The organism is uncultured Pseudomonas sp. (assembly GCF_913777995.1).
Lineage (GTDB): Bacteria > Pseudomonadota > Gammaproteobacteria > Pseudomonadales > Pseudomonadaceae > Aquipseudomonas.
Genome location: NZ_CAJYVE010000008.1, coordinates 1 through 55255, shown reverse-complemented (window position 1 = coordinate 55255; position 55255 = coordinate 1). Strand labels below are relative to the sequence as shown.

Here is a 55255-nt window from a genome sequence, read left to right as displayed (position 1 = left end):
CTGTTCGCTGCTCTCTACTGACGCCAGTGGGAGCTTGCGAAGCCCTCGCCTATCCGACCCAGCTGTACAGCGGTGCATCCGCGCCGCTTTGCACCTTCACACTGGCGTTGTGACGCAAGCGCACCAGCAGGCGCTTGGCGGCGGATTCACTGCCGGTCAGATCTTCCAGGCGCCCGGCCAGCTCCGGGCCGCTGAGCTGCCCGGCCTCGCGCAGCAGTTCGCAGGCCGCCTGCCAGAGCCGGTCATCCTGGTTCGCCGGCCGAGCGGCGGTAGGTGCGGCGGGCCTGGCCGGAGCCTCGACGGGCGATGCTTTGCCCAACAGCCCAGCCAGGCTGGCCCAATCACTTTCATCCAGTTCGATGTTCAGGTCCACCGGCCACTGGCCGATGCTTCCGCGAATCCGCATAGTCTGTTTCCCCAACGATCAGGCCGCCATGCTCCCACAGCCGTCCTGCCCTGCCCACCCACCACAAGCCGGGCGCAGCAGCGAAGTCGACGCGAAGGAAAAAAACCGGCATCATTCAGCGCGCCCGTTATAAGATTACATTACATTTTGTAACCCTCTCCCTGGAGCCTCACCCATGCGCCGCCTGTTGCTCGCCCTGCCCTTCGCCCTGCTGCCTCTGGCCGCCCCTCAGGCCTTCGCTGCCGCCGAACATGACCACGATCACGAGCATGAAAGCCTGGGCGCCCACGAACACGGCGTCGGCCGCCTCAACGCCGTGCTGGAAGGCAAGACCCTGGAGCTGGAATTCGACAGCCCTGCCATGAACATCGTCGGCTTCGAACATGCCCCTGGCAGCGACGACGACAAGGCCAAGCTGGCCAAGGCCCGCGAGCTGCTGCTCAAGCCCAATGCGCTGTTCAGCATCTCTGAAGCGGCGCAATGCTCGGCGCGCTCGGTGAAACTGGAAAGCCCGCTGTTCGGCGACAAGGACGACGACGATCACGATGAAGATGAACACGCCAAGCCCGACGAGCATCATCACGAGCACAGCGAGATCCACGCCAAATACATCTTCACTTGCGATGCACCGGCGATTCTGAAGAAACTCGACCTCAGCCAGGTGTTCAAGACCTTCCCGGACACCAAGAAGCTGCAGGTCCAGCTGATCTCCCCCGGCGGGCAGTCGGGTGCCGAGGTGATCGCCGCCAACCCCAGCGTCAAGTTCTGACCCCTGGTGCCACAGCGACCGGGCCTGCCCGGTCGTTTCGTTTTCCCCATCGAGAGTCAGGGCATGAGCCAGGCACTTATCGAACTGACGGACCTGGGTTTCAACTGGCCCGGCCACCCGTTGTTGCTGGACATTCCGGCCTTCCGCCTGGAAGCCGGTGAAACCCTGTTCCTGAAAGGCCCGAGCGGCAGCGGCAAGACCACCCTGCTCGGCCTGCTGGGCGGCGTGCAGTTGCCGGTGCGGGGCAGCATCCGCCTGCTGGGCGAGGAGCTGAACCGGCTCTCGGCCGGCGCCCGTGATCGCTTCCGGGTCGACCACACCGGTTACATCTTCCAGCAGTTCAACCTGCTGCCGTTTCTTTCCGTGCGTGAAAACGTCGAACTGCCCTGTCACTTCTCCCGGCTGCGCGCCGACCGCGCCTGCCAGCGGCATGGTTCGGTGGCTGAGGCCGCGGTTGCCCTGCTCGCTCATCTCGGTTTGAAAGACACCACGCTCCTGGATCGCCGCGCCGATGCCCTGTCCATCGGCCAGCAACAACGCGTGGCCGCCGCACGAGCGCTGATCGGCCAGCCCGAGCTGGTGATCGCCGACGAACCGACCTCGGCCCTGGATGCCGACGCCCGTGAGGCGTTCCTGCAGTTGCTGTTCGCCGAATGCCGCGAGGCCGGCTCCAGCCTGCTGTTCGTCAGCCATGACCAGAGCCTGGCCGCCTTGTTCGATCGCAACCTGTCACTGGCCGAGCTCAATCGCGCCGCCGTCGCCGTGGAGATTTGAGATGTATCTGCTTCGCCTGGCCATGGCCAGCCTGGCCAACCGCCGCTTCACCGCGTTCCTTACGGCGTTCGCCATTGCCCTGTCGGTCTGCCTGCTGTTGGCCGTGGAACGCGTACGCACTGAGGCGCGGACCAGCTTCGCCAGTACCGTGAGCGGCACCGACCTGATCGTCGGCGCCCGCTCCGGCTCGATCAATCTGCTGTTGTACTCGGTGTTTCGCATCGGCAATGCGACCAATAACATCCGCTGGGACAGCTTTGAACACTTCGCCAACCACCCGCAGGTGAAATGGGCGATTCCGATTTCCCTGGGTGACTCGCACCGCGGCTACCGGGTGATGGGCACCAGCGAGGCGTACTTCGAGCATTACCGCTACGGTCGCCAGCAAGCCCTGGAGCTGGCCCAGGGGCGGCCATTCCAGAGTGACCCGTTCGAGGTGGTGCTCGGCGCCGAGGTGGCCGAGGCACTGCACTACAAGCTGGGCGACAAACTGGTGCTGGCCCATGGCGTAGCGACCATCAGCCTGGTCAAGCATGACGATAAACCGTTCACCGTGGTCGGCATCCTGAAGCGCACCGGCACGCCGGTGGACCGCACCCTGCACATCAGCCTGGGTGGCATGGAGGCGATCCACATCGATTGGCACAACGGTGCGCCGGCCCGTGGCAACGAGCGCATCTCTGCCGACCAGGCGCGCAACATGGACCTCACGCCCAAGGCCATCACCGCCTTCCTGCTCGGGCTCAACAGCAAGATCTCGACCTTCAGCCTGCAACGCGAAATCAACGAATTCCGTGGCGAACCCCTGCTCGCCATCCTGCCCGGCGTAGCCCTGCAGGAGTTGTGGAGCCTGATGGGCACGGCAGAGAAAGCGCTGTTCGTGATCTCGCTGTTCGTGGTGCTCACCGGGCTGATCGGCATGCTCACCGCGATCCTCACCAGCCTCAACGAGCGGCGCCGGGAAATGGCCATTCTGCGTTCGGTGGGCGCTCGCCCTTGGCACATCGCCAGCCTGCTGATTCTCGAAGCCTTCGCCTTGGCCCTGGCTGGCGCGGTGGCCGGGCTGGCGCTGTTGTACCTGGGTATCGCTGTGGCGCAGGGCTACGTGCAGTCGGAATACGGCCTGTACCTGCCGTTGGCCTGGCCCAGTGAATATGAATGGACACTGCTCGCTGGCATTTTGGGTGCGGCGCTGTTGATGGGCGTGGTGCCCGCCTGGCGCGCCTACCGCCAATCCCTGGCCGACGGCCTGTCGATCCGCCTATGAGGACCTCTATTGTGCGACGCCTGCTGCTTGCCCTGCTGCTTTGCGCCCCGCTCGCCGGTTGGGCGGCCGACCCTCAGGTGCTGACCTGGGAAGAGCTGATTCCACCGGACGCGCCCCCGGTGAAGCCGGTAACCCAGCCGCTCCACGACCTGTCGAAGATGGGCGATGCCCTGGCCATGGAAGCGGCCCCAGCGGCCCATCAACTGGCGCCGGACGCGCCGGTGGTCAAGGCGCTGGATGGCAAGCAGGTGCGCTTGCCGGGCTATATCGTGCCGCTGGAGGTCAGCGAGGAAGGACGGGTCACCGAGTTTCTGCTGGTGCCCTATTTCGGCGCCTGCATCCATGTGCCGCCGCCGCCGGCCAACCAGATCGTACATGTCACCAGCGAGCTGGGCGTGAAGGTCGACGAGCTGTACCAGCCCTACTGGATCGAAGGACCGATGCAGGCCAAGCACAGCAGCAGCGAGCTGGCCGAGGCGGGTTACCAGATGGAAGCCGACAAGATATATGTCTACGAGTTGTCCGATTCCTGAGCGTTTCGGACCTGAGGCGCCACTCATCGACCTTTCATTGAGCTGAGTCAAGGCCGCGGCGCAGACGCCCTCCTACCATGGCTCCAGACCTTTTTAACCGCTCTGGAGCTTCCATGAACAAGTCCCTGCTGTGCGCCTCGGTGTGCGCACTCGCCCTTGCCGCCCCGCTCGCCGCCCAGGCCCACCAGCCCGGCGATTTCATCGTGCGTGCCGGTGTAGCCCACGTCGACCCGCATGAAGACAGCGGTGAACTGCGCCTGGACGGTACCAAGGTTTCCGGCACCAAGGCCTCGGTGGACGGCGAAAACCAGCTGGGCCTGACCTTCGCCTACATGCTCAACGAGCACGTCGGCATCGAGCTGCTGGCCGCCACGCCGTTCAGCCACACCGTTTCGGTCCATGGTCTGGGCCCGGGCCTGGACGGCAAGCTGGCCGACATCAAACAACTGCCGCCAACCCTGTCGCTGCAGTACTACCCGATGGCCGCGTCCTCGGCCTTCCAGCCGTACGTTGGCGTGGGCCTGAACTACACCAAGTTCTTCGACACCGATCTGACCGGCAACCGCAAGGACCAGGGCTTCAGCAACCTCAAACTGAAGGATTCCGTAGGCCTGGCCGGGCAGATCGGCATGGACTACCAACTGACCGAGCACTTCCTGCTCAACGCCGCCGTGTGGTACGTGGACATCGACACCAAGGCCAGCGTCGACGGCCCTTCGGCGCTGAGCGTCGGCAAGACTAAAGTGGATGTGGACATCGACCCGTGGGTCTACATGGTGGGTGTGGGCTACAAGTTCTAAGCGCCTGACCAGGGCCGGGAAAAACCTCGCGGGGCGCATTGGCCCCGCGAGGTTTTTTCATTCAGGCGACTCTATGCGGTACAGTTTCGGTCATGATTTCGATAGCGAAGCGGTCATCCTCCAGCCAGGCGATACTTAGCCGCTCATCGCACTGCGTGCCGTCGGGCAAGAGCAGGAACCAGGATTTCTTCAGGTAGGCCTCGGCTGACAGAGGCGCATCACCATTGGCCCGTTTAAGCAATATCGCCAATGCTACGGGGATAAACCCCAACGGGTACATGCCCGTGAACAGCACGAGCCCGATGCCCAGACACGCCAGCACGATAGCGGCGACGTGCGAAAACTGTACTTGAGAATCCCGCTCCTCCAGATACCCCGCGTAATGCAGGGCAAAACCCGTGGCTTCGTATTCGCCATTCTCTGCTGTCAGTTGAAGCTGTTTCACCCTGGTACCCGCTCCTTCATCCGTGATGATTGGTCTGGAAAAGAGGCGAGAATATTCTCCAGGGCCGCGTCTGACTCAAGAACGCAAAGGGCCACTTCTGCAGAAACAGAAAAAACCCACAGCGCAGAAGCGGTACGCCTACAGCAGCGATGGCGATGGATGATTGGAGGGGGTGAAAGCAGGGAAGCCAGCCCCGCGCAAGCCACGGGGCCGACAGCGGCTCAGCGGCCGAGCAGGCGAGCCAGACCGTCGATCAGCGGGGTGGGCTGTTGCAGGCTGAAACGCTCGCGCAAGCGCTGGTTGTTGGCCCGCGAATGGCGGATGTCACCCGCACGCGCGGCCTGGTAGCTCACCATCGGCAGGCTGCCGACCACCTCCTTGAAAGCGCCGAGCAACTGGTTCAACGACGTGGTGGCATTCAAGCCGATGTTGATCGCGCCGGGCTCGACCACAGGCTGCTCAAGCGCCTGCACCAATACACCGACCAGATCACCGACATAGAAGAAATCGCGGGTCTGCTCACCGTCGCCGAATACTGTGATCGGCAGGCCCTTGACCGCGCGCTCGGCGAAGATGCTGATCACCCCGGAATAGGGCGAGGACGGGTCCTGGCGTGGGCCGAATATATTGAAGAAACGGAACACCACCGGTTCCAGCCCATGCTGGCGACGATAGAAGTCCAGGTAGTGCTCGCTGGCCAGCTTGTCGGCCGCATAAGGGGTCAGGGGCGCCTTGGGCGTGTCTTCGCCAATGGCCTCGCCTTCACCATTGTTGCCGTACACCGCCGCGCTGGAGGCGAACAGCACCCGCTGGATGCCGGCGGCGCGCATGGCCTCGCAGACATTCAGGGTGCCGATGAAGTTGCTCTGGTGAGTGCTCACCGGGTCGTCCACCGAGGCCTGCACCGAGGCCACCGCCGCGAGGTGCACCACCGCCTGGCAACCTTGCACGGCACGCGCTACTAGGGCGGCATCGGCCACATTGCCTTCGATCAACTCGACACGCGCATCGTCCAGCGGCAGGTTGCTGCGTTTGCCGGTGGACAGGTCGTCGAGCACCCTCACGCTGCGCCCGTTGGCGAGCAATGCGTCGACCAGGTGCGAACCGATGAAACCGGCGCCGCCAGTGATGAGGACGGGGGCATCAGACATGTCGATAGTACCGGTCGAGCAGGATGGGCAGACCGGCGCGCCAGGCGCGGGGCTTGATCCCGAAGGTGTGAAGGATTTTCTTGCAGGCCAGCACCGCATGCTGCGGCTCTTCTGCGGCATCCGGGCGGGCGGCATGCGCCTGCGGCGTGGGCGCCTCGATGGCCAGCGGGTGCAGCAGCCGCGCCTCGGTGAGGATGGCCTGGCCGAGCGCCACCGGGGTGGTCGCCTCATGGCCCGCGTAGTGATAGGTGCCCCACAGCGGCGCTTCGCAGTCCAGCTGCTTGAGCACCGACAGCAGCACCCGCGCCGCGTCGTCAACCGGTGTCGGGTTGCCACGCCGATCATCGGCCAGCAACAGCGGCTCGGGTTGTTCGGCACGGCTCAGGAAACGCCCGAGCACACCGTCGCGGCTGTCGTCGAGCAACCAGCCGAAGCGCACCAGCACATGTTGCGGGCAGGCGGCCCGCACGCTCTGCTCGATGCGCCACAGCGCCTGGCCGCGAATACCGAGCGGTAGCGGATCGTCCTTCTCGCTGTAGGCGGTGGCCCGCGAGCCATCGAAGACCCGGTAGCTGGAAGGCTGCAAGAGGATGATGTTGTGGTGCTGGCAGAGTTCGGCCAAGCGCTCCACCGAGCGCTCTTGCGTCGCCAGGCGCGATTCGCTCACGGACTCGGCCTGGAACCAGTCGTAGTAGTAGGCCAGGTTGATCAGGGCATCGGGACGGGTGTCGTCGAGCAGTTGCGTGAGGCTGGCTGCGTCCCAGCCATCTTGCGGCGGACGCGGTGCGAGGAACGCGATGTCTTCCTCGGCACCCAGACGTATCAGCGCCTGCCCGAGGGCATTCCCGCCGCCCAACAGCATAAGGCGCATTCGCATAGAGTCAGCAGGCTCGGTATCGGATTGATCAGGTCATCAGGTTTGAAAACGCCTGCAAACATATCACGTTGACCGGCCAGGCCCAACACCCGCCCCGGCGCGTCACGCCGCACCGGAGCCCGGCGCTGGCGCTGGCGGCCCCTCGGCCTCGGCGGCCTGGCTGCGATGCGCGGCGCCTGGGTTCATCACCACTTGTGGATAAGTCTGCGCGAAATGCACCTTGGGGTGCTGGTCGACAAGCTTCTTGAGGCGCTCGTTGAAGGCTCGCCCGACGCTGTACTGGCCACCCGACGAAGTCCGGAACTGCGCGGTCAGCACCACACCGTTGAGGTCCATACGGTCGACGCCGAACACCTCCAGCGGCCCTTGCAGGTTGTTCTTGAGCAGGATGTCCTCGGTGATCGACTGGCCGGTCTCGCGGATCAGCGCCAGCGCCTCGTCGATGTCGGTGTCGTAGGTGAACTGCACCGAGAAGAACGCGTAGGCGAACTGCCGCGACTGGTTGGTCACGGCCTTGATCTGGCCGAACGGCACCGAGTGCACGAAGCCCTTGCCGTCGCGCAGGCGTACGGTACGGATCGTCAGGCTTTCCACGGTGCCGGAATGGCCGGTGCTGAGCACCACCCAGTCGCCGATGGAAAAGGTGTCTTCGATGATGATGAACAGCCCGGTGATGACGTCCTGGACCAGCTGCTGCGAACCGAAACCGATGGCCAGGCCCACCACACCGGCACCGGCCAGCAGTGGTGCGACGTTGATGCCCAGGTTGGCCATGGTGGTAATGGCGCAGATCACCACCAGGATGATTTTGATCGCATTGCGCAACAGCGGCAGGATGGTCTTGACCCGGGTGCTGGGCTGGCGACCGTGGCGCTGGTTGACCGGTGGCTTGAGCGCCTCTTGGATGGCGGTGTCGAGCACCACCCAGAGCAGCCAGGTCACCAGGAAGATCAGGCCGATGCCGCTCAACGAATCGCTGATCGCCCGCCCCAGGGTATTGCGCTGGGCGAACTCGAACAGCGAAAAGCCCCAGATGCGCCCCAGCACTTCGATGAAGGTCACCGCCAGGGCAATGCGCAGGCAGGCATACACCAGGCTGATCAGACGCGCCTTGTAGGCGTGTCCACTGCGCGCCACCTGATCGCTGGGGCGCTTGAACAGATGCTGGAACACGGTGCTGATGAAGACCGTGGCAATCAGCAGCAAGGTGGTGAACAGCGCGCAGCGCAGCGTCTGCTGGCTGTCTTCGCCAGCACCGATGAGGTTTACCGCCGAAACCAGGATCATCAGCAGGATCGGCAGATTCCACAGGTTGGAGAAGATCTTCAGCGACTGCTGCAACGCCGGCTGGCGGGTACGACTGCTCAAGGCGCGGTTACGAATCAGGTGTGCGACCGGCCGGCGCATGCGGATCACCAGCACGCAGAACACCGCCGAAGCGACCAGGCCAGTGAATACGGCGATGCTGGTGGTGACGTTGCTGCCGATCTGCCGGGCGATCTGCGGGCTGGTCAGTGCATCGCTCAGCGCCGCCAGGAAGCCGATGACGAACAACGGCCGTGGGCAATAGCGACGCAGGATGCGCACCGCGGTCCGCTTATGCCCGGCATTGAACATGACAATGACGCACAGCAGCACCGAGGTGGAAAAGATGCCACTGCTGGTGGCGTAGGCAAAGCACAGCGCCAGCGCCCGACCGAGGGAGCTGGGCACGAACTGGCTGATGTACACCGTCAGCGGCAGGCAGATCAGCGCCGGCAGGGTGAACGGCAGCAGGTACTTGAGCAACCCCCGGGTGCGCTCCCAGCTGCGCATGAACGAACGCCGGTTCACCCGCCGCGCCACGAAGCTGCCGGCCCCGCACAGCAGCGCGAAGGTGCCGATCCACACCACCGAGAGCAGCAGGAAATCACCGGTCATCTGCCAGGCAGTGCGCGGCGAGGGCTTGTTGACCAGACGGTCGATCTCGCTGGCCGCACGGTCGGCCCGTACGCGCCAGGTGTCGAGCAGGTCAGCATTGAGGTTCAGTGCTCGCTGAACATCATCGATGCTACCGCTCAGCGCGCCCAGCAGGCCGCCTTCGACGAGGATTTCCGGTGCAGCGCCCTGCTCATCCGCCGGCTTGTCGGCCTCGGGCGGCGGATCCTTCTTGTCAGCCTCGGTGGCCGGCTTCTTATCCACAGGGCCGGGAGCGGCCTTGTCATCGGGCTTGGCGTCGGCCTTGTCGGCCGCCGCGCCCATCGGCAGCGCGGGCACTTCCGCCGCCTGCAATGACAGGTTGCCGGCAAACGCCAGCACCACCAGCAAGACCAGGTTTCTCAGCTGACACACCACGCCGCGCGCTCCTCCACCGGTGTCCTAAGGGATCATCGTTCACCAGAAACTGATCCCCCCAGGGCGCGCAAGTTCGCCAGGATAGGCAAGAAATCGCTTGCCTCTTTACCTGTCCATGGGAATAACTCGGTGCACTCGGGCTGTGCCGACGAAAGTTCAGGCTACCGAGCTGGCGCGGTCGGCCTTGCAGTACCAGTGCTCGAAGGCGGCCAGGGTCATGGGCATGCCCAGGTAGAAACCCTGCGCTTCGGAACAGCCCCAGGTCTTGACCTGTTCGAGCAGCTCGGCGGTTTCGATACCCTCGGCGGTCACCCGATAGCCCAGCCGGGTGGCCAGCGAAACCAGTGATTGCACCAGCAGGCGGTCACGAGCGGTCACGGCCGACTTCTGCACCAGTGAACGGTCCAGCTTGACCACCGACGCCGGAATGCGGCTCAGGTAGGCCCAGTTGCTGTAGCCGGTGCCGAAATCATCGATGGCGATGTCGATACCGGCCTGACGCGCCCGCTGCAGTTGCTGCTGAACCACTTCCAGGCGCTCGATCAACACGCTTTCGGTGAACTCCAGTTGCAGGCGCGAGGGATGGATATCCAGGCGCTGCAGTTCCTCCAGCAGGCTGTCCATGAACAGCGAGCTTTCCAGGTCGCGGGCGGTGACATTCATGCTGATGCTGAAGTCCATGCCACGGGTGTGCGCCAGAATGCGCAGCGCTTCATGCATGACCCAGGCGCTGATCTCGGTGATCAGCGCAGTCTTTTCCGCCAGAGGAATGAATTCCGCCGGGGAAATATCGCCCAACACCGGATGCTTCCAGCGCAGCAGGGCCTCGGCCGAACGACAGCAGCCGGAGTCCAGGTCGATGCGCGGTTGCAGATGCAGGCTGAGCTGATCTGCACTTTGCAGCGCCTGCACCAGTGCGGTGAGCAGAATGAACGCACGACGCTGCGCTGCATCCACATCAGGCTGATACCAGGCACAGCGCCCCGGCTCATGGCGAGCCGCCTCGGCGGCGCCGATCGCACGGCGCAACCACTCCAGATCACGGCCATCGCCTTCGAGCCGCGAGATTTCCAGAATGCCGATGCCGGGGTCCAGGGGCACAGGAATCTGATGACAGTAAATCGGGCGCTGCAGCGCCTCGACCATCCGTGCGCTCAGGCGTGGGACATCCTGCCCTTCAGGCAGAATCACGCTAAAACGCGTGGGGCTGATCTTGTACAGCTGCAGGTCGCAACCCAGCTGCTCAGTGACACGTTGCTTGACCTCCAGCACCAGGTCCTGGGCGAAGTTGTAGCCCAGGGCCGTGACCACGTCGTTGAGCGCCGAGGCCTGCATGATGTCCAGGGCCAGGAGCGTGAAGCGCTCGCCGCGGGCCAGGCGCTCCAGCACGTCGCATTCCAGCCTGAAGCGGTTCAACAATCCGGTGGGATGATCGAAGAAATTGCGCTGGCGAATGCCGACAAGAATCTTCATCACCATCTCGGCGAATCCGGTGAGCATGCTCCGCTCGGCCTCGGACATCGGCGGACGGGGCACGGTATCGATCACACACAGGCTGCCGATCGCAATGCCGTTTTCCGTCAGCAAGGGCGCACCGCAGTAGTAACGGATACCCGGCGCCCCCGTGACCAGCGGGTTGTCGAAAAACCGCGGGTCCAGCAGCGCATCCGGCACTTCCAGGGGCTTGGGCTGGTGGATGGCATGCGCACAGAACGACACGTCGCGGGATGTGGAGTGCGCATCCAGCCCGGTCTTGGCCATGAACCACTGCTGATGCTCACTGACAATCGACACCAGGCAGATAGGCACCGCGAAATGATTGCCCGCCAGGGCCACCAGTGCCTGCAACTCTTCCGGTTCGTCCAGGTGCTCGACGCACAGCTCGAAGACCTTGGCTTGGCGTTCCCGCTCATTGTCGGGCAAGGGTGCGATTTGCATGTCAGTACGCCCTTCAAGAGAACCTGGTTAAGGATGAGACACTCGCCGCCTCATATAAATGCCCTATTGCCATCATCAATATTTTCAATGAAGCATGACGGCCACAAGCCTGCCAGGCGTTCTCGGCAAGGGAAGGCGTCACGACGTTGAACGCGGCGCCAGAGCGGCTGGAGCGCAACAGGAAGCGGCGAGCAAATCTAGCAATAGGCCATCATCCAGACCGGCGGCCCGCTCAAAACGTTCCCCGTATCGCTCCACTTTTTTTCCAAAAGCCGGGACATGGACGCATGACTGCTCTTCTACAAGAAAAATGCATGCAAAAATTTAGCGCGCCCAAGGAACGATATTAAAGCGACATCATCGAAGTCGGATCCCATATACCCCCTCCCACGTCGGCCAAGGAGCCTCCCATGCAGTTTCGAGAAATGAAAATCGGCGCCCGGGCCGCCCTCATGTTCACCATGCTGGGTCTGCTGGTCATCGCCCTCGGCCTGATTGCCCTCTACGAAACGCGCCGGATGGACAACGCCACCGCCGAAATCCGCAACATGTGGATGCCGTCGGTGGTCAACCTCAGCGATGTCGGCAGCAATATTGGTCGCGCCAGGGCTCTGACCATGCGCAGCCTGCTCGAAGACGAGCCCTCCCAGCGCCGGGCCACACTGGCCAAGGTCGACGAGATCAGCCGGCAGATAGAAGCAGGCCTGGGCGATTATGAAAGCACCGTTTACGACGCCACCGACAGGCGGCTGTATACCGAACTGCTGAACGCCAAGGCCCGCTACCTGGAACAGCAGGGCAAGATTCGTGACCTGGTGCTGGCGGGTCAGCTGGAACAGGCCCGCCAGCAGGTCAATGGCCCGCTGGGTGAAATCACCGACGCACTCAGCAAAGCGCTCAACGCCCTGATCCGCTTCAACTCCGACGGCGCCGACAACGCCTCGCAGCTCAGCACCGATCTGTCCCATGAAGCCGTCTGGGTCATTGCCTTGAGCCTGACGATCATCGTGCTGGCGCTGATCGTCATCGCCACCCTGCTGACCCGCAGCATCGTGGTGCCGCTGGCCGAAGCCGTGGCCGTCGCCGAGCGGGTCGCTACCGGCGACCTGACCCGCGAGGTGCAGGTCAAGGGCCGTGACGAGCCGGCCCTGCTGCTCACCGCGCTACGCCATATGCAAGAGAATCTGCGCCAGACGCTGCGCCAGATCGCCGCCTCCTCCGATCAACTGGCCTCGGCTTCCGAAGAACTGCACAGCGTGACCGAAGACACCAGTCGAGGCCTGCATCAGCAGAACGCCGAGATTGACCAGGCCGCCACGGCGGTGAACCAGATGACCGCTGCCGTGGAAGAAGTCGCCAGCAATGCGGTCAGCACCGCCGAAGCCTCCAAGGGCGCCGACCAGACCACCCGCAGCGGCCGGGATCAGGTCGATGAAGCGCTGATGTCCATCCGCCTGCTGGTGCAGGACGTGAGCGGCACCGCGCAGGAAATCGAGCAACTGGCCAGCAGCGCCAACGAAATCAGCCGGGTGCTCGACGTGATCGGTACCGTGGCGGGGCAGACCAACCTGCTGGCCCTTAACGCAGCCATCGAAGCCGCGCGTGCCGGTGAAGCCGGGCGCGGCTTCGCCGTGGTCGCCGACGAAGTACGGGCCCTGGCCCATCGGACTCAGGAGTCCACCGAGGAAATCGAGCAGATGATCGGCTCGATCCAGACCGGCACCGGACGCGCCGTGGAAGCCATGCAGACCAGCCAGAACCGTGCGGGCACCACCCTGGACGTAGCGCAAGCCGCCGGCGAGGCGCTGCAACTGATCGCCGAAGCCATCGCCTCGATCAACCAGCGCAACCTGGTGATCGCCAGCGCCTCCGAAGAACAGGCGCAGGTTGCCCGCGAGGTGGACCGCAACCTGATGAACATCCGCGACCTGGCCATGCAGACCTCGGCAGGCGCCAACCAGACCAGCGCCTCGGCCCAGGAGCTGTCGCGCCTGGCCGTGGAACTCAACGCGATGGTGGCCAAGTTCCGACTCTGACCGGCCCTGTTGCCTAAGAAAAAGCCCCGCCGGCGTTGGCCGTGCGGGGCTTTTTCATGCATCCCCGAATGGGGATGGCAACCGCCTGTAAGAGCCGCCTCAGTCGAGAAGCACTGCCCGACCTAAGCCGTTCCCAAGATGTATGCTTAGGGATTATCTGAAGAAGCCGTGCAAATTTGGCAAAATGCCTGACTTCCACCGCTGAGCCGCCTGATGAAGCAGATGGCCTTCGCCCGATGCCTACTTCAGAGATTCCCTAACTCATCCCCCCTTCTTAATAACGTCTTCAGCCATTCCGATAACGGTTTTTATCCGCTTCAGCGTTTACAAAATCTGATGAATCTACAGCAAACAGCACATCATTGCCTGTCGCCGTTCGAAACAACCCCAACGGATGCAAAGATTATTTTTTCAAAAAATCAACTAAAAAAATTAACCTTAGTAACAAATGCCCACAAAGCCAAAGCCACCACCAAACTCACAACTCTAACAATATAATAGAGCTTTCCTAATGGACGCTTTTCAACTTCACACCTATTTGTGTGTGCATCCATCCAAAGCGCTGCTGAAGAAAGCACTGTCAATATAAACGCGATCAACATCAACCTCCCGCAGTTTCTTAGACATCAAGATGAATACATGCTTCTTCTAACGCCGCGCAATTTGACGCGTGCAAGCCGTCATATCAAAGCTATCGGAATGTGCTCACGCTACCACACATTCAGAGGCCGCTTGTAGTCATTGGCCACCTCCTACCAGTGTCGTTTCAGTGCAATCGGTTGCCCGGTTTGGAAACACCTGCTGGGCGGAAATCACATCGAATTTTCAAGTTGGAACAGTCGGCCATAAAACGCGTCTCGAGCGGCGGATCGGACAGCCCTGAGCGACGGTTGCGTTGCAAGGCGCTCCGAGGATATTGTGGTATGAAGGTGCACCTTAATGCACGGTGTAGAAAAGGAGCTATCGCCCTAATAAAGGCTGGCTTTGGCACGAGAGGTCACTACACCGATACACACCTTGAGCCGGGAATGTCCAATAAGGGTTCAAGGCTTTCTCCTGAACCGCAGCGGGGGCCAATACTTTAGTGACCTGACCGCGTTCACGAAGCACGTGCCGAGTAGTAAAGAGGCATACCTGAACCATCGAACAGCACCACAAATCGCTCGCCGTCAGCAGGTACAAGTCTGCGCATCGATACGTCCATGACGCCTCCACAATTTATTTTTTTACATTGTGTGCACCAAAGTAAAATCTAGAGGCGTTTTTTTTACATACCCAAAACGAAGAAAACCCCGCAAGTGCGGGGCTCTCCAAGAAAAGTTTCACCGTTTTCGCTAAGGTGCTCTCTAGAACGGAATATCGTCGTCGAAGCTGTCGAAGTCAGCGGCTGGCTGTGGAGCCTGCTGTGGTGCCGGGCGCGATTCGCGCTGTGGCTGCTGGCCATAGGACTGCTGTTGCGGGGCGGGTGCCGGGCGCGACTGCTGTGGGCGTGGCGCGGACTGGGCATAGTTGCCGCCGCCCTGGTTGTCGCCCTGCTGCGGACGGCCGCCGAGCAGCTGCATGGTGCCTTGCATGTCGACGATGATCTCGGTGGTGTAGCGCTTGATACCGTCCTTTTCCCATTCGCGGGTCTGCAGCTTGCCTTCGATATACACCTGCGAACCCTTGCGCAGGTATTCGCCGGCGATTTCCGCGACCTTGCCGAACAGCGAGACACGGTGCCATTCGGTGCGCTCGACACGCTGGCCGCTCTGCTTGTCGGTCCACTGTTCGCTGGTGGCCAGACTCAGGTTGGTCACGGCGTTGCCGTTAGGCAGGTAACGGACTTCGGGATCCTGGCCGCATGTACCGACCAATATGACTTTGTTAACCCCACGGGCCATAACGTTCTCCTAGGCTTCGCACGTTTGGTTGGCTGGATGATTGACCAGCCTTTCGAGCGACGCGCGATCCAATAGTTTTGTATCGAGTTTGATATAGATGGCTGCCTCCTCGGCAACCACCACAGCGTCCGTCACGCCTGGTACGGACATCAGGCGTTGAGCCAGCCCTGCTTCGCGTTGCGCCTCGGGCGACAGCGGCATGCGCAGGCTGGTCACGTAGGGCGGTTCGCGCATGGTTACCGCGAAGACCAGCCAGAGGGCCGCCATCATGGCACCGCCCAGGAATACCAGGTCCAGGCCTCCGTGCTGGAACAGCCAACCGCCCAATATGCCGCCGGTGGCCGAGCCCAGGAACTGGCTGGTGGAGTAAACCCCCATAGCCGTGCCCTTGCCGCCTGCCGGCGAAACCTTGCTGATCAGCGACGGCAACGACGCCTCCAGCAGGTTGAACGCGGTGAAGAATACCACGGTGCCGGTCACCAGGGCCCGCAGCGTGTCGCCGAATGCCCAGAAGAATATTTCAGAGAGCATCAGCACGGTAACAGCGCCTGTCAGGACGCGCTTCATGCGTCGTTTCTTCTCGCCGTAGATGATGAACGGCACCATGGCGAAGAAGGAAATCAGCAGCGCGGTGAGGTACACCCACCAGTGTTGCTCCTTGGGCAGCCCGGCCTTGTCTACCAGCGCCAGCGGCAAGGCCACGAAGCTGGACATGAGCATGGCATGCAGCACGAAGATACCCAGGTCCAGGCGCAGCAGATCGGGGTTGCGCAGAATCGAGCCCAGGGCGGCCTTGTCGACACCCGACTCGCGGTGCATCAAGGGTCCAGCGGCCTTGGGCACGATGAAGGCGACGATCAGGATGCCCAGCAGGGCCATGATGCCGGTCGCCAGAAACAGCCCGGAGAGACCGAAGGCACTGGTCAGTACCGGGCCGATGACCATGGCGATGGCGAAGGACAGGCCGATGGTCATGCCGATCATGGCCATGGCCTTGGTACGGTGCTGCTCGCGGGTGAGGTCGGACAGCAACGCCATGACCGCTGCGGAAATGGCCCCGGCGCCCTGCAGAACCCGACCAACGATGACGCCCTCGATGGAGTGCGCCCCCGCCGCCACCACACTGCCCACGGCAAATATCAGCAAGCCGAGGTAGATCACCGGGCGTCGGCCTATGCGGTCGGAAATGAAGCCTAATGGAATCTGCAGGATCGCCTGGGTCAGGCCGTAGGCACCGATGGCCAGGCCGATCAGCGCTGGCGTGGCACCGGCGAGGTCCATGCCGTAGGTGGACAACACCGGCAGGACCATGAACATGCCAAGCATGCGGAAGGCGAACACCAGCGCCAGGCCTCCCGCCGCGCGGGTCTCGACACCACTCATGCGTTCGCTATGGGGATCGTGCATGGAAAAACCTCGTATGAACCGGCGGCGATTCTACCAGTCCCAACGAGGTACGGCACATACGCGGCGCTTTGCCGCGTAATGGCGTGGAGCCGTATACTTCGTCGTTTATGCCCGCCAGCGAGGCCGCAGTGGACAAAATCCTGATTCGTGGGGCACGTACCCACAACCTGAAGAACATCGACCTGACCCTTCCTCGCGACAAGCTGATCGTCATCACCGGCCTGTCCGGCTCCGGCAAGTCGTCGCTGGCGTTCGACACCCTGTACGCAGAGGGCCAGCGTCGCTACGTCGAGTCGCTGTCGGCCTATGCCCGGCAATTCCTGTCGATGATGGAAAAGCCCGATGTCGATACCATCGAAGGCCTGTCGCCGGCGATTTCCATCGAGCAGAAATCCACTTCGCACAACCCGCGCTCGACCGTCGGCACCATCACCGAGATCTACGACTACCTGCGCCTGCTGTATGCACGGGTCGGTCAGCCACGCTGCCCGGACCACGACATTCCTCTGGAGGCGCAGACCGTCAGCCAGATGGTCGACCTGGTTCTCGCCGAACCCGAGGGCCGCAAGCTGATGCTGCTGGCCCCGGTGGTGCGCGAGCGCAAGGGCGAGCACCTGTCGGTGTTCGAAGAGCTGCGTGCCCAGGGCTTCGTTCGCGCCAGGGTCGACGGCAAGCTCTACGAACTCGATGAAGTGCCCAAGCTGGATAAACAGAAGAAGCACTCCATCGACGTGGTGGTCGACCGCTTCAAGGTGCGTGCCGACCTGCAGCAGCGCCTGGCCGAGTCCTTCGAGACCGCCCTGCAGCTGGCCGACGGTATCGCCTGGGTGGCGCCCATGGACGACGAGGAAGGCGAAGAGATGATCTTCTCGGCGCGCTTCGCCTGCCCGGTGTGCGGCCACGCGATCAGCGAGCTGGAGCCCAAGCTGTTCTCCTTCAACAATCCGGCCGGCGCCTGCCCGAGCTGCGACGGCCTGGGCGTGAAGCAATACTTCGACGTCAAGCGCCTGGTCAACGCCGAGCTGACCCTGGCCGAGGGGGCGATACGCGGCTGGGACCGGCGCAACGTCTATTACTTCCAGATGCTCGGCTCGCTGGCGCAGCACTACGGCTTCAGCCTCGACATTCCATTCAAGGAACTCAAGGCCGATATCCAGAAGGTCCTGCTCAACGGCAGCGGCACCCACAGCGTGGAATTCCGCTACCTCAACGACCGCGGCGACATCGTCAAGCGTGCACACCCGTTCGAAGGTATCGTGCCGAACCTGGAGCGGCGCTATCGGGAAACCGAGTCGGCCACCGTACGTGAAGAGCTGGCCAAGCTGCTCAGCACCCAGGCCTGCCCGGACTGCCGCGGCACGCGCCTGCGTCGTGAAGCGCGCCATGTCTGGGTGGGCGACCGCACCCTGCCTGCGGTGACCAGCCTGCCGATCGGCGACGCCGCCGAGTATTTCTCCGGCCTGACCATGACCGGTCGACGCGGCGAAATTGCCGCCAAGATCCTCAAGGAGATCTGCGAGCGCCTGCAGTTCCTGGTCAACGTGGGCCTGGATTACCTGACCCTGGACCGCAGTGCCGACACCCTGTCGGGCGGCGAGGCGCAGCGTATCCGCCTGGCCAGCCAGATCGGTGCCGGCCTGGTAGGGGTGATGTACATTCTCGACGAGCCGTCCATCGGGCTGCACCAGCGCGATAACGACCGCCTGCTGGCGACCCTCAAGCACCTGCGCGACATCGGCAATACGGTGATCGTGGTCGAGCACGACGAGGATGCGATTCGCCTGGCCGACTACGTGGTCGACATCGGTCCGGGTGCCGGTGTGCATGGTGGGCAGATCGTTGCCGAGGGCTCACCGGCCGAGGTGATGGCGCATGCCGACTCGCTGACCGGCAAGTACCTGTCTGGCCGGGTGAAGATCGAGGTGCCAGCCAAGCGCACGCCGCGCAACAAGAAGCTGTCGCTGACCGTCAAGGGCGCGCGCGGCAACAACCTGCGCAACGTCAACCTGGAAATCCCCATCGGCCTGCTGACCTGCGTCACCGGTGTGTCCGGCTCGGGCAAGTCGACGTTGATCAACAATACCCTGTTCCCCCTGGCGGCCACCGCACTCAACGGCGTGACCACTCTGGAGGCGGCGGCGCACGACAGCATCAACGGCCTGCAACACCTGGACAAAGTGGTCGACATCGACCAGAGCCCGATTGGCCGCACGCCACGCTCCAACCCGGCGACCTACACCGGGCTGTTCACGCCGATCCGCGAACTCTTCGCCGGCGTACCGGAATCCCGCTCGCGGGGCTATGGACCGGGACGCTTCTCGTTCAACGTCAAGGGCGGCCGCTGCGAAGCTTGCCAGGGTGACGGCCTGATCAAGGTGGAGATGCACTTCCTGCCGGACATCTACGTGCCTTGTGACGTGTGCAAGAGCAAGCGCTACAACCGCGAAACCCTGGAGATCAAGTACAAGGGCAAGAACATCCACGAGGTGCTGGAAATGACCATCGAGGATGCCCGTGAGTTCTTCGATGCGGTGCCGGCGCTGGCGCGCAAGCTACAGACCCTGATGGACGTGGGCCTGTCCTATATCAAGCTGGGCCAGTCGGCGACCACACTGTCGGGCGGTGAAGCGCAGCGCGTCAAGCTGTCCCGCGAGCTGTCCAAGCGTGACACCGGCAAGACCCTGTACATCCTCGACGAGCCGACCACCGGCCTGCACTTCGCGGATATCCAGCAGTTGCTGGACGTGCTGCACCGGCTGCGCGACCACGGCAACACCGTGGTGGTGATCGAGCACAACCTCGACGTGATCAAGACCGCCGACTGGCTGGTCGACCTGGGCCCCGAGGGCGGCTCGAAAGGTGGCCAGATCATCGCCACCGGTACTCCGGAAGAAGTGGCCGAGTTGCCGCAGTCGCACACCGGTCACTACCTCAAGCCGTTGCTGGAACGCGACAGGGCCTGACCGCCAAGCGGGCATCAGGCGAAAAAAAGGCCGGGCCAGACACTTCGTCTGGCCCGGCCTTTTTGCAAGCCCACCGGCGGTGAATCAGAGTTGCGATTGCAGGTAATTCTGCAGCCCGATGGACTTGATCAGACCCTGCTGCTTTTCCAGCCAGTAGGTGTGGTCTTCCTCGGTGTCGGCCAGCTGGGCGCGCAGGATGTCACGGCTGATGTAGTCGCCATGCTGTTCGCACAGCTCGATGCCTTTGCACAGCGCGGCGCGCACCTTGTATTCCAGGCGCAGGTCGCTGGCGAGCATCTCCGGCACAGTGGTGCCGACGTCGAGGTCGTCAGGGCGCATGCGCGGGGTGCCTTCGAGCATCAGGATACGGCGCATCAGCGCATCGGCGTGCTGCGCCTCTTCTTCCATCTCGTGATTGATGCGCTCGTAGAGCTTGGTGAACCCCCAGTCCTCATACATGCGCGAATGGATGAAGTACTGGTCACGGGCAGCCAACTCGCCGGTGAGCAATGTGTTGAGATAATCGATTACGTCCGGGTGGCCTTGCATCGCCAGAATACTCCCTACAGAAAGGCTGTATTTTGAACCAAGCCCCGCCGAAGGTCACGGACAACCGAAGAATAATTCACTAAAAAGCAGTGAAAATCGGTTATCCAGAAGCGAAAACCGCCCAAATGAGGGCGGTTTCGTTTCTCACTACGACTTAGCTCAAGGTTACACCCAGGGCCTTGGCGATACCTTCGCCGTAGGCAGGGTCAGCCTTGTAGAAATGCTGCAACTGACGCTGTACGACGTCATTGCTGACGCCACTCATGGCGCCGGCGATGTTGCTGATCAGCAGGGCTTTCTGCTCGTCGTTCATCAGGTTGAACAGCTTGCCGGCATGGCTGTAGTAGTCGGTATCTTCACGATGGTCGTGACGATCCGCAGCACCGCTCAGGGCCAGGGCCGGCTCGGCATAGCGTGGCGCCTGTTTCGGCGCATCGGCGTAGCTGTTGGGCTCGTAGTTCGGCGCAGCGCCGCCGTTGTCACCGTAAGCCATGGCCCCGTCACGCTGGTAGGTATGCACCGGACTCTTGGCGGCGTTGATCGGCAGATGCTGGTGGTTGGTGCCTACGCGGTAGCGGTGCGCATCGGCATAGGCGAACACGCGGCCCTGCAGCATGCGGTCAGGCGAAAGACCGACACCCGGCACCATGTTGCTCGGCCCGAACGCGGCTTGCTCGACTTCGGCGAAGTAGTTGAGCGGGTTGCGGTTGAGTTCCAGCTCGCCCACTTCGATCAGCGGGAACTCCTTCTGCGACCAGGTCTTGGTCACGTCGAAGGGGTTCTCGTAATGACTGTTGGCCTGTGCCTCGGTCATGATCTGGATGCACACCTGCCATTTCGGGTAATCACCGCGCTCGATGGCGTCGAACAGGTCGCGCTGGGCGTAGTCCGGATCAGTACCGGCGATACGCGCGGCATCGGCCGGCGACAGGTTCTTGATGCCTTGGCGAGTCTTGTAGTGCCACTTCACCCAATGGCGCTCACCAGCGGCATTGATGAGGCTGTAGGTGTGGCTACCGAAGCCGTGCATGTGGCGGTAGCCGTCCGGAATGCCTCGGTCGGAGAACAGGATGGTGACCTGATGCAGCGCTTCGGGCGAATGCGACCAGAAGTCCCACATCATTTGCGGGCTTTTCAGGTTGCTCTGCGGCAGACGCTTCTGGGTATGGATGAAATCGGGGAATTTCATCGGGTCACGAATGAAGAAGACCGGCGTGTTGTTGCCCACGATGTCCCAGTTACCTTCCTCGGTGTAGAACTTCACCGCGAAGCCACGCGGATCGCGCTCGGTATCTGCCGAACCACGCTCACCACCCACAGTGGAGAAACGCAGGAAGATCGGCGTCTGCTTGCCGACCGACTCGAACAGCTTGGCGCTGGTGTACTGGGTGATGTCGCGGGTAACGGTGAAGGTCCCGTGAGCACCCGAGCCCTTGGCATGCACACGACGCTCAGGGATGTTCTCGCGGTTGAAGTGGGCGAGCTTCTCGACCAGGTGGAAATCATCCAGCAACAAGGGTCCACGAGGGCCTGCCGAGCGAGAGTTCTGATTGTCAGCAACCGGTGCACCGCTGGCGGTCGTAAGCGTTTTGTTCTGGCTCATGGGTTATCTTCCTCAGGCTTTTTTAGGTCCGGGTAACCGGCATGAGCAAGAGTATTGTCCATATTCGTGACAGGGGTAAATTGATTGAGTGTTAAACGTTGATAGGCATCGTCAATGCCCATGACGAACTCGATGGATATCTTCAAACGAGACAAGCGGAAAACAAAAAACCGGGCACTAGGCCCGGTTTCTTGTGATCAGACTGACGTCTTACTCAGCGGCTTCTACAGCACCACCGACTGGACGATCAACCAGCTCGACGTACGCCATAGGGGCGTTGTCGCCAGCGCGGAAACCGCACTTCAGGATGCGCAGGTAGCCGCCCTGACGGGTTGCATAGCGCTTGCCCAGATCGTTGAACAGCTTGCCTACGGCAGCTTTCGAACGAGTACGGTCGAAAGCCAGACGACGGTTGGCGACGCTGTCTTCCTTGGCCAGGGTGATCAGCGGCTCGGCAACGCGGCGCAGTTCCTTGGCTTTAGGCAGGGTAGTTTTGATCAGCTCGTGCTCGAACAGCGACACAGCCATGTTTTGAAACATGGCCTTGCGGTGCGCGCTGGTGCGGCTCAGGTGACGACCACTTTTACGATGACGCATGGTTCATTCCTTACCAAACTCGCGTTCGGTGATTACGACGATCAGGCCGTGGCCTTGTCGTCTTTCTTAAGACTTGCCGGCGGCCAGTTGTCGAGGCGCATGCCGAGTGACAGACCACGGGAGGCCAATACGTCCTTGATTTCGGTCAGGGACTTCTTGCCCAGGTTCGGAGTTTTCAACAGCTCTACTTCGGTGCGCTGAATCAGGTCGCCGATGTAGTAGATGTTCTCCGCCTTCAGGCAGTTGGCCGAACGTACAGTCAGTTCCAAATCGTCAACCGGACGGAGCAGGATCGGATCGATCTCGTCTTCCTGTTCGACTACAACGGGCTCGCTGTCACCTTTGAGGTCGACGAATGCAGCCAGCTGCTGTTGCAGGATGGTTGCAGCACGACGGATAGCCTCTTCAGGATCCAGGGTACCGTTGGTTTCCAGATCAATAACCAGCTTGTCCAGGTTGGTACGCTGCTCGACACGGGCGTTTTCCACCACGTAGGCGATGCGACGTACCGGGCTGAACGAAGCGTCCAGCTGAAGACGACCGATGCTACGGCTTTCGTCTTCATCGCTTTGACGCGAGTCGGCCGGCTCATAACCACGACCACGAGCTACGGTGAGCTTCATGTTCAGGACGCCGTTGGACGCCAGGTTAGCGATTACGTGATCGGGATTGACGATCTCGACATCATGATCCAGCTGAATATCGGCAGCGGTAACCACCCCCGAACCCTTTTTCGACAAGGTCAGCGTAACTTCGTCTCGACCGTGCAGCTTGATAGCCAGGCCCTTGAGGTTCAACAGGATTTCGATCACGTCTTCCTGTACACCTTCGATCGCGCTGTACTCGTGGAGTACACCGTCGATCTCGGCCTCGACTACTGCACAGCCGGGCATGGAGGACAACAGGATGCGGCGCAACGCGTTGCCCAGGGTGTGGCCAAAGCCACGCTCGAGAGGCTCGAGCGTGATCTTGGCGCGGGTTGGACTGACAACCTGAACGTCGATGTGACGGGGTGTCAGAAACTCATTTACCGAAATCTGCATGGATGCACCTATTTTCTAGCCCTTACTTGGAGTAGAGCTCGACAATCAGGCTTTCGTTGATGTCGGCGGATAGATCACTGCGAGCCGGAACGCTCTTGAAAACGCCCGATTTCTTCTCAGTGTCTACGTCTACCCATTCTACGCGGCCACGTTGAGCACACAGTTCCAGAGCCTGGACGATACGCAGCTGGTTCTTCGCCTTTTCACGAACAGCGACGACATCGCCGGCACGAACCTGGTACGAAGGAATGTTTACAGTCTTGCCATTGACGCTGATCGACTTGTGCGAAACCAGCTGACGGGATTCGGCACGAGTCGAGCCAAAGCCCATGCGGTATACGACGTTGTCCAGACGGCATTCGAGCAGTTGCAGCAGGTTCTCACCGGTTGCACCTTTCTTGCTCGCGGCTTGCTTGTAGTAGCCGCTGAACTGACGCTCGAGAACACCGTAGATACGACGTACTTTTTGCTTTTCACGCAGCTGGGTGCCGTAGTCGGACTGACGGCCACGGCGCTGGCCGTGGATGCCTGGAGCTGCTTCGATGTTGCACTTGGATTCGAGTGCGCGCACACCGCTCTTCAGGAAAAGGTCAGTACCTTCACGACGAGCCAGTTTGCATTTTGGACCAATGTAACGAGCCATTTCTTACAGTCTCCTGGATTACACGCGGCGCTTCTTCGGCGGACGGCACCCGTTGTGCGGGATTGGCGTCACGTCGGTGATGCTGGCGATCTTATAGCCACAGCTGTTCAGAGCACGAACAGCGGACTCACGACCTGGGCCTGGACCCTTGACGTTCACGTCGAGGTTCTTCAGACCGTATTCCAGCGCGGCCTGACCAGCACGCTCTGCAGCTACCTGAGCAGCGAACGGGGTGGACTTGCGGGAACCACGGAAACCCGAACCGCCGGAGGTAGCCCAGGACAGAGCGTTACCTTGACGATCGGTAATGGTGACGATGGTGTTGTTAAAAGACGCATGGATGTGGGCGATGCCATCAACCACTGTCTTTTTAACTTTTTTACGAGGACGAGCAGCAGGTTTTGCCATGACTAAATTCCTGTCGAAACGCTGGAGCGATTACTTGCGGATCGGCTTACGCGGACCTTTGCGAGTACGCGCGTTGGTCTTGGTACGCTGACCGCGTACTGGCAGACCACGACGATGACGCAGACCGCGGTAGCAGCCCAGGTCCATCAAGCGCTTGATTTTCATGTTGATTTCGCGACGCAGGTCACCTTCAGTGGTGAGCTTCGCGACTTCGCCACGCAGCTGTTCGATCTGCTCGTCGCTCAGATCCTTGATCTTCGCGGCCGGGTTTACACCGGCATCCGCACAGATTTTCTGTGCAGTGGTGCGACCAACACCGTAGATGTAGGTCAGCGAGATAACAGTATGCTTGTTATCTGGAATGTTAACGCCTGCAATACGGGCCATTCAGTGGGACTCCAATTGACAGCTACCTACGCCCCGGAAGCCAAGAAATAGGGCGCGAGATAATATCGCTGTAGTAACAAATAATCAACCCAGCAGCACACTAGCTGCTGGGCTTAAGCACAGCTCACAATCAGCCTTGGCGCTGCTTATGACGTGGTTCCGCGCTGCAAATTACTCGAACCACACCTTCGCGGCGAATAATCTTGCAGTTACGGCACAGCTTTTTCACCGATGCACGAACTTTCATCACCAACTCCTCGAACCTTATGGGTCTCTCAGCGCAGCATGCCGCTGCCGCCGTAGCCCTTCAGGTTGGCTTTCTTCATCAGGGATTCATACTGGTGCGAAACGAGGTGCGATTGTACTTGCGACATGAAGTCCATCACAACCACGACCACGATCAGCAACGAGGTCCCGCCAAGGTAGAACGGAACGTTGGCCGCCACCACCAGGAACTGGGGAAGCAGGCACACGGCCGTCATATAAAGAGCACCGAACATGGTCAAACGGGTCAGAACGCCATCAATGTAGCGTGCCGACTGCTCGCCCGGACGGATACCCGGAATAAAGGCACCGGACTTCTTCAGGTTTTCCGCTACGTCTTTCGGATTGAACATCAACGCCGTGTAGAAGAAGCAGAAGAAAACGATCCCTGCACTAAACAGCAGAATGTTCAACGGCTGACCAGGAGCGATCGACTGCGAGATGTCCTGCAACCAGCCCAAACCTTCGGACTGACCGAACCAGGAACCCAACGAAGCCGGAAACAGCAGAATGCTGCTCGCAAAAATGGCTGGAATGACGCCAGCCATGTTCACTTTCAGCGGCAGGTGGCTGGTCTGCGCAGCGAAGACCTTGCGGCCCTGCTGACGCTTGGCGTAATGCACAGCGATACGACGCTGGCCACGCTCGATGAACACCACGAAACCGATGATCGCTACCGCCAGCAAACCGATGGCAACCAACGCGAAAATGTTGATATCGCCTTGGCGTGCAGACTCGAAAGACTGCCCGATAGCCCTCGGAAGACCAGCAACGATACCTGCGAAGATCAACATCGAGATACCGTTACCGACACCGCGCTCGGTGATCTGCTCACCCAGCCACATCATGAACATCGCCCCCGCCACGAAGGTGGTGACGGCCACGAAGTAGAAGCCGAAGTCTGCAGAAAACGCGACGCCCTGACCGGCCAGGCCAACGGACATGCCGATAGCTTGAACCAGGGCCAGGACTACGGTGCCATAGCGGGTGTATTGGCTGATCTTGCGACGACCAGCCTCACCTTCCTTCTTCAACTGCTCCAGTTGCGGACTGACGGCGGTCATCAGCTGCATGATGATCGAAGCCGAGATGTACGGCATGATCCCCAGTGCAAAGATGCTCATCCGCTCCAGTGCGCCACCGGAGAACATGTTGAACAAGCTAAGAATGGTCCCCTCATTCTGTCGAAACAGTTCCGCCAGCCGGTCTGGATTGATACCAGGCACTGGGATATGCGCACCGATCCGATAGACGATAATCGCCAGGAACAGAAAACGCAGTCGAGCCCAGAGCTCGGACAGTCCGCCTTTGCTGAGCGCTGAGAGAGCACCTTGCTTAGCCATTTATTCCTCGAACTTGCCGCCAGCTGCTTCGATAGCCGCACGCGCACCCTTGGTGGCGGCGATACCCTTGATGGTGACAGCGCGAGCCACTTCACCGGACAGCATGATTTTCACACGCTGAACGTTTTGGTTGATCACGTTGGCATCTTTCAGGGACTGCACGGTTACGACGTCGCCTTCCACCTTGGCCAGCTCGGACAGACGCACTTCGGCGCGGTCCATGGCTTTCAGGGATACGAAACCGAACTTAGGCAGACGACGGTGCAGAGGCTGTTGACCACCCTCGAAACCAGGGGCGATGGAGCCACCGGAACGGGAAGTCTGACCTTTGTGACCACGGCCACCGGTCTTGCCCAGACCGCTACCGATACCACGGCCCGGACGGTGCTTCTCGGGACGGGAACCCGGAGCTGGACTCAGATCATTGAGTTTCATCGATTAACCCTCGACGCGCAGCAGGTAGTAAGCCTTGTTGATCATCCCGCGGTTCTCGGGAGTATCCTGGACTTCTACGGTGTGACCGATGCGACGCAGACCCAGACCCTTAACGCACAGTTTGTGGTTAGGCAGACGGCCGGCAACGCTCTTGATCAGCGTAACTTTTAAGGTAGCCATGATCAGACGATCTCCTCAACGCGCTTGCCACGCTTGGCAGCGATGGACTCAGGAGATTGCATGGCCTTCAGACCCTTGAAAGTGGCGTGAACCACGTTTACCGGGTTGGTCGAGCCATAGCACTTGGCCAGAACGTTCTGGACACCAGCGACTTCCAGGACGGCACGCATTGCGCCGCCGGCGATGATGCCGGTACCTTCGGAAGCAGGCTGCATGTACACCTTCGAAGCGCCGTGAGCGGACTTGGTAGCGTACTGCAGGGTGGTGCCGTCCAGATCGACCTGGATCATGTTGCGGCGAGCAGCTTCCATCGCTTTCTGGATGGCAGCAGGCACTTCGCGGGATTTGCCACGGCCGAAGCCGACACGGCCCTTACCATCACCTACCACGGTCAGCGCGGTGAAAGTGAAGATACGACCACCTTTTACGGTCTTGGCAACGCGGTTAACCTGAACCAGCTTCTCGATGTAGCCTTCGTCGCGTTTTTGCTCGTTGTTTGCCATAACTTAGAACTCCAGCCCGCCTTCACGAGCAGCATCAGCCAGCGCTTTGACACGGCCGTGGTACTTGAAGCCAGAACGGTCGAAAGCGACTTGCGATACGCCAGCGGCTTTAGCGCGCTCGGCAACCAGCTTGCCAACCTTAGTGGCAGCGTCGATGTTGCCGGTGGCACCATCACGCAGTTCTTTGTCCAAAGTCGAGGCGCTTGCCAGGACCTTGCTGCCGTCGGCCGAAATGACCTGGGCGTAGATGTGCTGCGAAGAGCGGTGCACGCAGAGACGAACGACTTCGAGTTCGTGCATTTTCAGGCGTGCTTTGCGAGCGCGACGCAGTCGGGTAACTTTTTTGACGGTCATTTGCTATGCCCTACTTCTTCTTGGCTTCTTTACGACGGACGACTTCGTCCGCGTAACGCACACCTTTGCCTTTGTACGGCTCAGGACGGCGGAAGTCGCGGATCTCAGCGGCCACCTGACCAACCAGCTGCTTGTCGATACCACGAATCAGGATATCGGTCTGGCTAGGGGTCTCAGCGGTGATGCCTTTCGGCAGTTCGTAATCCACTGGGTGCGAGAAGCCAAGCGCCAGGTTCAGGACGGTGCCTTTGACCTGAGCCTTGTAACCAACACCGACCAGCTGCAGCTTACGCTCGAAGCCTTGGCTGACGCCCTGGACCATGTTGTTGACCAGTGCACGGGTGGTACCGGCCATTGCGCGAGTCTGTTGATCGCCATTGCGAGCAGCGAAACGCAGCTCACCGGCTTCTTCAACGACCTCAACGGACGAGTGGACATTCAGTTCCAGGGTGCCCTTGGCGCCCTTGACGGAAAGCAGCTGACCAGCGAGTTTGACTTCGACGCCGGATGGCAGCTTAACGGGGTTCTTAGCTACGCGAGACATTGCTTATCCCCCCTTAGAACACAGTGCAGAGCACTTCGCCGCCAACACCGGCAGCGCGTGCAGCACGATCAGTCATCACACCTTTGTTGGTGGAGACGATAGACACACCGAGGCCGCCACGTACTTTTGGCAGATCATCGGAGGACTTGTATTGACGCAGGCCTGGACGGCTGACGCGTTTGACTTCTTCGATGACCGGACGGCCTTCGAAATATTTCAGCTCAATGGACAGCGAAGGTTTGACTTCACTGCTGACCTGATAACCCGCAATGTAGCCTTCGTCTTTCAGAACTTTGGCTACAGCCACCTTCAGCTTGGAGGATGGCATGCTCACAACGGGCTTTTCAGCCATCTGGGCATTACGGATACGAGTTAGCATGTCCGCTAACGGGTCCTGCATACTCATGGGCTAGACGCTCCTGATACAAAAAAAATTAGCCTTTCGGCTACAGCATGTCGCCGAGCAACTCCGGGCACAAAAACCACGGGCTCAGGCGAGCCGGCAATTCTAGACGTACGCCAGAAACGAATCAAGCCCCAAAAGGGGCTTGATCGTGTCTCGGGCTTCGCAGCGACCGGTGGTATTCACCGCCGACGCCGCGAGACGAGAGGGATTACCAGCTGGCCTTGACCAGACCTGGCACGTCACCGCGCATGGCAGCTTCACGCAGCTTGTTACGGCCGAGGCCGAACTTGCGGTAAACGCCGTGCGGACGGCCAGTCAGGCGGCAACGGTTACGCAGGCGCGAGGCGCTGGCGTCACGTGGTTGCTTCTGCAGGGCTACGCTTGCTTCCCAACGGGCTTCTGGACTTGCGTTCAGATCCACGATGATCGCTTTCAGCTCTGCACGCTTCTTGGCGTACTTGGCAACGGTGAGCTGACGCTTCAGCTCACGGTTCTTCATGCTCTTCTTGGCCATAATCCTGACTCCAATCAGTTACGGAACGGGAACTTGAACGCACGCAGCAGTGCGCGGCCTTGCTCGTCGTTCTTGGCAGTGGTGGTCAGGGTGATGTCCAGACCGCGCAGAGCATCGATCTTGTCGTAATCGATTTCCGGGAAGATGATCTGCTCTTTCACGCCCATGCTGTAGTTGCCACGACCATCGAAGGACTTGGCATTCAGGCCGCGGAAGTCGCGAACCCGAGGCAGGGAGATCGACAGCAGACGATCCAGGAATTCGTACATACGATCGCGGCGCAGGGTTACCTTGACGCCGATCGGCCAACCTTCACGAACCTTGAAACCCGCGATGGACTTGCGAGCGAAAGTCACGACTGGCTTTTGACCAGTGATCTTTTCCAGGTCGGCAACAGCGTGCTCGATGACTTTCTTGTCACCGATCGCTTCGCCCAGACCCATGTTCAGGGTGATTTTGGTAACGCGCGGAACTTCCATCACGTTCGCCAGCTTAAGTTCTTCCTTAAGCTTCGGAGCGATTTCCTTCCGATAAATCTCTTTCAGTCGTGCCATGGTCTTCTACCTAGCAGTGTTCAAGCATCAACCGCTTTTTGGGTCGACTTGAAGACACGAATTTTTTTGCCGTCTTCTACTTTGAAGCCAACGCGATCAGCCTTGTTGGTTTCGCTGTTGAAAATGGCGACGTTGGAAGCGTGCAGAGGCGCTTCTTTCTCGACGATACCGCCCTGAACGCCCGACATCGGGTTCGGCTTGGTATGACGCTTCACCAGGTTCACGCCACCGACAACCACACGGTTGTCAGCGAGAACCTTCAGCACCTTACCGCGCTTGCCTTTGTCTTTGCCGGCGATCACGATGATCTCGTCGTCACGACGAATCTTTTGCATGTCGGATCTCCTTACAGCACTTCAGGGGCGAGCGAGACGATCTTCATGAACTTCTCACCGCGAAGTTCACGAGTCACTGGCCCGAAGATACGGGTGCCGATCGGCTCTTGCTTGTTGTTCAGCAGAACAGCAGCGTTACCATCGAAGCGAATGATCGAACCGTCTGCACGGCGAACGCCGTGACGGGTGCGGACTACCACAGCAGTCATCACCTGGCCTTTCTTCACTTTGCCGCGAGGAATGGCTTCTTTGACGGTTACTTTGATGATGTCACCGATACCAGCGTAACGACGATGGGAGCCACCCAGCACCTTGATGCACATAACGCGGCGAGCGCCGCTGTTATCGGCCACATCGAGCATGGATTGAGTCTGAATCATAAAATTTCTCCGACCCCTAGCCCTTAGACTTCCACAGCGCGTTCGACGATTTCAACCAGGGCCCAGGACTTGGTCTTGGCTACCGGACGGGTCTCACGAATGGTGACCTTGTCGCCGATATGGCACTGGTTGGTTTCGTCATGCGCGTGCAGCTTAGTCGAACGCTTAACGTATTTACCGTAGATCGGGTGCTTTACGCGACGCTCGATCAGTACGGTGATGGTCTTGTCCATTTTGTCGCTGACGACACGGCCAGTCAGCGTGCGGACGGTTTTTTCAGCTTCAGCCATGATCACTTACCTGCCTGCTGGTTGAGCACAGTTTTCACGCGAGCGATGTCACGCTTAACTTGCGAGAGCAGGTGCGACTGCCCCAACTGGCCAGTTGCTTTCTGCATGCGCAGATTGAACTGGTCGCGCAGCAGGCCGAGCAGTTGCTCGTTCAGCTGCTGTGCTGATTTTTCACGAAGTTCATTCGCTTTCATCACATCACCGTCCGCTTAACAAAGGAGGTGGCGAGTGGCAGCTTCGCAGCAGCCAGGGCAAAAGCCTCACGCGCCAGCTCTTCAGAAACACCCTCGATCTCGTACAGGACTTTGCCTGGCTGGATCTGAGCAACCCAGTATTCAACCGAACCCTTACCTTTACCCATCCGCACTTCGAGAGGCTTCTTGGTAACCGGCTTGTCCGGGAACACACGGATCCAGATCTTGCCGCCACGTTTTACGTGACGGGTCAGGGCACGACGTGCCGACTCGATCTGACGAGCGGTGAGACGACCGCGGGAAACAGCTTTCAGCGCGAACTCGCCGAAGCTGACCTTGCTACCGCGCAGAGCCAGACCACGGTTGTGGCCGGTCATTTGCTTGCGGAACTTCGTACGCTTTGGTTGCAACATTTGGCGTACCCCTTACTTGGCAGCTTTTTTACGAGGCGCTGGCGCTTGAGGCTTCAGCTCTTCCTGGCGACCACCAATCACTTCGCCTTTGAAGATCCAAACCTTGACACCGATCACACCGTAGGTGGTGTGCGCTTCGTAAGTGGCATAGTCAATGTCGGCACGCAGGGTGTGCAGAGGCACACGACCTTCGCGATACCATTCAGTACGTGCGATTTCAGCACCACCGAGACGACCGCTCACCTGGATCTTGATGCCTTTGGCACCGATGCGGATGGCGTTCTGTACGGCGCGCTTCATGGCGCGACGGAACATGACACGACGCTCCAGCTGCTGAGCTACGCTCTGGGCAACCAGCATACCGTCGAGCTCCGGCTTGCGGATCTCTTCGATATTGATGTGCACAGGCACACCCATTTGCTTGGTCAGGTCCTGACGCAGTTTTTCAACATCTTCACCTTTCTTGCCGATCACGATGCCGGGACGAGCGGTGTGGATGGTGATGCGTGCTGTCTGAGCCGGACGATGGATATCGATACGGCTAACGGACGCGCTTTTTAGTTTGTCCTGGAGGTACTCACGCACTCGCAGATCTGCCAGCAGGTAGTCTGCGTAAGTGCTGCCGTCTGCGTACCAGACGGAGGTGTGCTCCTTGACGATTCCCAGGCGAATGCCAATGGGATGTACTTTCTGACCCATCTCTTCGACTCCGTTACTTGTCAGCAACCTTGACAGTGATATGGCAAGACCGCTTGACGATGCGATCAGCACGGCCTTTGGCACGTGGCATGATGCGCTTCAGCGAACGCCCTTCGTTGACGAAAACGGTGGAGACCTTCAGGTCATCAACGTCTGCGCCTTCGTTATGCTCGGCGTTGGCTACGGCCGACTCCAGCACTTTTTTCAGGATCTCGGCGGCTTTCTTACTGCTGAAAGCCAGCAGGTTGAGCGCTTCGCCCACCTTCTTCCCGCGGATCTGGTCGGCGACCAAGCGGGCTTTCTGGGCGGAGATTCGAGCGCCCGACAACTTAGCGGCTACTTCCATCGTTCCTTACCCCTTAACGCTTGGCTTTCTTGTCTGCCACGTGCCCGCGATAAGTACGGGTACCGGCAAACTCGCCCAGTTTATGGCCGACCATGTCTTCACTTACCAGAACCGGTACGTGTTGACGGCCGTTGTGTACAGCGATGGTCAGACCGACCATTTGTGGCAGGATCATCGAACGACGAGACCAGGTCTTAACTGGTTTGCGATCGTTCTTTTCCGCCGCCACTTCGATCTTCTTCAGTAGGTGAAGATCAATAAAAGGACCTTTTTTCAGAGAACGTGGCACTGTCGTATCCCTCTATTTACTTGCGACGACGGACGATCATTTTGTCGGTACGCTTATTACCACGGGTTTTGGCACCCTTGGTTGGGAAGCCCCATGGCGATACCGGATGACGACCACCGGAGGTACGACCTTCACCACCACCGTGTGGGTGGTCAACCGGGTTCATGGCAACACCACGAACGGTTGGGCGAACGCCACGCCAGCGCTTGGCACCAGCTTTACCCAGCGAACGCAGGCTGTGCTCGGAGTTCGAGACTTCACCCAGGGTCGCGCGGCACTCGGCCAGGACTTTGCGCATTTCGCCGGAGCGCAGACGCAGAGTCACGTAGACGCCTTCACGAGCGACCAGCTGGGCGGAAGCGCCAGCGGAGCGAGCGATCTGGGCACCTTTGCCAGGCTTCAGTTCGATAGCGTGTACGGTGCTACCAACAGGGATGTTGCGCAGCTGCAGGGTGTTACCGGCCTTAATAGGGGCCAGAGCACCGGAGATCAGCTGGTCGCCAGCGCTCACGCCTTTAGGGGCGATGATGTAGCGACGCTCGCCATCTGCATAACGCAGCAGGGCGATGTGAGCAGTACGGTTCGGGTCGTATTCGATACGCTCGACGATGGCAGCGATGCCATCCTTGTCGTTGCGACGGAAGTCGACCAGACGGTAATGCTGCTTATGACCACCACCAACGTGACGAGTAGTGATGCGGCCATTGTTGTTACGACCACCAGACTTCGATTTCTTCTCGAGCAGCGGTGCGTGAGGAGCGCCTTTGTGCAGCCCCTGGTTGACCACCTTGACCACAAAACGGCGGCCAGGGGAAGTCGGTTTGCATTTAACGATTGCCATGATGCACCCCTTCCTTACTCAGCACTGCTGCTGAAATCGAGATCTTGGCCTGGCTGAAGGGAGATAACTGCCTTCTTCCAGTCATTGCGCTTGCCCAGACCGCGAGCAGTACGCTTAGTCTTACCCAGAACGTTCAGGGTAGTGACGCGTTCTACTTTCACGCTGAACAGAGCCTCAACGGCCTTCTTGATTTCCAGCTTGGTTGCGTCGGTGGCAACTTTGAAAACGAACTGACCTTTCTTGTCAGCCAGAACTGTGGCCTTCTCGGATACGTGCGGGCCAAGCAGAACTTTAAATACGCGTTCCTGGTTCATCCCAGCAGCTCCTCGAATTTCTTCACGGCCGACACGGTGATAAGAACCTTGTCGTAGGCGATCAGACTGACCGGATCGGAACCCTGGACGTCACGTACGTCGACGTGCGGCAGGTTGCGAGCAGCCAGGTACAGATTCTGGTCAACGGCGTCGGAAACGATCAGCACGTCGGTCAGGCCCAGACCATTCAGTTTACCCAGCAGGTCTTTGGTTTTCGGCGCTTCGACAGCGAAGTCCTGAACCACGACCAGACGGTCGGTACGAACCAGCTCAGCGAGGATGGAGCGCAGTGCAGCGCGATACATCTTCTTGTTGAGCTTCTGGGAGTGATCCTGAGGACGAGCAGCGAAGGTGGTACCACCGCCGCGCCACAGTGGGCTACGGATAGTACCGGCACGAGCGCGGCCAGTACCTTTCTGACGCCATGGGCGCTTACCGCCACCAGCAACGTCGGAACGGCTCTTCTGCTGCTTGCTGCCCTGACGGCCGCCAGCCATGTAGGCCACGACTGCCTGGTGCACCAGGGTCTCGTTGAATTCGCCGCCAAATGTCAGTTCGGAAACTTCGATGGCTTGAGCGTCATTTACGTTTAATTGCATGTCAGCTTCCCCTTAACCGCGAGCCTTGGCTGCTGGACGTACAACCAGGTTGCCGCCAGTAGCGCCAGGAACAGCGCCCTTGACCAACAACAGATTGCGTTCAGCGTCCACGCGCACTACTTCAAGGGATTGCACGGTCACGCGCTCAGCGCCCATATGACCGGACATTTTCTTGCCCTTGAATACACGACCAGGAGTCTGGCACTGGCCGATAGAGCCTGGGACGCGGTGGGAGACGGAGTTGCCGTGGGTATTATCTTGGCCGCGGAAGTTCCAGCGCTTGATAGTACCCGCGAAACCCTTACCTTTGGACTGACCGGTCACATCGACCAGTTGACCAGCAGCGAAGATTTCGGCATTGATCAGATCGCCAGCCTTGTATTCGCCTTCTTCAAGACGGAATTCCAGGACGGTACGACCTGCAGCAACGTTCGCCTTGGCGAAGTGACCCGCTTGAGCAGCGGTCACGCGCGAAGCACGACGCTCACCGACAGTGACTTGCACTGCACGATAGCCATCGGTTTCTTCGGTTTTGAACTGAGTGACGCGATTCGGCTCGATCTCGATGACCGTGACCGGAATGGAGACACCTTCTTCGGTGAAAATGCGGGTCATGCCGCACTTACGACCGACTACACCAATAGTCATGTTGTAAACCTCATGAGTGTACGGGGCTTTCACCCGCTATGGCCGCCCATTTCAGAGCGTTACACGACCAAGACCCGAGTCTTAGCCGAGGCTGATCTGTACTTCCACGCCGGCCGCAAGGTCGAGCTTCATCAGCGCGTCAACGGTTTTATCCGTTGGCTGGACGATGTCCAGAACACGCTTATGAGTACGGATCTCGTACTGGTCACGCGCGTCTTTGTTGACGTGCGGGGAAACCAGAACGGTGAACCGCTCTTTGCGGGTAGGCAGTGGAATAGGACCACGCACCTGTGCCCCAGTACGCTTCGCGGTTTCCACGATTTCCTGGGTTGATTGGTCGATCAGGCGATGGTCAAAAGCCTTCAACCTGATACGGATTTGCTGATTTTGCATTGGATTCCAGACTCCGATTGCTATCCCACCGAGCGCAATACGCCCGTTAAAAGGAGGCGCAATTCTATAGATGCCCCAGGGTAGTGTCAACCCAATAAAAAAGCCCCCGCAGGGCGGGGGCTTTTCAAATCGATCGCGGATTAGGCGATGATTTTAGCTACAACGCCAGCACCAACGGTACGGCCGCCTTCACGGATGGCGAAACGCAGACCGTCTTCCATCGCGATTGGCTTGATCAGGGTGACTTCCATCTGGATGTTGTCACCTGGCATTACCATTTCAACGCCTTCTGGCAGTTCGCAGGAACCAGTCACGTCAGTAGTACGGAAGTAGAACTGAGGACGGTAGCCTTTGAAGAAAGGAGTGTGACGACCACCCTCTTCCTTGCTCAGAACGTAGACTTCAGCCACGAACTTGGTGTGAGGCTTGATGGTGCCTGGCTTGGCCAGAACCTGACCACGCTCAACGTCGTCACGCTTGGTACCACGCAGCAGAACGCCGCAGTTCTCGCCAGCACGACCTTCGTCCAGCAGCTTGCGGAACATTTCAACGCCGGTGCAGGTGGTCTTGGTGGTGTCACGCAGACCAACGATCTCGACTTCTTCCTGGATCTTGATGATGCCACGCTCAACACGACCGGTAACAACGGTACCGCGACCGGAGATCGAGAACACGTCTTCGATCGGCATCAGGAAGGTCTTGTCGATAGCACGCTCAGGCTCTGGGATGTAGGTGTCCAGAGTCTCAACCAGCTTCTTGACAGCCGAAGTACCCATTTCGTTGGTATCTTCGCCGTTCAGAGCCATCAGAGCCGAACCGATGATGATCGGAGTGTCGTCACCTGGGAAGTCGTAGGTGCTCAGCAGGTCGCGAACTTCCATCTCGACCAGTTCCAGCAGCTCAGCGTCGTCAACCATGTCAGCCTTGTTCAGGAAGACAACGATGTACGGAACGCCAACCTGACGGGACAGCAGGATGTGCTCACGAGTTTGTGGCATCGGACCATCGGCAGCCGAGCAGACCAGGATCGCGCCGTCCATCTGGGCAGCACCGGTGATCATGTTCTTGACGTAGTCGGCGTGGCCTGGGCAGTCAACGTGCGCGTAGTGACGAATGTTGGAGTCGTACTCTACGTGAGCGGTGTTGATGGTGATACCACGAGCTTTTTCTTCTGGGGCGCTGTCGATTTTGTCGAAGTCAACGCGAGCCGAACCGAAAACTTCGGAGCAAACGCGAGTCAGAGCAGCGGTCAGAGTGGTTTTACCGTGGTCAACGTGACCGATGGTGCCAACGTTGACGTGCGGTTTGTTACGTTCAAATTTTTCTTTAGCCACGACAGTGAACTCCTAGCCTAAAGGGGGTTGAATCAACCTTGTTTTTTGACGAGTGCTTCGACGATGTTCGACGGAGCTTCAGCGTATTTGGAGAATTCCATGGAGTAGCTCGCGCGACCCTGAGACATGGAACGAACGTCGGTCGCATAACCGAACATTTCTCCGAGCGGCACTTCAGCACGGATAACCTTGCCGGAGACCGAGTCTTCCATACCCTGGATCAGACCACGACGACGGTTCAGGTCACCCATCACGTCACCCATGTAGTCCTCAGGGGTCACCACCTCGACCTTCATGATCGGCTCAAGCACCTTACCACCGCCCTTCTGGGCCAGTTGCTTGGTCGCCATGGAAGCAGCGATCTTGAACGCCATCTCGTTGGAGTCGACGTCGTGGTAGGAACCATCGAACACGGTAGCCTTCAGGCCGATCAGCGGATAGCCGGCAACGACGCCGTTCTTCATCTGCTCTTCGATACCCTTCTGGATCGCAGGGATGTATTCCTTCGGAACCACACCGCCAACGACTTCGTTGGTGAAGACCAGACCTTCGGTGATGTTGCCCTTGTCGTCCACGTCCGGAGTCGAGAAGCGAATCCAGCAGTGACCGAACTGACCGCGACCACCGGACTGACGAACGAACTTGCCTTCGATCTCGACAGCGTCCTTGGTGATGGTTTCACGGTAGGAAACCTGCGGCTTACCGATGTTGGCTTCTACGTTGAACTCGCGCTTCATGCGGTCAACGAGAATGTCCAGGTGCAGCTCACCCATACCGGAGATGATGGTCTGACCGGTCTCTTCGTCGGTCTTGACGCGGAACGAAGGGTCTTCCTGGGCCAGTTTGCCCAGAGCGATACCCATCTTCTCCTGGTCAGCCTTGGTCTTCGGCTCTACAGCAACCGAAATCACAGGCTCTGGGAAGTCCATACGCTCGAGGATGATTGGCTTCTCGATGTCGCACAGGGTGTCACCAGTGGTCACATCCTTCATACCGATCAGGGCCGCGATGTCACCAGCGCGTACTTCCTTGATCTCTTCACGCTGGTTCGCGTGCATCTGCACCATACGACCAACGCGCTCTTTCTTGCCCTTGACCGAGTTGATCACGGAGTCACCGGAGCTCAGGAAGCCCGAGTAGACGCGCACGAAAGTCAGAGTACCCACGAATGGGTCGGTAGCGATCTTGAACGCCAGAGCCGAGAACGGCTCGTTGTCATCTGCATGACGCTCGTCGTGGATCTCGTTGTCGTCAGTGCTGTCCGGGTGGACGCCCTGAATCGCAGCGATCTCGGTTGGAGCAGGCAGGAAGTCGATGACCGCGTCGAGAACCAGAGGAACGCCCTTGTTCTTGAAGGAAGAACCGCAAACCGCAGGAACGATTTCACCAGCCAGGGTGCGCGCACGCAGACCAGCCTTGATCTCTTCCGCAGTCAGTTCACCTTCTTCAAGGTACTTGTTCATCAGCTCTTCGCTGGACTCGGCAGCCGCTTCAACCATGTTGGAGCGCCACTCTTCGGCAGCAGCAACCAGCTCGGCAGGAATTTCTTCCTCACGATAGGTGGTGCCCTTGTCGTCTTCGTTCCAGTAGATGGCCTTCATCTTGATCAGGTCGACCTGACCAGCGAAGTTTTCTTCCGAACCGATGGCGATCTGGATCGGAACCGGGGTGTGACCCAGACGGTTCTTGATCTGACCGACAACGCGCATGAAGTCAGCGCCAGCACGGTCCATCTTGTTCACGTAGACGATACGTGGAACGTTGTACTTGTTCGCCTGACGCCATACGGTTTCAGACTGAGGCTCGACACCGGAGGTGCCGCAGAACACAACGACCGCGCCGTCGAGTACGCGCAGCGAACGCTCAACTTCAATGGTGAAGTCAACGTGGCCGGGGGTATCGATGACGTTTACGCGGTAGTTGTCATACTGACCACGAGAACCTTTCCAGAAGGTGGTGATCGCAGCGGAGGTAATGGTGATACCCCGCTCCTGCTCTTGCACCATCCAGTCGGTGGTCGCGGCGCCGTCGTGAACTTCGCCGATCTTGTGGCTCAGGCCTGTGTAGTACAGGATCCGCTCGGTAGTGGTGGTCTTGCCCGCGTCAACGTGAGCACAGATACCAATGTTACGGTAGCGGTTGATTGCAGTAGTACGAGCCATAAAGCCCTCGCAAAAAGATTGAAGCCGAAATTAGAAGCGGTAGTGCGAGAAAGCCTTGTTGGCTTCGGCCATACGGTGAACGTCTTCACGCTTCTTCACAGCAGCACCTTTGCCTTCGGCAGCATCCAGCAGCTCGCCAGCCAGGCGCAGCGCCATGGACTTCTCGCCGCGCTTGCGGGCGAAGTCTACCAGCCAGCGCATTGCCAGCGCGTTACGGCGGGACGGACGAACTTCGACAGGAACCTGGTAGGTCGCACCACCAACACGGCGCGACTTCACTTCGACCAGCGGAGCGATGGCGTCGAGAGCTTTCTCGAAGATTTCCAGGGGGTCGCTGTTCTTGCGCTCTTTAACCTTGTCCAGCGCGCCATAAACGATACGTTCGGCAACGGCTTTCTTGCCGCTTTCCATCACGTGGTTCATGAACTTCGCCAGGATTTGGCTTCCGTATTTCGGATCGTCAAGGATCTCGCGTTTTGCTGCTACGCGTCTTCTTGGCATGGATAAGCCCTCAAACGGTCTTCAGGTTAGCCCGGGACAAGCATTCCGGAGGAATTTGCCCGACCTTACTCTTATCGACTCAAAAAAATAGAAAAAAGCAAATTCAGTCAGAAGCGAAAGCCAATCAGGCCTTCTTAGGCTTCTTGGTACCGTATTTCGAACGGCCCTGGTTACGACCCTTGACGCCGGAAGTATCCAGAGAACCGCGAACGGTGTGGTAACGAACACCTGGCAAGTCTTTTACACGACCGCCACGGATCAGAACCACGCTGTGCTCTTGCAGGTTGTGGCCTTCACCACCGATGTACGAGGAAACCTCGAAACCGTTGGTCAGACGCACACGGCATACTTTACGCAGTGCCGAGTTAGGTTTTTTCGGCGTAGTGGTGTACACGCGAGTGCACACGCCACGACGTTGCGGGCAGTTCTGCAGCGCAGGAACGTCGGATTTCTCGACGATACGCTTGCGCGGCTGACGTACCAGCTGGTTGATAGTTGCCATCTACTAGCTCCACTGTTGACTTGCAGACGCTATTGCCTGCAAGAAAGCAAATGACAGGGCGTTAGGCCCTGCCAAATTTAGGGGTACAAGAGTCTAAAGAGGATCCCGCCCCCAGTCAAGGCAGGCACCCGCCCTCTTCGCTAGACGACCGACGCCTGACGGCATCGATCATCGAGCAAGAGCGGGGCCAGCCCTTAGTTACCGCTGGAGTTCAACGCCTCGGTCAGAGCGGCCTCGACTTCGCTTGCGCTGACGCGCAGTGGCTTGTCGATGTCACGGCGACGCTTGCGCTCGCTGTGATAGGCCAGACCGGTACCTGCCGGGATCAGGCGACCCACGACAACGTTCTCCTTCAGGCCGCGCAGGTAATCGCGCTTGCCGGTGACGGCCGCTTCGGTCAGAACGCGGGTGGTCTCCTGGAAGGAGGCCGCGGAAATGAACGACTCGGTCGACAGCGAGGCCTTGGTGATACCCAGCAGCACGCGAGTGAACTTGGCAATGAACTTGTCATCGGCCGCCAGACGCTCGTTCTCACCCAGTACCTGGGTCAGTTCGACCTGGTCGCCTTTGATGAAGCTCGAGTCGCCGGCTTCGCTCACTTCGACTTTACGCAGCATCTGACGCAGGATGGTCTCGATGTGCTTGTCGTTGATCTTCACGCCCTGCAGACGGTAAACGTCCTGGATCTCGTTGACGATGTACTTGGCCAGCGCGCTGACGCCCAGCAGACGCAGGATGTCGTGCGGATCGCTAGGACCGTCGGAGATCACTTCGCCGCGGTTGACCTGTTCACCCTCGAACACGTTGAGGTGACGCCATTTCGGAATCAGCTCTTCGTATGGCTCGCTGCCATCGACCGGGGTGATGACCAGGCGACGCTTGCCCTTGGTTTCCTTGCCGAACGCGATGGTGCCGCTGACTTCCGCCAGGATCGACGCTTCTTTCGGACGACGCGCTTCGAACAGGTCGGCAACGCGAGGCAGACCACCGGTGATGTCACGGGTCTTCGAGGTTTCTTGCGGAATACGCGCGATAACGTCACCGATCGCGATCTGTGCACCGTCAGCCACGTTGACCAGAGCGTTCGCCGGCAGGAAGTACTGGGCAGGTACGTCGGTACCCGGCAGCATCAGGTCCTTGCCGTCGAGGCCAACCATCTTCACTGCAGGACGGATGTCCTTGCCAGCCGCCGGACGGTCTTTCACGTCCAGGACTTCGATGATGGTCATACCAGTCAGTTCGTCGGTCTGACGCTTGATGGTAATGCCTTCTTCCATGCCCACGTAGGTCACGGTACCTTTCATTTCGGTAACGATCGGGTGGGTATGCGGGTCCCACTTGGCCACGATGGAGCCAGCGTCGACCTTGTCGCCTTCCTTCACCGAGATCACCGCACCGTAAGGCAGCTTGTAGCGCTCGCGCTCACGACCGAACTCGTCGGCGATGGCCAGCTCACCGGAACGGGAAACCGCTACCAGGTGACCGTCCACACGCTCTACGTGCTTCAGGTTATGCAGACGCACGGTACCGCCGTTCTTCACTTGTACGCTGTCGGCCGCCGAGGTCCGGCTGGCCGCACCACCGATGTGGAAGGTACGCATGGTCAGCTGGGTACCCGGCTCACCGATGGACTGGGCAGCGATAACGCCGACCGCTTCACCGATGTTCACCAGGTGGCCGCGCGCCAGGTCACGACCGTAGCACTTGGCGCAGATGCCGAAACGGGTTTCGCAGCTGATCGGCGAGCGCACGACCACTTCGTCGATGCTGTTCAGCTCGATGAACTCGACCCACTTCTCGTCGACCAGGGTGCCGGCCGGAACGATGACGTCCTCGGTGCCAGGCTTGAACACGTCGCGAGCGATCACACGACCCAGTACGCGCTCACCCAGCGGCTCGACCACGTCGCCGCCTTCAATGTGCGGCGTCATGACCAGGCCCTGCTCGGTACCACAGTCGACTTCGGTCACGACCAGGTCCTGCGCCACGTCGACCAGACGACGGGTCAGGTAACCGGAGTTCGCGGTCTTCAGTGCGGTATCCGCCAGACCTTTACGAGCACCGTGAGTCGAGATGAAGTACTGGAGTACGCTCAGACCTTCACGGAAGTTCGCAGTGATCGGCGTCTCGATGATGGAGCCGTCCGGCTTGGCCATCAGACCACGCATACCGGCCAGCTGACGGATCTGGGCTGCGGAACCCCGCGCACCGGAGTCGGCCATCATGTACATCGAGTTGAACGATTCCTGCTCGACTTCGGCGCCGGTGCGATCGATCACCTTCTCTTTCGAGAGGTTGGACATCATCGCCTTGGACACTTCGTCGTTGGCCTTCGACCACAGGTCGATGACCTTGTTGTACTTCTCGCCCTGAGTTACCAGGCCGGAGGCGTACTGGCTTTCGATTTCCTTCACTTCGGTGGTGGCGGCATCGATGATGCGCGCTTTCTCATCCGGAATGACGAAGTCGTTCACGCCGATGGACACGCCGGAAATCGTCGAGTAGGCGAAACCGGTGTACATCAGCTGGTCAGCGAAGATAACGGTGTCCTTCAGACCCACCACGCGATAGCACTGGTTGATCAGCTTGGAGATCGCCTTCTTCTTCATCGGCTGGTTGACCACGTCGAACGACAGGCCGGCCGGTACAACCTGGAACAGCAGCGCACGGCCGACGGTGGTGTCGACGATACGAGTGTTCTTCACGCTGTTGCCGTCACGATCATTCACGGTCTCGTTGATACGGACCTTGATCTTGGCGTGCAGGGCAGCCTCGCCGGCGCGGAATACGCGGTCGACTTCCTGCAGGTCGGCGAACACGCGACCTTCGCCCTTGGCGTTGATGGCCTCGCGGGTCATGTAGTACAGACCCAGTACCACGTCCTGGGAAGGAACGATGATCGGATCACCGCTCGCCGGCGACAGGATGTTGTTGGTCGACATCATCAGCGCACGGGCTTCGAGCTGGGCTTCCAGGGTCAGCGGTACGTGCACCGCCATCTGGTCACCGTCGAAGTCGGCGTTATAGGCCGCACACACCAATGGGTGCAGCTGGATGGCCTTACCTTCGATCAGCACGGGCTCGAACGCCTGGATACCCAGACGGTGCAGGGTAGGTGCACGGTTGAGCAGCACGGGGTGTTCGCGGATCACTTCGGCGAGAACGTCCCAGACCTCTGGCAGTTCGCGCTCGACCATTTTCTTGGCCGCCTTGATGGTGGTGGCCAGGCCGCGCATTTCCAGCTTGCCGAAGATGAACGGCTTGAACAGCTCCAGAGCCATCTTCTTGGGCAGGCCGCACTGATGCAGGCGCAGGGTCGGACCTACGGTAATAACCGAACGGCCGGAGTAGTCAACACGCTTACCGAGCAGGTTCTGACGGAAACGACCCTGCTTACCCTTGATCATGTCAGCCAGGGATTTCAGAGGACGCTTGTTGGAACCGGTGATGGCACGACCGCGACGACCGTTGTCGAGCAGGGCGTCGACCGCTTCCTGCAGCATGCGCTTTTCGTTGCGCACGATGATGTCAGGAGCCGACAGGTCCAGCAGACGCTTCAGACGGTTGTTACGGTTGATGACGCGACGATACAGATCGTTGAGATCGGAAGTCGCGAAGCGGCCGCCGTCCAGAGGAACCAGTGGACGCAGATCTGGCGGCAGAACCGGCAGAACGGTCAACACCATCCACTCAGGCAGGTTGCCGGAGCCCTGGAAGGCTTCCATCAGCTTCAGACGCTTGGACAGCTTCTTGATCTTGGTTTCCGAGTTGGTCTGCGGAATCTCTTCGCGCAGGCGACCGATCTCGTGCTCCAGGTCAATGGCGTGCAGCAGCTCGCGGACAGCCTCGGCACCCATGCGGGCGTCGAAGTCGTCACCGAACTCTTCGAGGGCTTCGAAGTACTGCTCGTCGTTCAGCAGTTGGCCTTTTTCGAGGGTGGTCATGCCCGGGTCGATCACTACGTAGCTCTCGAAGTAGAGCACGCGCTCGATGTCACGCAGGGTCATGTCCATCAGCAGGCCGATACGGGACGGCAGCGATTTCAGGAACCAGATGTGGGCAACTGGAGAGGCCAGTTCGATGTGCGCCATGCGCTCACGACGGACCTTGGCCAGGGCAACTTCAACGCCGCACTTCTCGCAGATCACGCCGCGATGCTTGAGGCGCTTGTACTTGCCGCACAGGCACTCGTAGTCCTTGACCGGGCCAAAGATCTTGGCGCAGAACAGGCCGTCACGCTCAGGCTTGAACGTACGGTAGTTGATGGTCTCCGGCTTCTTAACTTCACCGAACGACCACGAACGGATCATCTCAGGCGACGCCAGTCCGATGCGGATAGCGTCGAACTCTTCGACTTGACCCTGGTTTTTCAACAGATTCAGTAGGTCTTTCAAGGCCTTTCCTCCTGGCGGAGCAAGGAGCAGGCAGTACCGCCCTGCTCCCATTCACGTCACGTGTTATTCGGTTTCCAGATCGATATCGATACCGAGAGAACGGATCTCTTTGATCAACACGTTGAAGGACTCGGGCATGCCCGGCTCCATACGGTGATCACCATCCACGATGTTCTTGTACATCTTGGTACGGCCGTTCACGTCGTCCGACTTCACTGTGAGCATTTCCTGCAGAGTGTAAGCCGCGCCGTATGCTTCCAGCGCCCAGACTTCCATCTCCCCGAAACGCTGACCACCGAACTGCGCCTTACCACCCAGCGGCTGCTGGGTAACCAGGCTGTAGGAACCCGTGGAACGCGCGTGCATCTTGTCGTCCACCAGGTGGTTCAGTTTCAGCATGTACATGTAGCCAACGGTGACAGCGCGCTCGAACTTGTTGCCGGTACGGCCATCGAACAGCTGCATCTGACCGCTGTCAGGCATGTCTGCCAGACGCAGCATCGCCTTGATCTCACGCTCTTTGGCACCGTCGAATACCGGGGTGGCCATAGGAACGCCGTTGCGCAGGTTCTTCGCCAGATCCAGGATCTCCTGATCGGAGAAGCTGTCGAGGTTTTCCTGGCGACCACCGATCTCGTTGTAGATCTCGGCCAGGAACTTGCGCAGCTCGATGACCTTGCGCTGCTCTTCGAGCATGCGGTTGATCTTCTCGCCCAGGCCCTTGGCCGCGAGGCCCAGGTGGGTTTCGAGGATCTGACCGACGTTCATACGCGAAGGTACGCCCAACGGGTTCAGTACGATGTCCACCGGAGTACCGTTGGCGTCGTGCGGCATGTCTTCGACCGGCATGATCACCGAGACCACACCCTTGTTACCGTGACGACCGGCCATCTTGTCGCCCGGCTGGATACGACGGCGGATAGCCAGGTAGACCTTGACGATCTTCAGTACGCCTGGAGCCAGGTCATCGCCTTGCTGCAGCTTGCGCTTCTTGTCTTCGAACTTGTCGTCCAGCAGACGACGACGGTCGACGATGTAGGCCTGGGCTTTTTCCAGCTGTTCGTTCAGCGCGTCTTCGGTCATGCGCAGTTTGAACCACTGACCATGCTCCAGACCGTTGAGGATCTCGTCGGTGATTTCCTGGCCTTTCTTCAGGCCGGCACCACCTTCCACGGTACGACCCACCAGGGCAGAACGCAGACGCTCGAAGGTCGCGCCTTCGACAATGCGGAACTCTTCGTTGAGGTCCTTGCGGATCTCGTCCAGCTGCGCCTTCTCGATGGACAGCGCGCGGGAGTCACGCTCTACGCCGTCACGGGTGAACACCTGGACGTCGATGACGGTGCCCTTGGTACCGGTTGGTACGCGCAGCGAGGTGTCTTTGACGTCGCTGGCCTTCTCACCGAAGATCGCGCGCAGCAGTTTCTCTTCCGGAGTCAGCTGGGTTTCGCCTTTTGGCGTGACCTTGCCGACCAGGATGTCGCCAGCGGCCACTTCGGCACCGACGTAGACGATACCGGCTTCGTCCAGCTTGTTCAGCGCAGCCTCACCCACGTTCGGGATGTCCGCGGTGATTTCTTCTGGGCCAAGCTTGGTGTCACGCGCCACACAGGTCAGTTCCTGAATGTGGATGGTGGTGAAGCGGTCTTCCTGAACCACACGCTCGGACAGGCAGATGGAGTCTTCGAAGTTGAAGCCGTTCCACGCCATGAACGCGATGCGCATGTTCTGACCCAGAGCCAGCTCACCCATGTCGGTGGACGGGCCGTCGGCCATGATGTCGCCACGCTGAACCACATCACCGCGGTTCACCAGCGGACGCTGGTTGATGCAGGTGTTCTGGTTCGAACGGGTGTACTTGGTCAGGTTGTAGATATCCACACCGGCTTCGCCGGTCTCGACTTCGTCGTCGGCCACGCGGACCACGATACGGCTGGCATCCACGGAATCGATCACGCCGCCACGACGCGCCACGACGCAAACGCCGGAGTCGCGGGCCACGTTACGCTCCATACCGGTACCCACCAGCGGCTTGTCGGCACGCAGGGTTGGAACGGCTTGACGCTGCATGTTCGAACCCATCAACGCACGGTTGGCGTCGTCGTGCTCGAGGAACGGAATCAGCGAGGCTGCAACCGAGACAACCTGCTTGGGCGAGACGTCCATCAGGGTGACGTCGGCAGGTGCCTTGACGGTGAATTCGTTCAGGTGACGAACGGCAACCAGCTCGTCGATCAGCTCCTGCTTCTCGTTCATCGTGGCCGAAGCCTGGGCGATGACGTGGTCGGCTTCTTCGATCGCCGACAGGAACACGATCTCGTCGGTGACCAGGCCATCTTTCACCACGCGGTACGGGCTTTCCAGGAAGCCGTACTGGTTGGTGCGGGCATAAGCCGCCAGGGAGTTGATCAGACCGATGTTCGGACCTTCAGGGGTCTCGATCGGGCACACACGGCCGTAGTGGGTCGGGTGTACGTCACGGACTTCGAAGCCGGCGCGTTCACGAGTCAGACCACCTGGGCCGAGAGCGGAGACACGGCGCTTGTGGGTGATCTCGGACAGCGGGTTGTTCTGGTCCATGAACTGCGACAGCTGGCTGGAACCGAAGAACTCCTTCACCGCTGCCGCGACCGGCTTGGCGTTGATCAGGTCCTGAGGCATCAGGCCTTCGCTTTCGGCCATCGACAGACGTTCCTTGACCGCACGCTCGACGCGCACCAGGCCCACACGGAACTGGTTCTCGGCCATCTCGCCAACGCAACGCACGCGACGGTTACCCAGGTGGTCGATGTCATCGACGATACCTTTGCCGTTACGGATGTCGACCAGGGTCTTGAGAACCTCGACGATGTCTTCCTTGCACAGCACACCCGAACCTTCGATTTCGGTGCGACCGATACGACGGTTGAACTTCATGCGGCCGACGGCAGACAGGTCGTAGCGCTCGGCACTGAAGAACAGGTTGTTGAATAGGGTCTCGGCGGCATCCTTGGTTGGCGGCTCGCCAGGACGCATCATGCGGTAGATCTCGACCAGAGCTTCCAGTTGGTTGCTGGTGGAGTCGATCTTCAGCGTGTCGGAGATGAACGGACCGCAGTCGATGTCGTTGGTGTACAGGGTCTCGATGCGAACCACCTGGGCCTTGGCGATCTTGGCCAGCAGGTCGGTGGTCAGCTCGGTATTGCACTCGGCGATGATCTCGCCGGTAGCCGGATGCACGATGACCTTGGCGGTGGTGCGACCCAGAACGTATTCCAGGGGCACTTCCAGCTCTTTGATACCGGCTTTTTCCAGCTGGTTGATGTGACGGGCAGTGATACGGCGACCCTGCTCGACAATAACCTTGCCGCTCTCGTCCTTGATGTCCAGGACGGCGACTTCACCACGCAGACGCTGAGGCACCAGCTCCAGGCTCAGGCCTTGCTCGCGCACATGGAATACGTTGGTGGTGTAGAAGGCATCCAGCACCTGTTCGGTGGTGTAGCCGAGCGCGCGCAGCAGTACGGACGCCGGCAGTTTGCGGCGACGGTCGATACGCACGAATACGCAGTCCTTCGGGTCGAACTCGAAGTCCAGCCAGGAACCGCGGTATGGAATGATGCGAGCGGAGTACAGCAGCTTGCCGGAGCTGTGAGTCTTGCCACGGTCGTGGTCGAAGAACACACCAGGCGAACGGTGCAGCTGGGACACGATTACACGCTCGGTACCGTTGATGACGAAGGTACCGTTTTCAGTCATCAGGGGAATTTCACCCATGTAGACTTCTTGCTCTTTGATGTCCTTGATCGCTTTGTTCGACGATTCTTTGTCGAAAATGATCAGACGAACCTTGACCCGCAGCGGTACGGCGTAAGTCACGCCACGCAGCACGCACTCCTTGACATCAAATGCCGGTTCGCCCAAGCGATAACCTACGTACTCCAGGGCAGCATTGCCGGAGTAGCTGATGATCGGGAAAACGGATTTGAAGGCTGCATGCAGACCGACGTCGCGGAACTGATCTTTGGTCGCTCCCGCCTGCAGGAATTCACGATACGAATCCAGCTGGATGGCCAGGAGATACGGCACATCCATTACGTCCGGCAACTTGCTAAAGTCCTTGCGGATACGTTTTTTCTCAGTGTATGAGTAAGCCATCAGCGTTCCCCAGCTTGGTCACCTGCCTGTTTGGCTCCTCCCGACGGAAGCAGCCAGAAAATCTGCAAACCTTCTTGGTTTGCGCCACCGTGTCGGTGGTACCTGCACGTTATAGAGGGCGGCCTTGCCACACGTCTATAACGGAAAAAGGCCGGTGGCAAAAGCCACCAGCCATCAGCCTTCTGCTCAACGCTTGGGCTGGACGCTCAAGGTCGATGCTTATTTCAGCTCGACTTTAGCGCCTGCTTCTTCCAGAGCAGCCTTAGCCTTGTCGGCGGTGGCTTTGTCAACGCCTTCCAGAACGGTAGCTGGAGCGCCGTCAACGGCAGCCTTGGCTTCTTTCAGGCCCAGACCGGTCAGTTCACGAACTGCCTTGATCACGTTCACTTTCTTGTCGCCGGCTTCAGCCAGAACAACGTTGAACTCGGTCTGCTCTTCAACAGCAGCAGCAGCGCCAGCAGCTGGACCAGCAGCAACGGCGGCAGCAGCGGTAACACCGAACTTCTCTTCGAAGGCCTTGATCAGTTCTACGACTTGCAGAACGGACATCTCGGCAACGGCGTTAAGGATATCTTCTTGAGAGATGGACATGACTCAAATTTCCTGAATTGGGGGACGGCCTACGCGACCATCGAAATAAACAAAAACGCGTGAGAAGAGCTTTCAGCCTCAGGCTGCAGCCGCTTCTTTCTGGTCGCGAATGGCCGCCAGAGTACGAGCCAGCTTGCTGGTAGCGCCTTGAATAACGCTCATCAGCTGTGCAATGGCTTCGTCGCGGGTCGGCAGGCTTGCCAGTACGTCGATCTGATTAGCTGCGAGGAACTTGCCCTCGAACGCAGCTGCCTTGATCTCGAACTTGTCCTGACCTTTGGCGAATTCCTTGAACAGACGGGCAGCAGCGCCCGGGTGCTCGTTGGAGAACGCGATCAAGGTCGGGCCGGTGAACGCATCGTTGAGGACACTGTATTCAGTGTCAGCAACAGCGCGCTTGAGCAGGGTGTTACGTACGACACGTACGTAAACGCCAGCTTCACGAGCCTCTTTACGGAGTCCGGTCATAGCGCCTACTGTCACACCACGGGCATCAGCCACGACAGCGGACAGAGCAGCTTTGGCAGCCTCGTTGACTTCAGCGACGATGGCCTTCTTGTCTTCGAGTTTAATTGCCACGGGTTTAACTCCTGCTTGTTACCGTTTCATCCAGCCGGAGCCGGATGTCGTTTTGGTGTCTGATTCGGTAAGGAACCGGGAGCACCATCTGCGTAGGCTTGTGGTTTAAGACTTGCGTCGCCTACGGTCTTGGACAGCCCCCGCCAGGCAGGGACCCCAATCATGTGGATGGCGCGGCGTACCGCGCCATCGCGTGTTACGCGTCCAGCGAGCTCTGATCGATGACCAGACCTGGGCCCATGGTGGTGCTCAGGGTTACGCGCTTGACGTAGATACCTTTCGAAGAAGCTGGCTTGATACGCTTCAGATCAGCGATCAGGGCTTCAACGTTTTCCTTCAGCTTGACGGCGTCGAAGCCGACCTTGCCAACGGAGGTGTGGATGATGCCGTTCTTGTCGGTACGGTAGCGAACCTGACCGGCCTTGGCGTTCTTGACGGCGCCAGCCACGTCTGGAGTTACGGTACCTACTTTCGGGTTAGGCATCAGGCCGCGAGGACCCAGAACCTGACCCAGCTGACCCACAACACGCATGGCGTCAGGGGAAGCGATGACTACGTCGTAGTTCAGGTCGCCGGCTTTCATTTCTGCAGCCAGATCGTCCATACCTACGCGGTCGGCACCGGCAGCCAGAGCAGCTTCAGCAGCTGGGCCCTGGGTGAACACGGCTACGCGAACGGTCTTACCGGTGCCGTGAGGCAGAACGGTAGCGCTACGTACGACCTGGTCGGATTTACGAGGATCGACGCCCAGGTTAACGGCAACGTCGAAAGACTCGTTGAACTTGACGGTCGACAGTTCGGCCAGCAGGGAAGCGGCGTCAACGAAGTTGTAGACCTTGCCAGCTTCGAGCTTGCTGGCGATTGCCTTTTGACGCTTGGTCAACTTAGCCATTACACACCCTCCACGTTAAGGCCCATACTGCGAGCGGAACCGGCGATGGTACGCACGGCCGCATCGAGGTCAGCAGCAGTCAGATCAGCGCTCTTGGTCTTGGCGATCTCTTCCAGCTGTGCACGGGTAACGGTGCCAACCTTAACGGTGTTAGGACGAGCCGAACCGCTGGTCAGGCCCGCTGCTTTTTTCAGCAGAACCGAAGCAGGGGTGCTCTTGGTTTCGAAGGTGAAGCTACGGTCGCTGTAGACGGTGATGATCACTGGAGTCGGCAGACCTGGCTCAAGACCCTGAGTACGGGCGTTGAACGCTTTGCAGAATTCCATGATGTTTACACCGTGCTGACCCAGAGCAGGACCAACGGGTGGGCTAGGGTTAGCCTGACCGGCTTTCACTTGCAGCTTGATGTACGCAGAGATTTTCTTGGCCATGAGGCACTCCAGTTACGGGTTCGAACGCCAATGAAGGCTCCCCGGTTGTTACGCATATATCCCAGTGACGAAAAAACCCCACAGCCTTCGGCTGCGGGGTGGGGGATTCCAGTTCGATCAGACCTTCTCGACCTGACTGAACTCCAGCTCTACCGGGGTAGAGCGACCGAAAATGAGCACGGCAACCTGAATGCGGCTCTTTTCGTAGTTAACCTCTTCGACCGAACCGTTGAAGTCGGCGAACGGACCGTCGGTAACGCGGACCACTTCGCCCGGCTCGAACAAGGTCTTCGGCTTGGGCTTGTCGCTGCCATCGGCAACGCGACGCAGGATGGCCTCAGCCTCCTTGTCAGTGATGGGCGCCGGCTTGTCGGCAGTACCACCAATGAAACCCATGACGCGCGGGGTATCCTTGACCAAGTGCCAGGTCCCCTCGTTCATTTCCATCTGGACAAGCACATAGCCAGGGAAGAACTTACGCTCGCTCTTGCGCTTCTGGCCGTTGCGCATCTCTACCACTTCTTCAGTGGGGACCAGAATTTCGCCGAAGCCATCTTCCATGCCTGCCAGCTTTACGCGCTCGATCAGCGAGCGCATGACATGCTTCTCGTAACCCGAGTAAGCATGAACGACGTACCAACGCTTAGCCACGAGACACCCTTAGCCAACTATCAAGGAAACAAGCCAACCGAGCAGGGAATCGAGCCCCCACAACAGCAGCGCCATAACCAGAACCACAACCACGACGATCAGCGTAGTCTGGCCAGTCTCCTGGCGCGTAGGCCATACGACTTTACGGATCTCTGCACGCGCTTCCTTTGCGAGAGTAAAGAAAGCCTTGCCCTTGCCGGTCTGGAGCGCAATGAAGGCTGCAGCAGCACCGATCACGAGGAGAGCAAGAACGCGGTACAGGATCGGCTGGGCCGAGTAATACTGATTACCGACAACACCCACGACCACCAGAACGACTACCAGGAGCCACTTCAGCAGGTCAAAGCGAGAGTCTGATGCTTCAGCCTTGGGATTCATCTACGGAGATCCTGTGAAAAGAAAGCCAGATATCGAGAGAATCTGGCAGGTCAGGAGGGAATCGAACCCCCAACCTACGGTTTTGGAGACCGTCGCTCTGCCAATTGAGCTACTGACCTAAAAGCAAAATCAGGCCGACCATTATGCTGACCCGACTAGATTTTTTCAACACCCTTTTTGAGAACCGACCAACATGGCTGCTGGCACACCCCAAAGAAGGCTCAAGCGAAACGCACAAGGCGCACGTCACCGCTTAAAACAAAGGCAGATATTTGCATATCTGCCTCTGATAATGGAGCTCTTGAGCGGATTTGAACCGCTGACCTCACCCTTACCAAGGGTGTGCTCTACCAACTGAGCTACAAGAGCGAAACTTTTAGCATGAACCACAAACCTGGAGCGGGTAGCGGGAATCGAACCCGCATCATCAGCTTGGAAGGCTGAGGTTCTACCACTAAACTATACCCGCGCAATCAAGCAGTTCGCGCTGAATCTGGTGGAGGGGGAAGGATTCGAACCTTCGAAGTCGTAGACGTCAGATTTACAGTCTGATCCCTTTGGCCGCTCGGGAACCCCTCCTGAGCTGTGGCGGCATTATCAATCTCTGCCACCCTCTTGTCAACCATTTTCTCAATTAAATCTTGAGGTTACATGCGTTGACTCATTTTGCTTCTCAACTTTGTTTACACATCGCTGCGAAGCGGGCGCCATTCTATGCAAACTAATTCAGGTCTGCAACCCCTTCGCAAGAAATAACGCGATTTTTTAACTGGGCGAAATCATGCGTCAATTGCCCTAGTAACTCCTCCCCCACCAACCGCCGACTTTCAGGGTTGATCTGTACCCAATAGACATTTCCACCTGCAGACTGCTGCACGTGATATTGCGCACGGATATCCAGGCTTGTCAGGCGCTGCTCCAGTGCCTTTATGTCGTCAGCCTTCGTAAAGCCTCCGAGATACTGACACTCCGGCTTGGGCTCCCGGGCACCACCCACACCCGACTCACTGAGCAGGCGAATATCCTGCTGCCCCGAACGGGCCATGGACAGCGGAATGACCTCCTTGGCACGCAGCGGCGCCTCCTGCTGGTGCCACAGGTAATAGAAGATGTTCAGCATCAACAGCAGAAGAAATAGCCAGCGCATGAAAACCTCAGCGTAACGGGCAGGCCAGGGCGAGACCGACAAAGACCAGGTCTGGAATCACTCTGGCCCCTGGAATGACATCATCCACCAAAACAGCATCACCACCGGTGACGAATACATCGAAATCATCCCCCCAGTATTGGCGGGCAATCTCAAGCTGAGACAGCACGAAACCCCGTAGCATCAGCGAGCAACCGCGCTCCACCGCTTCTGCAGTGGAGTGACCAGGCGCCAGGCTCTCCAGCGCTTGCATGGCCGCCTCGTCGTCGTAACGAATACGCCGGGTGTGGGTACGCAGCTGATTGCGCATCAGGGGCATGCCTGGGCAGATGAACCCCCCCAGATGCAGCCCTTGATGGTCAACGAAGTCAGAGGTCACGGCTGTGCCCAGATCGATCACCAGGCAAGCCCGCGAAGAGAGCTGGTACCCCGCAACCAGGGCCAGCCAGCGATCCAGCCCCAGCCGCCGGTAATCCTCGTAGCCATTCTTCACACCAGCCAGTTCCTCGGCAGGCTCTGCACGCACAGGAGCAAGCGAAAACCTCTGGGCCAGCAGATTTACCAGCCTGTCAGTCTCCTCGACAGTACGCACGCTCACCAGACGGCAGTGAGCCAGCTCAAGCCCGACAAGCGACTGGAGGCGCTCCACGAGCGCGTCATCGGAGTCAACCACGCCTCCCGCACGGATTGCGTCATTATCCTTTTCCGTGACACGCCACTTGATGAAGCTATTGCCACAATCGAGTTCAAGAATCATCACGCAACCTCAGGCTGAGCTCACCACCGCTGAAACTTTTTTCCACACCATTTACCTCCAGCCGCAAGGCCCCCAGAGCGTCGATGCCCAGCACAACCCCCTCTATGCGTTCTACACCAGACAATAGCGAGACCTCCCGGCCCTGCCAGAGGTGATTGCGCTCCCATTCATCCTGAAAAGCTGAGAAGCCATCCCGCTGATGACGCGCCAAATGCATCTGCAGGCGCTCAGCCAAGCGTCCGGCCAGCACGTTCCGATCAGACAGGCGCCCCGTCTCCAGGCGTACAGAAGTCCAGGCCTGGTCAACCTCGGCAGCCTGCTGCATGTTGACATTGATGCCCACGCCGATGACGACGTGACAGACATCGGCAGGATCCCCCATCAGCTCCAGCAGGATACCAGCCAGCTTGCGTCGCCCAACAAGAATGTCGTTAGGCCACTTGAGGCCAGCGGCCGCTACGCCGGTCTCGCGAAGCACTTCCACGACCGCCAGGCCAACCAACAGGCTCAGCCCTTCGAGCTGGCGCATACCGCCCTCTATGCGAAGCAGCACACTGAAATAGAGGTTCTCTGCGAAAGGACTTATCCACTGCCGCCCTCGACGCCCCCTTCCGGCAGTCTGCCGTTCGGCAACGACCAGGGCCGGAAGGGCGATATCGGAAGCAATCAGCCTAGCCGCCTCGGCATTCGTGGAGTCGACACTCTCAAGGGCAACTACAGACCATCCAGGAGGCGTGCCGGCTGCCTGGATCACAGCCACATCATGAAGGGAGAGCGGGTTGGCAAGCCGGTAACCGCGGCCCCGGACCTTGTGCACTTCGACACCCAGCTCCGCAACCATCTGCTGCAACTGCTTCCACACAGCGCTTCGACTGATCCCCAACTCCTCACCCAAAACCTCACCGGAGTGAAACTCGCCGTCGGCAAGGAGTTTTAGCAATGTGAGCATGAACTTATCGCCTGGCAAAGAGGCACGCATGATAGCCACGCAGGCCGGCGATGCATAGAAACCCGGCCGCCTTTTTCCCGGCGCAAAAGCAAAACCCCTGACCGCAGAGCGATCAGGGGTTTTGGTGTTTAATCTTGACGATGACCTACTCTCACATGGGGAAGCCCCACACTACCATCGGCGATGTGTCGTTTCACTG

At 59.4% G+C, this 55255-nt stretch carries 62 protein-coding genes and 4 tRNA genes (1 of these 66 cut by a window edge); 8 read left to right on the top strand and 58 right to left on the bottom strand.

Features of this window, described 5'->3' with window-relative positions; genetic code table 11:
• On the top strand, window positions 1-21 hold the final stretch of the coding sequence (gene trxA, locus QZ497_RS02170) for a thioredoxin (RefSeq protein ID WP_295470655.1). 855 nt of this gene lie to the left of the window's left edge; only the last 21 of its 876 coding nucleotides appear in the window; its start codon lies beyond the left edge, outside the window; its stop codon occupies window positions 19-21.
• A 28-nt stretch (window positions 22-49) separates the two neighbouring features.
• Here trxA and QZ497_RS02165 read toward each other — a convergent pair whose 3' ends face one another.
• On the bottom strand, window positions 50-406 hold the full coding sequence (locus tag QZ497_RS02165; RefSeq protein ID WP_295470654.1) for a hypothetical protein: 357 nt from the start codon (window positions 404-406) through the stop codon (window positions 50-52).
• A 175-nt stretch (window positions 407-581) separates the two neighbouring features.
• Here QZ497_RS02165 and QZ497_RS02160 point away from each other — a divergent pair, with 175 nt between their 5' ends.
• The 5 genes from QZ497_RS02160 (at window position 582) to QZ497_RS02140 (ending at window position 4549) form a co-directional block, all read left to right on the top strand.
• The gene (locus QZ497_RS02160) at window positions 582-1175 is read left to right on the top strand and encodes a DUF2796 domain-containing protein (protein ID WP_295470653.1); all 594 of its coding nucleotides are present in this window, start codon (window positions 582-584) and stop codon (window positions 1173-1175) included.
• 63 nt (window positions 1176-1238) lie between these two features.
• Complete coding sequence (locus QZ497_RS02155; RefSeq protein ID WP_295470652.1) at window positions 1239-1949, top strand: ATP-binding cassette domain-containing protein; 711 nt, start codon at window positions 1239-1241, stop codon at window positions 1947-1949.
• Between the two features lies 1 nt (window position 1950).
• Window positions 1951-3216 (top strand): ABC transporter permease, encoded by a 1266-nt coding sequence (locus tag QZ497_RS02150; protein ID WP_295470651.1) that lies wholly within the window; start codon window positions 1951-1953, stop codon window positions 3214-3216.
• Window positions 3213-3749 carry a DUF3299 domain-containing protein gene (locus QZ497_RS02145; RefSeq protein ID WP_295470650.1) on the top strand — a complete coding sequence of 179 codons (537 nt, stop codon included), beginning with the start codon at window positions 3213-3215 and terminating at the stop codon, window positions 3747-3749. Before QZ497_RS02150 ends, QZ497_RS02145 begins: the two co-directional genes overlap by 4 nt.
• Before the next feature lie 113 nt (window positions 3750-3862).
• A complete protein-coding gene (locus tag QZ497_RS02140) occupies window positions 3863-4549 on the top strand; it encodes an OmpW family outer membrane protein (protein ID WP_295470649.1) in 687 nt (228 codons plus the stop codon).
• A 61-nt stretch (window positions 4550-4610) separates the two neighbouring features.
• Here QZ497_RS02140 and QZ497_RS02135 read toward each other — a convergent pair whose 3' ends face one another.
• The 5 genes from QZ497_RS02135 to QZ497_RS02115 form a co-directional block, all read right to left on the bottom strand.
• Window positions 4611-4994: a hypothetical protein gene (locus QZ497_RS02135; protein WP_295470648.1), complete on the bottom strand. Its 384-nt coding sequence runs from the start codon at window positions 4992-4994 to the stop codon at window positions 4611-4613.
• A gap of 221 nt (window positions 4995-5215) precedes the next feature.
• The gene (locus QZ497_RS02130; RefSeq protein WP_295470647.1) at window positions 5216-6145 is read right to left on the bottom strand and encodes an NAD-dependent epimerase/dehydratase family protein; all 930 of its coding nucleotides are present in this window, start codon (window positions 6143-6145) and stop codon (window positions 5216-5218) included.
• On the bottom strand, window positions 6138-7022 hold the full coding sequence (locus QZ497_RS02125; protein ID WP_295470646.1) for a sugar nucleotide-binding protein: 885 nt from the start codon (window positions 7020-7022) through the stop codon (window positions 6138-6140). The genes QZ497_RS02130 and QZ497_RS02125 overlap by 8 nt, the downstream gene beginning before the upstream one ends.
• Window positions 7023-7124: 102 nt before the next feature.
• The gene (locus QZ497_RS02120) at window positions 7125-9356 is read right to left on the bottom strand and encodes a mechanosensitive ion channel family protein (RefSeq protein ID WP_295470645.1); all 2232 of its coding nucleotides are present in this window, start codon (window positions 9354-9356) and stop codon (window positions 7125-7127) included.
• A 156-nt stretch (window positions 9357-9512) separates the two neighbouring features.
• Complete coding sequence (locus QZ497_RS02115; RefSeq protein ID WP_295470644.1) at window positions 9513-11294, bottom strand: GGDEF and EAL domain-containing protein; 1782 nt, start codon at window positions 11292-11294, stop codon at window positions 9513-9515.
• A 410-nt stretch (window positions 11295-11704) separates the two neighbouring features.
• Between QZ497_RS02115 and QZ497_RS02110 the strand changes: the two genes are divergently transcribed.
• Window positions 11705-13330: a methyl-accepting chemotaxis protein gene (locus tag QZ497_RS02110; RefSeq protein WP_295470643.1), complete on the top strand. Its 1626-nt coding sequence runs from the start codon at window positions 11705-11707 to the stop codon at window positions 13328-13330.
• 1346 nt (window positions 13331-14676) lie between these two features.
• Here the strand turns inward: QZ497_RS02110 and QZ497_RS02105 are convergent.
• The gene (locus tag QZ497_RS02105; RefSeq protein WP_295470642.1) at window positions 14677-15213 is read right to left on the bottom strand and encodes a single-stranded DNA-binding protein; all 537 of its coding nucleotides are present in this window, start codon (window positions 15211-15213) and stop codon (window positions 14677-14679) included.
• Between the two features lie 9 nt (window positions 15214-15222).
• Window positions 15223-16620, bottom strand: coding sequence for an MFS transporter (locus QZ497_RS02100; protein WP_295470641.1), 1398 nt, complete (start codon window positions 16618-16620; stop codon window positions 15223-15225).
• Window positions 16621-16748: 128 nt separating this feature from the next.
• Between QZ497_RS02100 and uvrA the strand changes: the two genes are divergently transcribed.
• Window positions 16749-19583, top strand: coding sequence for an excinuclease ABC subunit UvrA (gene uvrA, locus QZ497_RS02095; RefSeq protein ID WP_295470640.1), 2835 nt, complete (start codon window positions 16749-16751; stop codon window positions 19581-19583).
• Window positions 19584-19667: 84 nt separating this feature from the next.
• Here the strand turns inward: uvrA and bfr are convergent, their stop codons facing one another.
• The 50 genes from bfr to birA all read right to left on the bottom strand — a co-directional run bounded on the left by bfr (window position 19668) and on the right by birA (window position 55056).
• Window positions 19668-20132, bottom strand: coding sequence for a bacterioferritin (bfr, locus tag QZ497_RS02090; protein WP_295470639.1), 465 nt, complete (start codon window positions 20130-20132; stop codon window positions 19668-19670).
• Between the two features lie 154 nt (window positions 20133-20286).
• The gene (locus QZ497_RS02085) at window positions 20287-21735 is read right to left on the bottom strand and encodes a catalase (protein ID WP_295470638.1); all 1449 of its coding nucleotides are present in this window, start codon (window positions 21733-21735) and stop codon (window positions 20287-20289) included.
• On the bottom strand, window positions 21732-21857 hold the full coding sequence (locus QZ497_RS02080) for a hypothetical protein (RefSeq protein WP_295470637.1): 126 nt from the start codon (window positions 21855-21857) through the stop codon (window positions 21732-21734). Before QZ497_RS02080 ends, QZ497_RS02085 begins: the two co-directional genes overlap by 4 nt.
• Window positions 21858-21945: 88 nt before the next feature.
• Window positions 21946-22332, bottom strand: coding sequence for a 50S ribosomal protein L17 (rplQ, locus tag QZ497_RS02075; protein WP_295470636.1), 387 nt, complete (start codon window positions 22330-22332; stop codon window positions 21946-21948).
• 41 nt (window positions 22333-22373) lie between these two features.
• The gene (gene rpoA / locus QZ497_RS02070; protein WP_295470635.1) at window positions 22374-23375 is read right to left on the bottom strand and encodes a DNA-directed RNA polymerase subunit alpha; all 1002 of its coding nucleotides are present in this window, start codon (window positions 23373-23375) and stop codon (window positions 22374-22376) included.
• 22 nt (window positions 23376-23397) lie between these two features.
• A complete protein-coding gene (gene rpsD, locus QZ497_RS02065; protein WP_295470634.1) occupies window positions 23398-24018 on the bottom strand; it encodes a 30S ribosomal protein S4 in 621 nt (206 codons plus the stop codon).
• Window positions 24019-24036: 18 nt separating this feature from the next.
• Window positions 24037-24426 carry a 30S ribosomal protein S11 gene (gene rpsK / locus QZ497_RS02060; RefSeq protein WP_065759197.1) on the bottom strand — a complete coding sequence of 130 codons (390 nt, stop codon included), beginning with the start codon at window positions 24424-24426 and terminating at the stop codon, window positions 24037-24039.
• Window positions 24427-24456: 30 nt separating this feature from the next.
• The gene (gene rpsM, locus QZ497_RS02055) at window positions 24457-24813 is read right to left on the bottom strand and encodes a 30S ribosomal protein S13 (RefSeq protein WP_295470626.1); all 357 of its coding nucleotides are present in this window, start codon (window positions 24811-24813) and stop codon (window positions 24457-24459) included.
• Between the two features lie 130 nt (window positions 24814-24943).
• Window positions 24944-25060: a 50S ribosomal protein L36 gene (rpmJ, locus tag QZ497_RS02050; RefSeq protein ID WP_002555468.1), complete on the bottom strand. Its 117-nt coding sequence runs from the start codon at window positions 25058-25060 to the stop codon at window positions 24944-24946.
• A 28-nt stretch (window positions 25061-25088) separates the two neighbouring features.
• Window positions 25089-26420 (bottom strand): preprotein translocase subunit SecY, encoded by a 1332-nt coding sequence (gene secY, locus QZ497_RS02045; protein WP_295470624.1) that lies wholly within the window; start codon window positions 26418-26420, stop codon window positions 25089-25091.
• Window positions 26421-26855, bottom strand: coding sequence for a 50S ribosomal protein L15 (gene rplO, locus QZ497_RS02040; protein ID WP_295470622.1), 435 nt, complete (start codon window positions 26853-26855; stop codon window positions 26421-26423). It lies immediately after the preceding gene.
• 3 nt (window positions 26856-26858) lie between these two features.
• Complete coding sequence (rpmD, locus tag QZ497_RS02035) at window positions 26859-27035, bottom strand: 50S ribosomal protein L30 (protein ID WP_295470621.1); 177 nt, start codon at window positions 27033-27035, stop codon at window positions 26859-26861.
• Between the two features lie 2 nt (window positions 27036-27037).
• Complete coding sequence (gene rpsE / locus QZ497_RS02030) at window positions 27038-27538, bottom strand: 30S ribosomal protein S5 (RefSeq protein ID WP_295470619.1); 501 nt, start codon at window positions 27536-27538, stop codon at window positions 27038-27040.
• A 3-nt stretch (window positions 27539-27541) separates the two neighbouring features.
• Window positions 27542-27892 carry a 50S ribosomal protein L18 gene (gene rplR, locus QZ497_RS02025; RefSeq protein WP_002555473.1) on the bottom strand — a complete coding sequence of 117 codons (351 nt, stop codon included), beginning with the start codon at window positions 27890-27892 and terminating at the stop codon, window positions 27542-27544.
• A 10-nt stretch (window positions 27893-27902) separates the two neighbouring features.
• The gene (gene rplF, locus QZ497_RS02020) at window positions 27903-28436 is read right to left on the bottom strand and encodes a 50S ribosomal protein L6 (RefSeq protein WP_295470616.1); all 534 of its coding nucleotides are present in this window, start codon (window positions 28434-28436) and stop codon (window positions 27903-27905) included.
• Between the two features lie 13 nt (window positions 28437-28449).
• Window positions 28450-28842: a 30S ribosomal protein S8 gene (gene rpsH / locus QZ497_RS02015; protein ID WP_045484105.1), complete on the bottom strand. Its 393-nt coding sequence runs from the start codon at window positions 28840-28842 to the stop codon at window positions 28450-28452.
• 208 nt (window positions 28843-29050) lie between these two features.
• The gene (rpsN, locus tag QZ497_RS02010) at window positions 29051-29356 is read right to left on the bottom strand and encodes a 30S ribosomal protein S14 (protein WP_295470614.1); all 306 of its coding nucleotides are present in this window, start codon (window positions 29354-29356) and stop codon (window positions 29051-29053) included.
• Window positions 29357-29370: 14 nt separating this feature from the next.
• Window positions 29371-29910 (bottom strand): 50S ribosomal protein L5, encoded by a 540-nt coding sequence (gene rplE / locus QZ497_RS02005; RefSeq protein WP_295470612.1) that lies wholly within the window; start codon window positions 29908-29910, stop codon window positions 29371-29373.
• Window positions 29911-29930: 20 nt separating this feature from the next.
• A complete protein-coding gene (gene rplX, locus QZ497_RS02000) occupies window positions 29931-30245 on the bottom strand; it encodes a 50S ribosomal protein L24 (RefSeq protein ID WP_295470610.1) in 315 nt (104 codons plus the stop codon).
• 11 nt (window positions 30246-30256) lie between these two features.
• A complete protein-coding gene (gene rplN / locus QZ497_RS01995) occupies window positions 30257-30625 on the bottom strand; it encodes a 50S ribosomal protein L14 (RefSeq protein ID WP_045484118.1) in 369 nt (122 codons plus the stop codon).
• Window positions 30626-30648: 23 nt separating this feature from the next.
• Window positions 30649-30915 carry a 30S ribosomal protein S17 gene (rpsQ, locus tag QZ497_RS01990; protein WP_045484121.1) on the bottom strand — a complete coding sequence of 89 codons (267 nt, stop codon included), beginning with the start codon at window positions 30913-30915 and terminating at the stop codon, window positions 30649-30651.
• Window positions 30916-30917: 2 nt separating this feature from the next.
• The gene (rpmC, locus tag QZ497_RS01985; protein WP_002555481.1) at window positions 30918-31109 is read right to left on the bottom strand and encodes a 50S ribosomal protein L29; all 192 of its coding nucleotides are present in this window, start codon (window positions 31107-31109) and stop codon (window positions 30918-30920) included.
• Window positions 31109-31522, bottom strand: coding sequence for a 50S ribosomal protein L16 (gene rplP, locus QZ497_RS01980; RefSeq protein WP_225788816.1), 414 nt, complete (start codon window positions 31520-31522; stop codon window positions 31109-31111). The genes rpmC and rplP overlap by 1 nt, the downstream gene beginning before the upstream one ends.
• Before the next feature lie 12 nt (window positions 31523-31534).
• The gene (gene rpsC / locus QZ497_RS01975) at window positions 31535-32221 is read right to left on the bottom strand and encodes a 30S ribosomal protein S3 (RefSeq protein WP_295470604.1); all 687 of its coding nucleotides are present in this window, start codon (window positions 32219-32221) and stop codon (window positions 31535-31537) included.
• A gap of 13 nt (window positions 32222-32234) precedes the next feature.
• Window positions 32235-32567, bottom strand: coding sequence for a 50S ribosomal protein L22 (rplV, locus tag QZ497_RS01970; protein WP_002555485.1), 333 nt, complete (start codon window positions 32565-32567; stop codon window positions 32235-32237).
• Between the two features lie 13 nt (window positions 32568-32580).
• Entirely contained in the window at window positions 32581-32856 is a 276-nt protein-coding gene (rpsS, locus tag QZ497_RS01965) for a 30S ribosomal protein S19 (protein WP_004883670.1), read from the bottom strand.
• A gap of 16 nt (window positions 32857-32872) precedes the next feature.
• The gene (gene rplB / locus QZ497_RS01960) at window positions 32873-33697 is read right to left on the bottom strand and encodes a 50S ribosomal protein L2 (protein WP_295470598.1); all 825 of its coding nucleotides are present in this window, start codon (window positions 33695-33697) and stop codon (window positions 32873-32875) included.
• Between the two features lie 14 nt (window positions 33698-33711).
• Window positions 33712-34011, bottom strand: a complete 300-nt coding sequence (gene rplW / locus QZ497_RS01955) for a 50S ribosomal protein L23 (RefSeq protein ID WP_056836280.1) — start codon at window positions 34009-34011, stop codon at window positions 33712-33714.
• Complete coding sequence (gene rplD, locus QZ497_RS01950) at window positions 34008-34610, bottom strand: 50S ribosomal protein L4 (RefSeq protein ID WP_295470596.1); 603 nt, start codon at window positions 34608-34610, stop codon at window positions 34008-34010. Before rplD ends, rplW begins: the two co-directional genes overlap by 4 nt.
• Window positions 34611-34622: 12 nt before the next feature.
• Window positions 34623-35258 carry a 50S ribosomal protein L3 gene (gene rplC / locus QZ497_RS01945; RefSeq protein WP_045484141.1) on the bottom strand — a complete coding sequence of 212 codons (636 nt, stop codon included), beginning with the start codon at window positions 35256-35258 and terminating at the stop codon, window positions 34623-34625.
• An 81-nt stretch (window positions 35259-35339) separates the two neighbouring features.
• Window positions 35340-35651, bottom strand: coding sequence for a 30S ribosomal protein S10 (rpsJ, locus tag QZ497_RS01940; protein WP_003186070.1), 312 nt, complete (start codon window positions 35649-35651; stop codon window positions 35340-35342).
• A 140-nt stretch (window positions 35652-35791) separates the two neighbouring features.
• Window positions 35792-36985, bottom strand: a complete 1194-nt coding sequence (tuf, locus tag QZ497_RS01935; protein ID WP_295470585.1) for an elongation factor Tu — start codon at window positions 36983-36985, stop codon at window positions 35792-35794.
• 32 nt (window positions 36986-37017) lie between these two features.
• The gene (fusA, locus tag QZ497_RS01930) at window positions 37018-39147 is read right to left on the bottom strand and encodes an elongation factor G (RefSeq protein ID WP_295470583.1); all 2130 of its coding nucleotides are present in this window, start codon (window positions 39145-39147) and stop codon (window positions 37018-37020) included.
• Between the two features lie 30 nt (window positions 39148-39177).
• Window positions 39178-39648: a 30S ribosomal protein S7 gene (rpsG, locus tag QZ497_RS01925; protein ID WP_003186074.1), complete on the bottom strand. Its 471-nt coding sequence runs from the start codon at window positions 39646-39648 to the stop codon at window positions 39178-39180.
• Window positions 39649-39772: 124 nt separating this feature from the next.
• Complete coding sequence (rpsL, locus tag QZ497_RS01920; RefSeq protein ID WP_045484153.1) at window positions 39773-40150, bottom strand: 30S ribosomal protein S12; 378 nt, start codon at window positions 40148-40150, stop codon at window positions 39773-39775.
• A 194-nt stretch (window positions 40151-40344) separates the two neighbouring features.
• Window positions 40345-44544, bottom strand: a complete 4200-nt coding sequence (gene rpoC / locus QZ497_RS01915; protein ID WP_295470579.1) for a DNA-directed RNA polymerase subunit beta' — start codon at window positions 44542-44544, stop codon at window positions 40345-40347.
• Between the two features lie 63 nt (window positions 44545-44607).
• Entirely contained in the window at window positions 44608-48681 is a 4074-nt protein-coding gene (gene rpoB / locus QZ497_RS01910; RefSeq protein WP_295470577.1) for a DNA-directed RNA polymerase subunit beta, read from the bottom strand.
• Window positions 48682-48900: 219 nt separating this feature from the next.
• A complete protein-coding gene (gene rplL, locus QZ497_RS01905) occupies window positions 48901-49272 on the bottom strand; it encodes a 50S ribosomal protein L7/L12 (protein ID WP_295470575.1) in 372 nt (123 codons plus the stop codon).
• A 78-nt stretch (window positions 49273-49350) separates the two neighbouring features.
• A complete protein-coding gene (gene rplJ / locus QZ497_RS01900) occupies window positions 49351-49851 on the bottom strand; it encodes a 50S ribosomal protein L10 (RefSeq protein WP_295470573.1) in 501 nt (166 codons plus the stop codon).
• A gap of 196 nt (window positions 49852-50047) precedes the next feature.
• Entirely contained in the window at window positions 50048-50743 is a 696-nt protein-coding gene (gene rplA / locus QZ497_RS01895; RefSeq protein ID WP_295470572.1) for a 50S ribosomal protein L1, read from the bottom strand.
• Window positions 50743-51174, bottom strand: a complete 432-nt coding sequence (rplK, locus tag QZ497_RS01890) for a 50S ribosomal protein L11 (protein ID WP_295470570.1) — start codon at window positions 51172-51174, stop codon at window positions 50743-50745. The genes rplA and rplK overlap by 1 nt, the downstream gene beginning before the upstream one ends.
• A gap of 117 nt (window positions 51175-51291) precedes the next feature.
• On the bottom strand, window positions 51292-51825 hold the full coding sequence (nusG, locus tag QZ497_RS01885) for a transcription termination/antitermination protein NusG (RefSeq protein ID WP_295470569.1): 534 nt from the start codon (window positions 51823-51825) through the stop codon (window positions 51292-51294).
• A gap of 9 nt (window positions 51826-51834) precedes the next feature.
• Complete coding sequence (gene secE, locus QZ497_RS01880; protein ID WP_295470567.1) at window positions 51835-52203, bottom strand: preprotein translocase subunit SecE; 369 nt, start codon at window positions 52201-52203, stop codon at window positions 51835-51837.
• 43 nt (window positions 52204-52246) lie between these two features.
• Window positions 52247-52322 (bottom strand) — tRNA-Trp (locus QZ497_RS01875).
• A gap of 174 nt (window positions 52323-52496) precedes the next feature.
• Window positions 52497-52572, bottom strand: a tRNA-Thr gene (locus QZ497_RS01870).
• Between the two features lie 26 nt (window positions 52573-52598).
• Window positions 52599-52672 (bottom strand) — tRNA-Gly (locus QZ497_RS01865).
• 25 nt (window positions 52673-52697) lie between these two features.
• Window positions 52698-52782: transfer RNA gene (locus QZ497_RS01860), tRNA-Tyr, on the bottom strand.
• A gap of 142 nt (window positions 52783-52924) precedes the next feature.
• A complete protein-coding gene (locus QZ497_RS01855) occupies window positions 52925-53350 on the bottom strand; it encodes a hypothetical protein (protein WP_295470566.1) in 426 nt (141 codons plus the stop codon).
• Between the two features lie 7 nt (window positions 53351-53357).
• Entirely contained in the window at window positions 53358-54107 is a 750-nt protein-coding gene (locus QZ497_RS01850; protein ID WP_295470564.1) for a pantothenate kinase, read from the bottom strand.
• Complete coding sequence (gene birA, locus QZ497_RS01845; protein ID WP_295470563.1) at window positions 54097-55056, bottom strand: bifunctional biotin--[acetyl-CoA-carboxylase] ligase/biotin operon repressor BirA; 960 nt, start codon at window positions 55054-55056, stop codon at window positions 54097-54099. Before birA ends, QZ497_RS01850 begins: the two co-directional genes overlap by 11 nt.
• Window positions 55057-55255 lie beyond the last annotated feature (199 nt).

Excerpts from the sequence above, each read along its gene's own strand:
- QZ497_RS02165 (WP_295470654.1), bottom strand. The coding sequence starts at position 406 with ATGCGGATTCGCGGAAGCATCGGCCAGTGGCCGGTGGACCTGAACATC.
- QZ497_RS02160 (WP_295470653.1), top strand. The coding sequence starts at position 582 with ATGCGCCGCCTGTTGCTCGCCCTGCCCTTCGCCCTGCTGCCTCTGGCC.
- QZ497_RS02155 (WP_295470652.1), top strand. The coding sequence starts at position 1,239 with ATGAGCCAGGCACTTATCGAACTGACGGACCTGGGTTTCAACTGGCCC.
- QZ497_RS02150 (WP_295470651.1), top strand. The coding sequence starts at position 1,951 with ATGTATCTGCTTCGCCTGGCCATGGCCAGCCTGGCCAACCGCCGCTTC.
- QZ497_RS02145 (WP_295470650.1), top strand. The coding sequence starts at position 3,213 with ATGAGGACCTCTATTGTGCGACGCCTGCTGCTTGCCCTGCTGCTTTGC.
- QZ497_RS02140 (WP_295470649.1), top strand. The coding sequence starts at position 3,863 with ATGAACAAGTCCCTGCTGTGCGCCTCGGTGTGCGCACTCGCCCTTGCC.
- QZ497_RS02130 (WP_295470647.1), bottom strand. The coding sequence starts at position 6,145 with ATGTCTGATGCCCCCGTCCTCATCACTGGCGGCGCCGGTTTCATCGGT.
- QZ497_RS02125 (WP_295470646.1), bottom strand. The coding sequence starts at position 7,022 with ATGCGAATGCGCCTTATGCTGTTGGGCGGCGGGAATGCCCTCGGGCAG.
- QZ497_RS02115 (WP_295470644.1), bottom strand. The coding sequence starts at position 11,294 with ATGCAAATCGCACCCTTGCCCGACAATGAGCGGGAACGCCAAGCCAAG.
- QZ497_RS02110 (WP_295470643.1), top strand. The coding sequence starts at position 11,705 with ATGCAGTTTCGAGAAATGAAAATCGGCGCCCGGGCCGCCCTCATGTTC.
- QZ497_RS02105 (WP_295470642.1), bottom strand. The coding sequence starts at position 15,213 with ATGGCCCGTGGGGTTAACAAAGTCATATTGGTCGGTACATGCGGCCAG.
- QZ497_RS02100 (WP_295470641.1), bottom strand. The coding sequence starts at position 16,620 with ATGCACGATCCCCATAGCGAACGCATGAGTGGTGTCGAGACCCGCGCG.
- bfr (WP_295470639.1), bottom strand. The coding sequence starts at position 20,132 with ATGCAAGGCCACCCGGACGTAATCGATTATCTCAACACATTGCTCACC.
- QZ497_RS02085 (WP_295470638.1), bottom strand. The coding sequence starts at position 21,735 with ATGAGCCAGAACAAAACGCTTACGACCGCCAGCGGTGCACCGGTTGCT.
- QZ497_RS02080 (WP_295470637.1), bottom strand. The coding sequence starts at position 21,857 with ATGGGCATTGACGATGCCTATCAACGTTTAACACTCAATCAATTTACC.
- rplQ (WP_295470636.1), bottom strand. The coding sequence starts at position 22,332 with ATGCGTCATCGTAAAAGTGGTCGTCACCTGAGCCGCACCAGCGCGCAC.
- rpoA (WP_295470635.1), bottom strand. The coding sequence starts at position 23,375 with ATGCAGATTTCGGTAAATGAGTTTCTGACACCCCGTCACATCGACGTT.
- rpsD (WP_295470634.1), bottom strand. The coding sequence starts at position 24,018 with ATGGCTCGTTACATTGGTCCAAAATGCAAACTGGCTCGTCGTGAAGGT.
- rpsK (WP_065759197.1), bottom strand. The coding sequence starts at position 24,426 with ATGGCAAAACCTGCTGCTCGTCCTCGTAAAAAAGTTAAAAAGACAGTG.
- rpsM (WP_295470626.1), bottom strand. The coding sequence starts at position 24,813 with ATGGCCCGTATTGCAGGCGTTAACATTCCAGATAACAAGCATACTGTT.
- rpmJ (WP_002555468.1), bottom strand. The coding sequence starts at position 25,060 with ATGAAAGTTCGTGCATCGGTGAAAAAGCTGTGCCGTAACTGCAAGATT.
- secY (WP_295470624.1), bottom strand. The coding sequence starts at position 26,420 with ATGGCTAAGCAAGGTGCTCTCTCAGCGCTCAGCAAAGGCGGACTGTCC.
- rplO (WP_295470622.1), bottom strand. The coding sequence starts at position 26,855 with ATGAAACTCAATGATCTGAGTCCAGCTCCGGGTTCCCGTCCCGAGAAG.
- rpmD (WP_295470621.1), bottom strand. The coding sequence starts at position 27,035 with ATGGCTACCTTAAAAGTTACGCTGATCAAGAGCGTTGCCGGCCGTCTG.
- rpsE (WP_295470619.1), bottom strand. The coding sequence starts at position 27,538 with ATGGCAAACAACGAGCAAAAACGCGACGAAGGCTACATCGAGAAGCTG.
- rplR (WP_002555473.1), bottom strand. The coding sequence starts at position 27,892 with ATGACCGTCAAAAAAGTTACCCGACTGCGTCGCGCTCGCAAAGCACGC.
- rplF (WP_295470616.1), bottom strand. The coding sequence starts at position 28,436 with ATGTCTCGCGTAGCTAAGAACCCCGTTAAGCTGCCATCCGGCGTCGAA.
- rpsH (WP_045484105.1), bottom strand. The coding sequence starts at position 28,842 with ATGAGTATGCAGGACCCGTTAGCGGACATGCTAACTCGTATCCGTAAT.
- rpsN (WP_295470614.1), bottom strand. The coding sequence starts at position 29,356 with ATGGCCAAGAAGAGCATGAAGAACCGTGAGCTGAAGCGTCAGCTCACC.
- rplE (WP_295470612.1), bottom strand. The coding sequence starts at position 29,910 with ATGGCACGACTGAAAGAGATTTATCGGAAGGAAATCGCTCCGAAGCTT.
- rplX (WP_295470610.1), bottom strand. The coding sequence starts at position 30,245 with ATGCAAAAGATTCGTCGTGACGACGAGATCATCGTGATCGCCGGCAAA.
- rplN (WP_045484118.1), bottom strand. The coding sequence starts at position 30,625 with ATGATTCAGACTCAATCCATGCTCGATGTGGCCGATAACAGCGGCGCT.
- rpsQ (WP_045484121.1), bottom strand. The coding sequence starts at position 30,915 with ATGGCTGAAGCTGAAAAAACCGTCCGCACGCTGACTGGCCGTGTCGTC.
- rpmC (WP_002555481.1), bottom strand. The coding sequence starts at position 31,109 with ATGAAAGCGAATGAACTTCGTGAAAAATCAGCACAGCAGCTGAACGAG.
- rplP (WP_225788816.1), bottom strand. The coding sequence starts at position 31,522 with ATGTTGCAACCAAAGCGTACGAAGTTCCGCAAGCAAATGACCGGCCAC.
- rpsC (WP_295470604.1), bottom strand. The coding sequence starts at position 32,221 with ATGGGTCAGAAAGTACATCCCATTGGCATTCGCCTGGGAATCGTCAAG.
- rplV (WP_002555485.1), bottom strand. The coding sequence starts at position 32,567 with ATGGAAGTAGCCGCTAAGTTGTCGGGCGCTCGAATCTCCGCCCAGAAA.
- rplB (WP_295470598.1), bottom strand. The coding sequence starts at position 33,697 with ATGGCAATCGTTAAATGCAAACCGACTTCCCCTGGCCGCCGTTTTGTG.
- rplW (WP_056836280.1), bottom strand. The coding sequence starts at position 34,011 with ATGAACCAGGAACGCGTATTTAAAGTTCTGCTTGGCCCGCACGTATCC.
- rplD (WP_295470596.1), bottom strand. The coding sequence starts at position 34,610 with ATGCAATTAAACGTAAATGACGCTCAAGCCATCGAAGTTTCCGAACTG.
- rplC (WP_045484141.1), bottom strand. The coding sequence starts at position 35,258 with ATGACTATTGGTGTAGTCGGTCGTAAGTGCGGCATGACCCGCATTTTC.
- rpsJ (WP_003186070.1), bottom strand. The coding sequence starts at position 35,651 with ATGCAAAATCAGCAAATCCGTATCAGGTTGAAGGCTTTTGACCATCGC.
- fusA (WP_295470583.1), bottom strand. The coding sequence starts at position 39,147 with ATGGCTCGTACTACTGCAATCAACCGCTACCGTAACATTGGTATCTGT.
- rpsG (WP_003186074.1), bottom strand. The coding sequence starts at position 39,648 with ATGCCAAGAAGACGCGTAGCAGCAAAACGCGAGATCCTTGACGATCCG.
- rpsL (WP_045484153.1), bottom strand. The coding sequence starts at position 40,150 with ATGGCAACTATCAACCAGCTGGTACGTCAGCCGCGCAAGCGTATCGTC.
- rpoB (WP_295470577.1), bottom strand. The coding sequence starts at position 48,681 with ATGGCTTACTCATACACTGAGAAAAAACGTATCCGCAAGGACTTTAGC.
- rplL (WP_295470575.1), bottom strand. The coding sequence starts at position 49,272 with ATGTCCATCTCTCAAGAAGATATCCTTAACGCCGTTGCCGAGATGTCC.
- rplA (WP_295470572.1), bottom strand. The coding sequence starts at position 50,743 with ATGGCTAAGTTGACCAAGCGTCAAAAGGCAATCGCCAGCAAGCTCGAA.
- rplK (WP_295470570.1), bottom strand. The coding sequence starts at position 51,174 with ATGGCCAAGAAAATCTCTGCGTACATCAAGCTGCAAGTGAAAGCCGGT.
- secE (WP_295470567.1), bottom strand. The coding sequence starts at position 52,203 with ATGAATCCCAAGGCTGAAGCATCAGACTCTCGCTTTGACCTGCTGAAG.
- QZ497_RS01855 (WP_295470566.1), bottom strand. The coding sequence starts at position 53,350 with ATGCGCTGGCTATTTCTTCTGCTGTTGATGCTGAACATCTTCTATTAC.
- QZ497_RS01850 (WP_295470564.1), bottom strand. The coding sequence starts at position 54,107 with ATGATTCTTGAACTCGATTGTGGCAATAGCTTCATCAAGTGGCGTGTC.
- birA (WP_295470563.1), bottom strand. The coding sequence starts at position 55,056 with ATGCTCACATTGCTAAAACTCCTTGCCGACGGCGAGTTTCACTCCGGT.